This is a genomic window from Methylomonas albis (assembly GCF_014850955.1).
Classification (GTDB): domain Bacteria; phylum Pseudomonadota; class Gammaproteobacteria; order Methylococcales; family Methylomonadaceae; genus Methylomonas; species Methylomonas albis.
In genome coordinates this window covers 3972839-4030509 of the sequence record NZ_JACXSS010000001.1, presented here as the reverse complement: position 1 = coordinate 4030509, position 57671 = coordinate 3972839, and the positions used below count along the sequence as shown (strand labels likewise).

Genomic DNA, 57671 nt, shown 5'->3' with positions numbered 1-57671 from the left:
AGCGACTTAGCAGTCGGGGTATTGCAATATCCATCGATGATTTCGGTACCGGCTATTCTTCTTTGAGTTATCTGAAAAACCTACCGGTAGACAACTTAAAGATCGATAGATCGTTTATCATCGATATATGCGACGACGAGAACGACCAAAAAATTGTCAAGATGTTAATCAACATTGCCCATTCCATGAGCATGATGGTGATTGCCGAAGGCGTAGAGACCCAAAACCAATTTGATATTTTGGCTGAATACGGCTGCGACGAAATTCAAGGTTATTTGCTCAGCAAACCCATTCCTGCTGAAGAGATCGAAAAAATGTTTAGCAAAGCTGGTGTGAGAAGTAGCCCAACACGTCTAAAAGGGTAATTCGTAAGCGCTCTTTTAACCCCCACTATCCCTCTGTTGGCGCCAGGAGAAAATTGACCACCCGTCCCGATTGAAATTTGACTAGGGCTTGGAGCCGGTTTTTTGAGTGGCCGGCTGTGGATAAGTGTGTAGTGGTCTAATATAAATGGGCACCCGGATAGGGGGATAAACTATCAATCTACAAGGTGCTTGATGAAACAAGAAAGGCGAAGTTTTGATGCGGCGTTTAAGCTGCAAGTGGTGAAGATGGTCCAGCAGCAAGGACTGACGGTGGCTCAGGTTTGCCTGGAGCCCAAGTTAGGCGAGACGCCGGTACGTCAGGTGGCTGAAGCAGGTGGAGGCTAAACAAAACGGCCAGTCGGGCATTGGCAATGCCGTTAACTCCTGATCAACAGCGGATTCGGCTGCTGGAATTAGAAAATTGGTAATTGCGTGCGGATAACGAATTGCTAAAAAAGGCTTCGGCCTGTTATGCCCTGAGGGTATCTTTGCTCGGGAACTGCGATGAAACACCAAATGATTCAACAGTTAACGTCAGAGAAGGCCATGACGATACAACAGGGTTGCCAGTTGCTGGGCGTCAGCCGTTCGGGATGATATGCCCGACGACGAGTTCGTCAGCCTCAAACGCATTGCGGCACGCGGGTTCGACTGCGCAGTGTGTTCGAAGCGACTGGTCAATGCTATGGCCGCCGCCGTCTGCGCAAGGCATTGGCAGAACAAGGAATTGAGATAGGGCGTCATCGCGTGCGTAGCCTGATGAAGGAACTCCGGCGTAAGCCGACCTGGAAACCCAAGTTCGTGCACACCACCGACACCAACCAAAATTTGCCGGTGTACGAAAACGTGCTGGATCGCCAGTTTGAGCAGGTTGAGGCCAACCGAGCCTGGGTTTCGGACATCACCTACATTCGGACCCTGAGCGGTTGGCTGCTTGTGCCCTTGGGTATATCTGGCGGTGGTGCTGGACTTGTATTCGCGCAAAATCGTCGGTTGGGCCATGGCGCCCAACATACCGGCGGAGCTGGTCTGTTGACATTTCCTCATTCGATGGATTTTTACTATCGGCATTAAACCCGGCGCAGTACTGATGAGCGACGGCTATGAAGTGTATAACGCCATTGCGGCGGTGCGTGGTGCGACTCACTTCGGCTGCCGGGCGCATGCGCGCCGTTATTTTGTTGAAGCAGAAACGGCCATCCCCACAGCCGCGTGTGAGCCGGAATCACTGGCGACTCAGTTTATTGTGGTGATCGGCGAACCGTATGCCATTGAGGTCAAAGCGAAAGACCTCCGCGCGGAACAGCGTGGGCACCAGGAACAGAGTCGACCCGTTTTGGCGAACATTGAAGCCCAAGACCATTCCAGTCGGTTCTGGGCACATGCCTTATTGGATAATTCCAGTGTCTTGTATCGGTAGTGGCTTAAACAATAAAAGCAGGCAACCTCAAAGGCGTGACTGTTTTTAAATGCGCGGTGTGTTTGGTCACGCGGGTCGGTCTAGTCGGTGAGTTTGACACCAAGGACTCACATTCCACACATATGAAATTCCCCGTTGGTCCCCCATACGCGTATTCCTCAATCAATGCCGGATGAATGCAGTGTTTTGGTTCGATAATTGACGCTATCGATTTCGATTGTTTATTGATCATGGTTTTTCCTTGTTAAGCTTGAGACAAATAGCAAGATCCTATTGCGCGTAACTAGCTTATCCGAGCTTTCTTAAGTAAGCGCTCATTTAACTACGTCTGTCATCGATAACTGAAAGAGTCGAAGATGGTGTCCACCTTCGACTAAGTGGACACCTACATGCTAGAGACAAAGAGTGCGTTATCCAGGCGGTTAGTCATCGGTCACCGCTGTGATGGCCGATGCCGCTATGATCCGATCGCTAAACAAGAGCTGGTTCAGAGTTGCTTGCAGCCGGGTGTGTCGATTGCACGCAAAGCGCTGGAGCATGGCATCAATGCTAACCTACTACGAAAGTGGATCAATCACTATCAGGCCGCTGCGCGTGACACCCAAGCCGATGAGTTAGTGCCGCCACTACCGGCTTTTGTGCCGGTGCTGACACCGGTTATTAAGTCTCAGACGTGCGAAGCGATGCTGTCCATTACCCTAGTGAACGGTGTGCAGATGACGCTCCAGGCCATTGACCTGGCTGAGCTATCACCGCTATTAAACACCTTGGCCCACTTGCCATGTTCCGCTTCGACCCGGGGTTAAAGGTTTATCTGTACCGTGAGCCGGTGGACGGCCGTAAAGCAATCAATGGTCTGGCGCTGCTGGTCGAACAGGGACTCAGCCTCAACCCGTTTGAGTCGGCGGTGTTTGTGTTTAGCAATCGCCGCCGTGATCGGATCAAGTTACTGGCCTGGGATCGCAACGGCTTCTGGTTAATGATTAAACGCCTGGAGGCTGACCGGTTCCGTTGGCCGAAGCAGGAGGCGCTGATGGTGCTGAGCGTGGAACAACTCCATTGGCTATTAGAGGGCATTGATCTGGCCGCCATGCGCCCACATTCCGCCCGAAGCTACAGCCAAATTAGCTGAGGTTTCGTCGTCAAAAACCTTGTAAAATAGGCACTTATGACGACGACTATCACGCTGACATCTGACGAATATGCGGCCTTATTGGCCGAGCGGCAGTCGTGGTTAGCTGACCAGCAGTTGGTGCATATGCTCACCCAACAACTACGTGTAGTCACCGTCGAGCGTGATCTGCTCAAGCAGCGGGTCGATGCCTTTTTACGGCAGCTGTTTGCTGCCAAATCTGAAGCCCGAGCTAATCCTGCTCAGCGCGACTTGTTCATCAACGAAGCCGAAGCGTTGGCGCCCACCGGACAGCCGGTGGCTGAAGAAAGCATTCCCGATACTGAAGTCCAGATCGCCCCCCATAGCCGCAAGAAACGCGGTCGCAAGCCGCTGGATCCTTATCTGCCTCGCGAGATTGTCCGTCATGAATTGCCAGAGTCGGAACGGGTATGCGCGCATGATGGCAGCCCATTGGTGGAAATCGGTGCCGAAATCAGTGAACAGCTGGACATCATTCCACAACAAGTGCGGGTGATACAGCATCAACGCATCAAATATGCCTGCCCCTGCTGTGATGACAGTATCCGGGTCACCCCGGCACCAGTGCGGATTATTCCGAAAGGCTTGCTCACCGAGGCGGCACTGGCCTGGGTCATTACCGGTAAATATCAGGACGGCCTGCCGTTATACCGGCAAGCCGCGCTGTTGAGCCGTTTTGGCGGTGATTTATCCCGCAGTACGCTGGCTGCGAGTGTGGTGCGCGTAGGACATGCGTTGCAACCTTTGATTAATCTGTTGCGGGATCGACTACTGGAAGCGGATGTCATTCACGGTGATGAGACCGTGGTGCAAGTGCTCAAAGAACCGGGGCGCGCAGCACAGACCAAGAGCTATTTGTGGGTGCAGATGACCGATTCTGGGCCTCCGATCCGCTTGTTCAGCTATACCCCGGGGCGTGGTCGTAGCCAGGCGCAACCCTTATACGAAGGCATCAAACCCGGCAGCGTTCTGATGAGCGATGGTTATGAGGTCTATAACGGTTTGGCTGCCGGTCACGGCCTGATTCACTTAGGGTGTTGGGCGCATGCCCGACGCTATTTCGTCGAAGCCGAAGCCGCGCAGCCCAAACCAGCCCGAGTGTCTGAGCCACTAGCGACACGCTTTATCACCGCGATTGGCCAGTTGTACGCCATTGAATCACGGACCAAAGACGCCAGTCCCGAACAACGTCTGCAATTCAGGCAAACGCACAGTCGCGAGATCCTGGCCAATATCGAAACACTGCTGCTACAACACCTGCATGGCGTGATGCCTAACAGTTTACTGGGCAAAGCACTGCATTACCTGTCAGCCCAATGGCCAAAACTGATCCGTTTTGTCGAGAACGGCCGCTGGCCGATTGATAATAACGCCTGCGAAAATGCGATTCGCCCCTTTGTGATTGGCCGTCGCAACTGGTTGTTCAGCGACACGGTGGGTGGCGCACAAGCCAGCGCCAGTCTTTATTCGCTCATCGAAACCTGCAAAGCCAATAGCATTGAGCCTTATGGTTATTTGATTGCCGTGTTCCGGCAACTGCCTTTGGCAAAAACGGCAGAAGATTTTGAAGCCCTGTTACCTTGGCAACTCACACCCTCTGTCATACGTTAATAAACTCAGTCAAGGGTGGTGTTTAATAAGCGCTTACTTTCTTAAATATTTATTATGCGTATATTAAGATTTGATGATTGCCCGCCAACTGGTTTGGCTGGTCTCTATTTGTCATTTGTTCTCAGTATTTCCGAGAGCTGGCGCCCGCAGTGTGCGCAAACGTAGTTCCCGGTTGGCTCGCCGAGCCTAAATTCTTTTAGAAATGATTGGTGGCGGCAACGGCCGCACGCTCTATTTTTCCCTGTTGAGTCAAAGTTCTTCGTATACATATTAGCCTCTCTGTTTCTAACGCTCCAAGACCCGAATTTGACAGGGTTTATAGAAAATTTCTGTTAAATATCAGTCAGCTTCAGGTTTTTTATGTCGTCATTTTTCAATAGTGCCGGTTGCGCCGCACTTTGATGTAAGCCGCGAGTACTGATTTCGGAAACTGCGAGGTAACATGCAGCGCGGCCAGAGAGCTCGGAATAGTATTCGACCTAGAGCAGATTTAATCCAGAGCAAGAGAGTAGCCCATGTCATACATGTCAATTAATAGCGGCGGATCCCAAATTCATAGAGTTGCCGGAGCGAACACTCCGATAGTAAAAAAGGCCGAACCAAACAACCCCGCCCAGCAGTTCCAGAATACCCAGCAGATTGCTAAAGAAGCAGATCGAAATAACGAGGGTGGCAAAGGCAGATTTATTGACGTTCGAGCCTGATGGCCGGAACATCAGTCGTCACCATCTTGCTCTGGAATTGGATGGGCCACAGGCAACGGCCGCTGCTGGCTAGTGTTGACATACCATCAGACTGATCAAAAGTAGCCTGTTAAAAAATCTCAGGGTACATATATTCCTACCTCTGGCAGCAATCCCGGAAACGAGCCTTTACGGATGTTGAAGAACAGTAGCTCCGGTAGGCTGACGACAATGCCTTTCAGGCTTTTGTGTAGATTATCCCCGCTATCCCAAGGCCAGCTGAAGAGACCATAAAGCCCCTGGCCGCCAGCTACTGCGAGATTGAAGCCACCCAGCAATGGTCTGGGCCAGATCTGATCTTGAGTGAAGAATAAAAATGCTGCGTCTTCCCTATTTCGGTCGTAGATCGTCGAGCTGAGGACGTTGGATTCCTGCAAATCCACCTGCCATTGCGGCATCTGCCGGTAACGCAGTTGACGCCGTCTCTCTCTGTAGGGCTCGCGTTGGAAGCTGGCGCTTAGTCGATACGTATCAGCGATATGCGCGTAGGCGACAAACGGAATCATGTTCAAGCCCTGTTCATTCATGTAACCGCCCAGCAGCTGTTGTGATGCCTGCCTTGTACTTTCCTGGTTTGCCACTGCCATGCTGGCCACAGTCTGATTGACGACTCGGAAAATCTCAGTGACACAATTGCGGTTAAGCAGGTTGTAGCCATACAGGGACTGCAGTTGATTTTGGTATATTTCGATTTGCTCGGTTACAGTGTTTTGGAAATCTGCCAATTTCTTTGCTGGTATCGGCAAACCGATCAGTTCGGCCGCCGCCGGCCGCGACGGGGTAGTTGTCAATGGCAGCAATTTCAAAGGCTGCTGGTCCTCGCGCGGCTTATGCAATTGCATAAGCGCTGTCGCGCTCAGCTCAAGCTCCGAGTAAGCTAGTTCATCAAGTGCTGCGGGGCTATCGAGATGTCCCGACGCCGCCATAAACACCTGCTGACTGTACTGCAGCGCTGCCGGCACGTTGGCATCCTCGATAATGGTGGCTTGCGGATCGTCATTTTCCGAGCGACTGCGATTCAACACGATCAGATAACCCGAGGCGATGGAATAGTCCAACGCATGCAAGCGGGCCATGCCCACCAGTAGTGGATAACCCCAGTCGTTGCGTTGGCTGCGCATCAGGGAAATTAAATCAGCCAATAAGCGTTGTCTAAAATCTTGTAGCTTGGCAAGCTGCGCGGCGCTGAGTTTGAATGTGGCCTCCGGCAGAGCTAATAAACTCTCGGTGCGCGGCGACAAGCCTGTTTGTAGCACATCCATTGCCGCCATATTCAATAACTGATTGCGGTAACGCTCGGCAAATGCGCTGCTGGTAGCGGTAGAGCGCATATCTGTCAGCTCGCCACTTGCCGTCTTAAACGCTAATTCCGGTTTGAGGGATTGCAAGTTTTGCCACGTTTGCTGGCGCTTATCCACCAAGAAGTTTTGTCCGTATTCTTTGACGATTGCGTCGCGGAGTTGTTGTAGCGCTTGGCTAGAGGGCGCAATATTGGCACTAGCGACAGGTAGGGTTGCAGTCGGCCGATACTGCGTCAAAAAATAGCCCAGGCCTTTTACCGAGATATGCGGTGCCATACCAGGATTTTGCAAGTCTGACGCCAGAGCTTGATCGTCGTGCAGTGCTTGCAGCAGAGATAATTGCTGGTTTTGAATTAGCAGGCGGCGATTAAAGGCATCCCGTAGCACTTGGAAAAAATCCGCATTTACGTCGATGCGGTGGCCGTATATGCTGCGATTTTCCTGAAAGCCGTAGGCAAATTCAAAAGCCGCAGCATCGTTGCGGTATAGACGCAGCAGGCCGGGTTCGATGTGCTGAAAATGAAAGACCTGCTGGTCGAATTTAAGCGCGGCATGACCGCCGCTGGCGCTGCCTTCGTTGGCATCTATGTACAGGAATTCTAAGTGATGACCGAGGTCGGCTTCGGCAACGGTAATCCACAATAAAAGGCCCAGCGGCAGCGCCCACTTTGCGCTTTTCAAGCCAGCAATCGGCATAGCTAAGTGGGCGATTGGTGGACGAATTATTTTTTCAAACCTTCTTCGATGGCTTGCTTCTTCCAAGGCTCGTTATTGCTCAAACTTTCGGTAAATGCCGAAATTTGCGGCTTGCCGAGCCCGGCTTTAGCAAGTCCACGGCCTATGCCCACGTAAGTATCGCGGTCGCTTTCCCAATTGGTAATTTCGTGGCTTTCGGCCAGTTCGCTGATGCGCCCGCGAAAACTATCCAGCGAACCGCTGCTGGATACCACGAAGGTAGCGGTATAGTCGGCCACGTCGGTTTCGTATTTATCGTGCTTGTTACGCGACGAGTCGGAGCTGGAGGTAAATGGACTGGAGGCGCTTTTGAAGATTCCAGTGCTACTGTCGGACGAGCTTTCGGAACTGGTGGAAAACGAACAGCCGCTGATTAATGCTATTCCGAGAATAACAGTAGTTGCCAAAATAAAGGGTCTGTATGAGTTCATATGCTTGAGAGCCGGGCTTCAAAAAGGACTTAGTTTTACCGGTAATGTGCAAAGACGCAAGGTTTTGCGTCTTTGCACTGAGCTTCTGTATTGAGTGAAGTGAGCATGGCGCCCTAAAACTACCGTAAGTTCATCTGAACCGTCGCCTATCAAAAAGCAGATGGTAAGGCGATGCTCGAGTCAACGTTAGAACGCGACGTTAAATTTGATCGGGTAATCAACACATCACCGTCGGTTAAGCGCTCTCGTTTGCTTAGTTCGCATACAGCGTTTCTTTTTGTTTGCGATTGTTTAAATAGCGGTAAGCCAAGCGTATGCCCAGTAACAAACCCAGTAATACGAGGAAAATAACGGGCCTGGTTAGATCCTTCTTCACCAGCCACCAAAAATGGCCCACACCGGCAACGGCGCAAGGATAGATCAAGCGGTGCAATGCCCGCCAGCGTTTGCCGCCCAGGCGCCGGATCGCGGCGTCGCTGGAGCTGATGGCCAGTGGAATCAGCATGATGAACGCGCTAAAACCGATGCTGATATAAGGCCGCTTGACGATGTCCTTCCCCATTGCGTCCCAATCGAAAAACTGGTCCAAAACCAAATAGGTTGATAAGTGCAGTGTGGCATAAAAAAACGCAAACAAGCCCAGCATGCGCCGTAAACGTATCAACCATAGCCAGCCCGACATCCGCCGTAGCGGGGTGACTGCCAAGGTAATCAGCAAAAAGGTCAAAGCCCAGTATCCGGTGTTATGGGTGATTTTTTCAATGGGATTGGCGCCCAAATTGTCCCAATAAGCGGCTACGGCCAATTTGGTTAGCGGTAGCAAGGCCAGTAAAAACACGAGGGTTTTAACGCAGCTCAGGGCGCGGTTATCGAGATTTTTAATAGTCATGGCTTTAAAATACTGGTGTCAAACTCATAAAAGTTGTTGTAACGGCTATCATCCTTCAGTGGTGTTTGCTGTTCCCTCACGCTGCAAGCGGATTTTTTAGCGTCGAACAAGGATTGCGGCGTGATTTCCGAAGAGGGGGATGGCTAGTGGTTTGTAGGGCTTCATTTTGGCGATTCTCCACGGTGAAAGTTATTTGAATTCGTCGCGTGATTTGACCTATACAAGCGCGGCCAAGCCGACAGCGGTTGTTGCGATATCCTGCTGTTCGCGCGAAATAAGCGCTGTCGAGCCTGATGCTATTGCCGGCGTTTGGTAGCTATACGCATATTCAGCAACGCAGGGAGTAATTGCTGAAGCGAGAGCAATGTCGATATTTTCTTGATTCAACTCTGAAGCAAAAGCGTTGAACAAACTACTCATCTCCGCCTTGCAGACGGCGTACCTGACTTGCCCGGGCGGACTTGAAACATTTTGTAAAGAGGATACACAGAGGATGTTGGCGGCTGAACTTGGCGATTCAGGCCGGGAGCCTTGTCTGGAAAATTCTCGCATGGCCTGCCGAACGCACAGAAATTGCCCGCTCAGATTCTGAATAAGGATTCCCCGCCATTGCTCCGGATTGATATTCCCCGTCCAGCCATCAATGTCCAACTCGGTATTAGTGACCAATATATTCAGGCCACCCCAATAAGCGACAAGGACATCAAACATGCTTTTAACTTGATTTTCCTGGCTAACATCGGCTTGAAATATCATGGCGTGTCCTTGTTTGATGCGAATACGTTGCGCAACCTGGTTGGCTCCCGCGTTTTCATGTAGATAATTAATCATCACCTTGGCACCGGCCGCGGCGAACGCTTCCGCTACCGCGGCACCAATACCCGTATGGGCTTGAACGACTAATGCCGTTTGGCCTTGTAGTGGCGGCGCAGTATTTGACGCATTCATGTTTTCTCCTGATTTTTTGCCGTCGCTACGCTGTATTCGACCAGTGGAAAAAGGCATCGTTTTATCCCTGCATCGAGCGATAACTTGCCCGATCCCTGTAACCAACAGACGAGCAGCATGATGCCCCATTCTTTATGCTGCTCAATGCCGGCTGCTCCCAAATCGGGGTAGGACATTACCGCGACGAGATTGAACAGAAACAGCAGCGCAGCCGCACCCCGCCCAAACAGACCGCTTGCCAATAACAGCGGACCGGCCAGTTCAACCACCGTGCCCAACATGGCGGCAAATTCTGCCGGCAATAGCGGCACGGCGTATTCGTTTTCGAACAGGTACAAGGTGCTGTCCCAGCTTTGTAATTTGAGTAAACCCGACACCCAGAACGCATAGGCTACCCAGCAACGCAGGATTAAATTGCCCAAGGGCACGAGCTTATCCAATAGGCTTACGAATCTAAAAAACCGGCCGTTCGCTTGATAAAAGGGTGCTATCAGTTTGCATATGTTTTGTGTGTTCATATCAGTAACATCAAACCAGATAAAAATCGGTCAATAAGCCTTTGCGCAACCACTGTTGCAAAAGGAGCGGAATATTTATATCGGGGTGATCGCGCATCACGGTTTCGACCGCTTGATTGAGGGCCTGCCCGGATCCCAGTAGCGTTAAAAATTGATATTCGTCCGCTGCCAAATAATGGATTTCCACCTGCCATTGTGGTCGGTAAAGCAGTAAACGACAGCCACCTGCAACTAAATCGATGTATTCACGACCTTGATATTCAGGCTGGTTGCTTGCCCAGATCCGTTCTATCGGATAATCCGAAGCGATGACGCGTGCGCTGGGATGCAGCCTGAATGCCAATTGCGCGTATTGAGCCGGATCGATACGGGCAAGTGCGGACAGCGGCAAAGGCTGTGCATCGCCTGCGTGATAGGCTTCATGCCATAGCCATTCCAGCCTGGCGATATCGGCTAAATACGGTAAATCTTGCGCCGCCTCAAACCGGGCTATCAGTTCGGCGAAATGCCCGCCGTATGTCAGTAAGCTGGCCGCTTGCAACGGATAGCATTTGACATAGTCGGCCGCCAGCCGATTAAAAAACGCGTCGCCGACCAAGCAGTTCACCACCGGATAGGTGTCGCGCAATGCTTCGGTTAAACCCAGCCGGGTATTGTTCCGATAAATGCTTAAACGTTGCGCGGCACTCAAGCCATTAGCCATTATGTCCGGGGGCAATCGTTGGGTTTCTTGGCAAACGAAGCGGGAAAAATCCCGTTGCAGATCATGCAGCCTGTACATAAGCCTGCTCCAAATACCTATCGGCTGTGGCGGCTTCCGCCACTAACACTTGCCATGCGGGTAAATCGGCATCCCATTCGATCAAGGTCGGGCGGTTGCCCAAGTGTTGAATTGCAGTTTGGTACAGTTGCCAGACCGCGTCGCTGACCGGTGCGTTATGGGTATCGATCAGAATGCTCTGCTCGCCTACTGTTTTGACGGCATGCCCCGCCAGATGAATTTCGCCGACTTTGTCAGCGGCTATATCCGATAAATAATCCAGCGCATTCCAGCCGTGATTGACACAGGACACATAGACATTATTCACGTCCAGCAAAATGCCGCAGCCGGAACGTTGCGCGAGTTCATTGATAAATGAGCTTTCCGAATAACTGGAAAAGCCGTATTCGAGATAGCTGGACGGGTTTTCGATCAATAGCTGTCTGCCCAAGTAATCCTGTACCTGAGAGATGCGTGCGGTTAAATGAGTCAGCGTTTCATCGGTATAAGGCATCGGCAGCAGATCGTTCAGATACCTGCCGCCAAAGGAACTCCAGCTTAAATGCTCGGACACTAATCCCGGTTCGATGCGTTGAATTAGATTTTGCAATTGGCGTAAGTGTTGTCGGTCCAGCTCGTCGACGGAACCCAGGGACATGCCGACGCCATGCAGGCTGATTGGATAATCGGCCCTGATAGCTTCCAGGTCGCGTAACGGAATACCGCCCTGGCCGAAATAATTTTCGCTATGCACTTCCAACCATCCAGTCCGGACGGGGCTGAGTAAAGCATCCTGATGATGCGGCGAGCGGAGTCCGATTCCGGCACGGGCCGGAATCGTCGAGCTCACTGATGCATGTCTAGCTTGTTGCTGAGTGAGGGCCATGTCGTACTCTATCTGTTTGCGAATAGCGGTTTAACGAACGACCAGTCCGGTCACGCCCGCCGGTAAGGTATCCAGGCTTTCCAACTTTTTCAGGGCGCCAGTCTTGTTGATGCTATATACGCCGATGCTGTGGTCACCCCCGCTCAAGGTGTACAGAACCGAACCATCGGTGGCCATGGCCAAATCGGTCGGCCGAATTTCTTCGGCCGCTTTCGAATTCAGCAAGTCGAGGTGTCCGGTTCGATCGATAGCGAACGAGGAGATGGCACTGGCCGGGGTATCGGCGGTAAATGCGATGCGGCCGTTCGGTGTGGTTACCAGCCAGCAGGCTGCCGTTTGCCCGACCGCAATCGCGCCATCGATCAGATGAGCAGAACCGTCTTCCTCCAATTGGTAAGATGAAACCGTAGCGCCATTCACCGCGCCGCCTTGGGCCTCGGCCACAAAGAACTGGCCGTGCCGGCCGAAAGAGAAACCGAAAGGCGTGGTTCCCGAAGAATCGACAATATGGCGGCTGTGCGGCAAACCCTGTTCGGTCAAAGAAAAGCTGGTGATTTTATTGGTGGCTTTTTCGGTCACCACCAAGGCGTCCGCATCCCTATCAAAGCTGATTTGCGCCGGACCGGAACCTTGCGCGCTGAGTTTACGGTAGGATTTTGCCAGCGGTTTCAGTTTGCCGGTGGCCGGATTGAACTCGAAACCGAAAATCGAATCGTCGCCCGAGTTAACCACGTAAGCCCGGTTATGGCTGACGGTCACGCTAACCGGCGTCAAGCCCTGTTCAGCGGCGCGATCGACGAGTTTGAGCCCGTCCCGCTCAATTCGAAATACCGAAACATCGTTGCTGCCGGCATTGACCGCCAACAGAAAGCGTTTGTTCTCGCTCAGCGCCAGAGCACCTTGATTACCAAGGCCGCTGCCCGTTCCCACGCCGCCAGTGGCATAACTGCCGACGGCTTCCATATGACCGTCGTCAGCGCGCTGAAATGCCAGCACTTCATTCTGAACGGCAGCGTTGGACAGCGTGTACAGCGTTTCTTCGGATTCGTGGCGATAATCGGCAAAAGCCAGCGTAGGCAAGCATGAAGCCAGGCAAAGCGAAATTGCCGTACGTTTGAATGTGTTTTTCATAAGAAGCTACTAAAAGTGAGTTAAGGGAACGGGGGCCATGGTGTTATTTCATATCCGCGGGCGCTTCCAGGCTGCCGCCGACAATCCGTTCGCAACTACCGGCAGGCAAGGCGATAAACGCATCTTTTTGATTGTCGGCAGTGGAGTGCCCGGCACAGGCATTGGAGAGTGTTTTGCAGTCGTTCTTACCGGCTTTGGCGACGCCGTAACATTTCTCTACGTCTTTTTTGTCGGCGGCAAACGCTTCGGATTGCAAGCCCAAAGCACCCAAGGCAATCAGTGAAGCCATGGCGGTCGATACAACAGTGTTTACGTTTTTCATAGGTCTTTTCCAAAAAATTATGTGGTTTAGTTATGTCCACCAAGCTTGCAGCGGACACTTAACTAATGGCAATCGGCATGCCAACATTAAATAAAAATATATTTTTCTATTAAAACAATTGCTTATAGAAGGTATGGCGAATTTTAACCAAGGTCATACGTTTCTTGTGGCCACCAATAATTGCGGCTGCCGCGAATAGTTGTGGCTTGGTATTGTGGAATCCACTGGTTAGAATGGCCGGTAGCGTTAGCAACCGGATTACAAAACTCATGCAAACAGTCAATTCGTCGGAACTCGCCATACTGCGAGCATTGGTGGAAGGCACAGTACAAACCACCGGCGAGGACTTTTTACGGTCTCTGGTGCGGAATCTGTGTCTTGCCACCAACGTTGCGAACGGCTTCATTGCCGAATTCACCGTTGATAAAACCCGGATAAGGTCCCTGGCTTATTGGACGCAAGGCGAATTTATCGACAACCAAGAGTGGGAACTGGCGGGGACGCCCTGTGTGGACGTGTTGGCCGGCAAGCTGTGTCATTACCCGTCTGACCTTTCAAAGATATTTCCCAAGGAAGAAGGCGTAGAGAGTTATCTTGGCGTACCGCTACAAGATGCCGACGGTCATATCCTCGGACATTTGGCGATATACGATGAGCGGGCGATGCCCGAAGAACCGAGATTGCTCTATACGTTCAAGATTTTCGCGGCCAGGGCGGCGGCGGAGCTTAATCGGATTCGCATCGAAGAACTGCGAAAGCAAAGCGAACAGCGCTATAAGGACTTATTCGATGAAGCGCCGATTGCTTATGTGCACGAGGATACCGATACCCGTTTCCTGGCCGCTAACCAGGCCGCCATGCGCATCCTGGGCATCACCCCGGAACAGGTGCCGGGTCTGATTGGCAGCTCGTTCATACCCGATACTTTGCAAGCCCAACAGCGATTACAGCTAGCGCTCAAGTCCATCGAAGACGGTACGAATAGCGATGGCGTTGTCCTGGAATTGCGTCGCAAGGATAACGACCAGCCGATCTGGATACAGTGGTGGTCCAAACTCGACCCCAGCCGCCAGTACATGCGCACCATGTTTATCGACATTACCGAACGGGTGTTGATGGAACGGGAACAAGCCAGACTGCAAGCGCAAAACCTGTATTTACAGGAAGAAATTAAATCGACGCATAATTTTGACGACATCATAGGCCGCAGTCCGGCGCTGCAATCTTTGTTAAACCAAGTGCAACGGGTCGCGCAGACTGATGCGTCGGTATTGATCCAAGGCGAATCGGGGACCGGTAAGGAACTGATCGCCCGCGCTATTCACGCCGCCAGTCCCCGGAAAAACCGGCCGTTGATTAAAGTCAATTGCGCGGCGCTACCGGCCAGCCTGATCGAAAGCGAATTGTTCGGCCACGAAAAAGGCGCATTTACCGGCGCTATCAACAAACGTATTGGCCGCTTCGAATTGGCTGAAGGCGGCACGCTGTTCCTGGATGAAGTCGGCGAAATTCCGCTGGATGTGCAGGTCAAATTGTTACGGGTGATTCAAGAACGCGAATTCGAGCGGGTGGGCGGGCAAATACCCATCAAAATGGATGTGCGAGTGATTACCGCGACGAATCGGAACCTGCTGGCCGAAGTGGCGGAAAAGAATTTCCGCGAAGACCTGTTTTACCGTCTGAATGTGTTTCCGCTGACCACGCCGCCGCTACGGGAACGGCTGGAAGATATTCCGCTGCTGGTGAATTTTTTGATCGCTAAATTCGCGCTGAAAATCGGTAAAAAAATAACCGGCGTCAGCGCCAAATCGATGCAACGCTTGCAGAGCTATCGCTGGCCCGGCAATATCCGTGAGCTGGAAAATGTCATCGAACGCGCCGTGATACTCGCTGATGCGCCGATGTTGGAAGTCGAGCCGGAGCTATTGCCCGCAATTGCCGATAACGGTGTCAAACTCGCTCAAACCAGCGATACCAGTCTGGATACTGTCGCCAAAGAACATATCCTTAGCGTTCTAGAACAAACGCGCTGGGTCATAGAAGGCCCCAACGGTGCCGCACAACTGCTCAACCTTAAACCCAGTACCTTGCGCTATCGTATGCAGAAATTGGGCATCGATAAAACGAATCGGTAGAACTGGTTTTGTCTACACCGCCAAATTAGCGATGTTCAGTACAATTTAGCATTGGAATTGCCACTATTTACCGACACCCGCTGCCTGCAAATCAGCATGATAAGAAGACCTCACCAATGGCGCGCTGGCAACCTGTTGAAAACCCAGTTCGCGGGCGATTTCCGCATAGCGCCGGAATTGGTCGGGATGAACGTATTCCTGTACCGCCAAATGGTCCTTGCTGGGCTGTAAATATTGGCCCAAAGTCAGCATGCTGACGCCGTGGGCCAGCAAGTCCTTCATCACGTCTATCACTTCCGCTTCGGTCTCGCCTATACCCAGCATCAAGCCGGACTTGGTCGGCACATTCGGTAAGCGCTGGCCGTGTTGTTGCAGGAGTGTCAGCGAGACATGGTAATCGGCGCCGGGGCGGGCTTGCAGATACAGGCGCGGCACGGTTTCCAGATTGTGATTGAACACATCGCAGGGCTGTTGTTGCAGAATGTCCAGCGCAGTGTCCATCCGGCCACGAAAATCAGGTACTAATACCTCAATGGTGGTGCTGGGGGACTCGCTACGAACTGCCGTAATGCAAGCGGCAAAATGGCTGGCGCCGCCGTCGCGCAAATCATCGCGGTTTACAGAAGTGATCACCACGTATTTCAAAGCCATCGCGGCGATGGTCGCGGCCAGATTGGCCGGTTCTTCCGCGTCCAAAGCTTGCGGCTTGCCGTGGGCGACATCGCAGAACGGACAGCGGCGGGTGCACAAATCGCCCATGATCATAAAAGTGGCGGTGCCGTGGTTAAAGCATTCGCTCAAGTTGGGGCAGGCGGCTTCTTCGCAGACCGTGTGTAGGCGGTTTTCGCGCAGAGATTGTTTGATGCGGTTGACCTGGTCGCCAGTCGGCAGTTTGATTCTGATCCAATCCGGCTTGCGTAAGATTTGCTCGGGCTTTTCCACTTTTACCGGAATCCGCGACAGCTTGTCGGCATTACGTTGATGAGTTTCTGGCGTGGAGCGGGAAGGGGCGTTGAGTGTCATATTGCCACCGGGCACTTGGGTTGGTTTTTTAATCTCCGCAAGCCTGGCGTTTTTAGCGACGCTTGTCGAGTTTGCTTGTTTCAGATTTCTATTGCTTGCAGTAACTGATGCACAACCGGCACCGCTAGTTCCTGAGTACTTATCTTAACCCCCAAATCGGCCAATTGTGTTACTTGTAAACCGGCATAGCCGCAGGGATTGATGTCTGCAAACGGCGCTAAATCCATATCGTTATTGATGCTCAGGCCATGGTAACAGCATCCGTGCTTGATCCGCAGTCCCAGCGAGGCAATTTTTTGCTGATTGACATAGACGCCTGGTGCCTTGGGTTCTGCCTGGGCGGCGATGCCGTATTGCCGCAGGGTATTGATCACCGCGTTTTCCAGGATAGTCACCATTTGCCTGGGGCCTTTGTTTAGGCGGCGCAAATCAACCAGCAAGTAAACCACTAATTGGCCGGGGCCGTGATAGGTTACCTGACCGCCGCGGTCGCTTTCGACAATGTCGATACCGTTAGCTTTGAGTAGATGTTCGCGCTTGCCGTTTAAACCCAGGGTGTAAACTGGCGGATGCTCGACGATCCAGATTTCATCGGCGGTGTTGCCATTGCGTTCACCGGTGAAGTGCTGCATGGCCTGCCAAACGCCGAGATAGTCTTGTTGCCCGAGATTGCGCAGTGCGGTGGTCGCTTGGGATGGAATAAACTCAGCTAACGACACTGCGTTTTTACAAAGCCATCAGCACATCGGGGCAGGCGGTCAAGCCCATGTAGATCGCGTCCAACTGTTCGCGGCTATGGGCTTCGATCATCACGGTTACCGACAGGTAATTGCCGGCTTTGCTCGGTCGGGTGGTGACCGCGCCCTCCAGGATGTCCGGGACATGGCGGCGGACGATTTCCACGACGATAGCGTCGAAGTCGTCACGATGCTTGCCCATCGCCTTGATAGGGAACTGGCAGGGAAATTCCAGTAAGCTTTCAGTTTCGCTCATGACAGTGATTTTTTGTAAGCTTGTAGTAAGTCGTCCATCTGTTTCCAAATGGGGCCGGGTTTGCCGTTGCCAACTTGCTCGCCGTCCAGTTCGACTACCGGCACAATCTCGCGGGTGGAACTGGCGACCCAGATTTCGCTGGCGTTGTGCAGTGCTTCTAAGGCAATGACATCTTCCTGATACGGGATGTTGTGCGCCGCTGCCAGTTCCAGAATCACGTCGCGGGTAATGCCGGGCAGGATTTCATGGCTTTTCGGCGGCGTGATCAATTCACCGTCCAGCACCGCAAACAGATTACTGGCCGCGCCTTCGACGACGTAACCGTTGCGCACCAGTATCGCTTCCGCGCTACCTTGATCCAGCGCTTCCTGTCTGAGCAGAATATTGCCCAGCAAGGTAATGGCTTTGATGTTGCAGAGCTGCCAACGGGTGTCGTCCAGTGTAATCGCCTTGATGCCGTCGACCCGGCCGGCGAACGGCTTGATGTCCGCACACATCGCAAATATGGTCGGTACGACGTGCTCTGGAAAGCCGTGATCGCGTTTCGGCGCATAGCCGCGGGTGATTTGCAAGTAAATGCATTGATCCCGGTCATCCGCCAGCAGTGGCCGGAAAATCGCTTCCCAGTCCGCGACGCTATGCGGCAACGGCAAACGGATGCCGTTCAGGCTGTTGTTGAGCCGGGCAATATGATCTTCCAGTCTGAACAGCCGGCCGTTATAAGCCGGAATTACTTCATAAACACCGTCGCCGAACAAAAAGCCGCGATCCAGCACCGACACCTTCGCGTCGGCTAATGGCAGATAAACGCCGTTCAGATAGACTTGCTCGGTCATTCTTTTTCCAGTAAACCAATGGCTGCGTCGTACAGACGGCGGAAAATGCCGCCCTCGGCGACAGCATCCAAAGCCACCAGCGGTTTGCTGAGGATAGCTTCGCCCGCCAGTGAAATGTTCAGGTTGCCGACGGTATCGCCCTTGTTCAACGGCGCGAATACGCCCTTGTCGATCTGGGTTTCGGCTTTTAATTCGTTGAAGTGTTTGCGCGGGGCGGTGACATACAGATCTTCCGGCAAGCCAACCGCAACTTTGGAGGTCACGCCTTTTCTGACCCGTGCTTCGCCCAGCGGTTTATTGCCCTCGTACAGACGATGGGTTTCGAAGAAGCGGAAACCGTAATTCAGCAGCGATTGACTCTCGTTGGAACGCGCGCCGGCACTGGCTGTGCCCATCACTACCGAAATCAAACGCATGTCTTCGCGCTTGGCTGAAGCCACCATGCAATAGCCGGCATCGTCGGTAAAGCCGGTTTTCAAGCCGTCAACGGAAGGATCGCGCCACAGCAGCAGGTTGCGGTTTTGCTGGGTGATACCGTTATAGGTAAATTCCTTTTGCTTGTCCCAGCGATAATATTCCGGGAACTCTTTGATCACCGCGCGGGCTAAGGTCGCCAGGTCATGCGCCGAGCTGTAATGGTTGGGGCTGGGCAGGCCGGTGGCGTTTTCGAAGTTGCTGTTGGCCATGCCCAGACGGCTGGCTTGTTCGTTCATCATGGTGGCGAAGGTTTGTTCGCTACCTGCGACGTGTTCGGCCAAGGCTACGCTGGCATCGTTGCCGGATTGAATGATCATGCCTTGCAGCAAGTCTTCCACCACGACTTGTTTGTTCACTTCCACGAACATCTTCGAACCGCCGGTTTCCCAAGCGTTTTGGCTGATCGTGACCTTCTCATCCAGTGTCAAATGACCGGCTTTTAGCTCGCGGAACACCACGTAGGCGGTCATGATTTTGGTCAAACTGGCAGGGGATACGCGCTTGTCAGCGTCTTTTTCAGCTAATACCCGGCCACTGTCAAAATCCAATAAAAAATAACTGGAGGCTGCGACGCTAGGGGCGGCGGGAGTGAAAATCGGGCTGGCGGCTTGCAGCGAGAAGGCGGTTAACAATAACAGCAGCCCGCTAAACAGGCTGGTTGTTGTGCGGTAAGGTTGGCTCATGGTCGCAATTCAAAATAGTCATTCTGGAAAGGAACATTGTAACACCGAGAGCCGTTGCGTAGAAAAACCCGCGTATTGTGCTAAGGCGCTCAAGTCCAACCGGAGCGTTTGGCAAGTGTTTGGAATAGTTGGAAAGCCGGCTTAGGTGCCTGTATTACCGATTTTGAATTTGCAGGCGCAATCCTGCAAGGCCATGCAAGCGGTTTGCTCGACGGGCCTATCCAACAAAGTGGTAATCAGCGCGCGATCAAATTCGCACAGTTCCGGGTGCTGCTGCGCCAAATCGTGATAAACGCAGTTAACGGCTTTAATGGTCGGCTGCGCTTGTTCGGCATCCATTTCGGCGTGATAACCCAGCGATTGCATCAATTCCAGCAGCGCGCTTTGCTTTTGTGCCGGGTCCTTGCCGCTGAATTGCGGGGCCAGCGACTGCGCCAGATTGACGCCCATACGCCAGAGCATTTGCCTTAAAGCCGCTTCGCCCAGTTCAGTTTTCAGCTCGCCTAGCAACAAGTTGCAAAACCAGGGGTATTGCTTGGGCAGACGGTTGCGGCCTTGTTCGGTCAGTATGTAATTGCGCGAAGGCCGGCCGCCGGTGCTGTTCAGCGTGGCTTCCTGAACCAACTGATCTTTTTCCAGGCCGGTGAGATGTTGCTTGACGGCGTTTCTGGAAATCTCCAATTGCGCGGCCAGCTCGTCGATACTCATGCCGGCCGTGGTGGACAGCAGTAATTTTAAGATTTGCTCTTGGCGCGAGCCGGTAAGTTTGACCATATGTGTGTCGGGTGGTCGGAAATAAGTGATGCCGCATTCTACGCCGGATCAGCTATCACGCAAAGCGCTATAAGTCTATTTTTGACATATAAATAACTTTTATAATAAAAATATTGCAAAAGTAGTTTTTTTCGCTTACTCTGCGCTCGGCTTTAAACAGCCGCATTTTTTTAATTGGCAACGAAAGGCAGACCATCATGAGCGAAACCACCGCAACTCTTTACGAACAATTGGGCGGCGAAGCGGCCGTTAACGCGGCTGTCGATATTTTTTATCGCAAAGTCTTGAGCGATCACCGCATCAACCGCTTTTTCGATAACACCGATATGGACAAACAGGCCGCCAAACAAAAATCCTTTTTGACCATGGCCTTCGGCGGTCCGAATAACTATTCCGGCGCCGATATGCGCCAAGCCCATGCACATCTGGTTAAAAAACTGGGGTTGGACGACTCGCATTTTGACGCGGTGGTCGAAAATCTGGCGGCTACCTTACAAGAATTGAACGTGCCGCAAGAGTTGATCAATCAAGTCGCGGCTATTGCCGAAAGCACGCGTAACGACGTGTTGGACCGCTAGGTGCCGGAGTAGGGGATGAGCTTGCATAAACTTAGCGTGAATGACCGTGAAATTGTTTGCGAGTCTGGCGAAACCGTGCTGGACGCGTGTCTGCGCGAAAACATCGACATCCCCTATGGTTGTCGGCAGGGTGCCTGTCAAAGCTGCATGGTGCGCAGCTTGCAGGGCCCGCCGCCACTGGCGGCGCAAGACGGTTTAAAAGAGGTTTTGCGCCATCAACACCATTTCCTGGCCTGCCTGTGTTATCCGCAGCAGGATATGTCTATCAGCATTAGTCCGCCCGCCGATTTTTTTACTGAAGCGACGGTGATCGAAAAAAGTTTGTTGAATGCGGAAACGCTGCAACTGACCTTGCAGTGCCGGGAAACCATGGATTATTACGCCGGCCAGTTCGTAAACCTGAAACGCGCCGACGGTTTGACCCGTAGTTATTCGATTGCTAACAACCGTGTGCACGCCAATAAACTCAGCTTTCATATTCGCCGTTTGGCTGGTGGACGCTTCAGTGAATGGGCACACCGGGAACTTCAGGTCGGCGACAAGCTAGAGGTGTCCGACCCGCAAGGGCTGTGTTACTACCTGCCGACTACCCCGGAGAAAAATCTATTGCTGATTGGCACCGGCAGTGGTCTGGCGCCATTGGCGGGCATCGTCAGCGAGGCTTTGCACCACGGCCACAGCGGCGATATTCATCTATTCCATGGCAGCCGCGAGATGGATGGATTGTATTGGATCGAAGAAATGCAGGCGCTTGCCGGCCAGTACTCAAATTTTCATTACACACCGTGTATTTCACGTGGCGATGCACCTGAAGGTGTGGCCAAGGGTCGGGCCAATGATGTGGCGATGGCGAGTTTGCCCAGTCTGAAAGGTTGGCGGCTGTATTTATGCGGCCATCCAGATATGGTGCATCAAACCAAGCGCCAGGCTTTTTTGCATGGCGCGGCTTTGCAGGACATTCATGCCGACGCGTTTCATGTCGCGTCGGCAACCTTGGATTGATCGGGCAGCACATAAACCTTCTGCCGCTCCAGCGCCGCCAAGGCGCGGATCTGTTCCAGCACCTGTTGCAAAACCGCCGAATCGTTATCGCGCTGCGACACCATATAAGCCGGCAATTTGAATTGCGGGCTGTCGGCGACCGGAAACAGTTTGCCGGCTTGTAGTAGCGGTTCGGCCAGGCGTACCGGCAGGAAGCTGGAGCCGCGGCCTTGCGCCAGAATCAGTTGTACCGCCATCCAGCCGATATTGACCACCTGCGCCGGCCGTTCCAGGTTGGGGTAGCTATTACTGTGCTGAGCATAAAATCCGGGCGCCCAATCGACATATATGTAATCGTCGTTCGGCCAGGGCTGGCTGGGGTCGGCGGTCAGCAGCACCAGGGTTTCGTCGAACAAAGGTTCTATTTGCAGGCCGGGGCTGTGTTGGGGGGTGTACATCAAGCCGATGTCCAATGCGCCTGCCACCAAGCTGCGCATTAAGTCTTCCTCAAAACCTATGTCGCTGCGGATGGAAATATCGGGCATAACTAGCCTTATCTCGCTTATCCATTCCGGCAACAAGGTTTTGCACAAGGCAATCCGCGCGCCGATGCTGATGCTGCCGCGAAATCGGCTGGGCAAACCAATATCGTGCCGGGCTTGCTCCAGGGTTAATAGCAAGGATTTGGCGTGCGGTAAAAAACGCCTGCCGGGCAGGGTCAAGGTGGCGCCGGAACGATTGCGGACAAACAGCGTTACGCCCAAATAGGTCTCTAGACGCTGGATGCGGGTGCTAACCGTGGATTGCGTCACGTACAAACGGTTGGCGGCTTCCAGAAAACTGCCGTTAGCCGCAACGCTTAAAAAGGTTCTGATTTGGTCGATGTCCATGGTTTTAATATTGCATTTATCGATATTAAAGTCCAATAAATATCGCTTGTCTTATATCAATGCGGTTTTTATAGTGCCTAGCCTGTAATGTATCGATTCGATGGCATTGTTGGGTGCGGAGGAAAGCATGAAAACTTCAACACGTTGGTTTGCCCAGTTATTTGAAGATCACAAAAAAATTCTGCTTGGCTTGGTGTTGCCAATCTTGCTCGTTGGGTGCGCGGCGCCCAGCATCAGGCCGGCCGCGTCACAAGTCGAGCAATTGCACAGGATTTTGATTGTGCCGGTAGAAGCGCCGCCCTTGGAAGTGATACCGGATTTGATCGAACGACGCGACCCGGCTTACCGGCATGCTCAAAACATGGTCTTGGGTTTAGCTCTGCCGACCAAGCTGTATCAAACCGCAGGCGGTATTCTCGTTGCGGGTATGGTTTACGGTGATCAAACGCAGAATGCGGACGCAATCACCAAAGCCGCGCCAACGGCTGCAGGTGGCTCCGCGAAAACCGATTTGCTTTGGACGCCAGCCCTTGTCTCCGCCCAAAAGCTGCGCAATCTGCTGGCCGTGGAAAATCGGAAAAGTGAATTGAGCCGAGACTACTACCATTTGCCATGGGCGGAGGGTTCCGCCAGTTTACCGCGTTGGCACGAGGCGATTCAGGCTTGGTATGGACTGGATTGGACGCCGGTCAATTATGTTGAGAGAGGCGATTACGATGCCATTTTGGAAGTAGGGATAGGCGCTTATCGGATCTTCGAAGGGCAAACGTCTTTGCAGCTAATGGTCAAGCTGATCGATCCCGTCTCGCGCCGGGTTATCGCCCGCACCTTGGCGCAGAGCTTTAAGGTCGATGATGAAGCGTTTGCCTCTCTGGATGACGGTGGAGCAGCATTTAAAGAATTGATCGGCAATATGGCGGTGCCGCTGTTGCGGCAAACTTTGGACGATATAGGATTGCGTATGGCATCGCAAGCCGACGAGACTTAGTGCGCGGGCCAGCAAACGGATGAGTGTCGTCTATCACAAACGCCTGCGTGGCTGGCGTTTTAGCTTATTTAATCTGTGTCTGGGTTGCGGGCATGCGCTGGTTATCTTCAATGCTGGCGCTTATATTGCCATGCTGCCCAGAGTAGCCGGCGGCTTGGGCGTACCACCCAGTTTTGCGACCTGGACCCAGACAGATTATATGATAGCGCTGGCGCTGGCGTTTCCGGTGGGCGGCTGGTTGGCGCGACGTTTTGGCGAATACCGGCCCTTCGTCGCGGCTTTCCTGGTTTTTGGGATAGCTTCTTTCATCTGCGCGCATTGCACGTACTTTTACACCTATTTGGCGGGGCGCATCGTACTGGGTTTTGCCGGCGGTTTGACGCTGCCATTGGGCCAGGCTCTGTTGCTAAAAGAATATCCCGATAGACGTAAATCACTCGGCATCGGCGTTTGGAGCATATTCACGTTAACGCCTTTCACCTTCGGCCCACCCTTGGGCGGCTGGATAGCCGACAACTTGGGCTGGCGTTACTTGTTTTGGCTCAACATCCCGGCGGCATTGGCGATTGCCGGTATCGTCGGCGCACTGCTGTATCGGCGCGGTCACCAGAGACATTGGCAGCGCTTCGACAGCGTCGGATTTATGCTGTTGGTGATGGTGGTGTTTGGTTTGCAAACTTTGTTGAATCAGGGCAATGATTGGGATTGGAACCATTCGGCCTACATCAATGGCTTGATCGTATTTATAGGCGCCACGTTTATTTGCTGGATAGTCTGGGGCTTGAGTGTGCGTCGACCATTTCTGGATATTCGCCTGTTTACCCATCGCAATTTTGCATCCGGCGTATTCATTTTATTCACCGGTTTTCTGTGTTTTCAAGGCTTGTTGTCCTTGTTAATCGTACAGTTACAATTGGCGTTCGGCTATTCGTCTTGGGAAGCCGGTTTGGTATTTTTGCCGATGGCTATCTGCGCCAAACCGATGGCCAGCGTCTTTCACGAGATTGTCAAACGCTGCGATGCCCGGCTGTTGGCGAGTGCGAATTTGCTGGGATTTGCCGCCACCTATTTCTGGTTAAGTCGTTTCGACGACCCGGACTCGTTTGCACAATTGTTCTGGCCGAAATTGCTGGAGGGTGCCTGCCTGGGTAGCTTTTTTGTGCCGATGACAGCTTTGCTGCTACACGGCTTGCCGGCCGAGCGGCAATGGCGGGCGCTGGAATTGGCGAATCTGTTGCGGATAGCGGCCGGGGCAATCGGCATTGCCTTGCAAGGCATCGTGTTGTACCGGCGGGCGCCGCAGCATCTGACCCGCTTTGCCGAAAATCACGGCGCGTTTGAATTGGCCGATCATCCTACCTTGGCAACGCTAAATTCCCTGGGATTTGCCGAACCGGCGGCGTTAGCCAAATATGCCAAGCTGGCGGGACGCGATGCGGTGTTGCACGCTATGAACGATGCGTTCTGGATGGCTGGTTGCGCGTTTGTCGGCATGGCGGCCTTGGTCTGGTTTGCGCACCCGACTCGTACCCCGGTGAAAGTCAGTGTCGAGCAGGAATTGCGCCGGGAAACTCAGGAACTGCTGGCTGAGGAGGCCTGATGTCTGTAAGCCGACTGATTGCATTCGGGTTGATACTGGGTATTTCGGCAAACTGCGCCCGGTTCGGCGACGAAGAAAGTGCGCGCGCCAGTCTTTTACCCATGCCGGAAATGACCAACACCGTCGCCGCGGCGCGCGGCAGTTTCGCAAGCAGCGATGCCTGGTCGGCGCAGGATTGGTGGACCGGCTTTGCCAGCCCGGAATTGCAGCGCTTGATAAGCACGGCGCTGGCCGATAATCCGGATTTGAAGGCCACCGCCGCCCGGTTGCGGCAGTCGCAGGCGATGGTCGATGCGCAGGCCGCAGAGCTGTATCCGACCATAGACGCCAACGTCAGCTTCTCCGCGCAACGCTTCTCTGCGAATAGCGTGCAAGCCAAACTGGCCGGCGAAAACTTTCGGCAAATGCTGATTAATCCTTTGATCTTACGTTACCACCTGGACTTTTGGGGGCGCGATGAAGCGGCTTTGCAAGGTGCGGTCGGCCGCTCGCTGGCGGCCGCGGCTGAATTGGCCGATGCGCGGTTGTTATTGTCGTCTACCGTGGCTAGGGGGTATTTCGAATTGCTGGCGGCCGCCGTAAAGCAAGGCATCGCCGAGCAGATCGTCGCCGAGCGTCAGGCCTTGTTGAGATTCGAACAGACGCGTCTGGCGACCGGTTTAACGGCCGACGCACCCATATTGCAGGCTCGCATAGCCCTCGCCAACGCCGAGCAAGGTTTGGCTGCGGCGCGGGCCGACGTGGAGTTAAATAAAAATCTGTTGGCGGCGCTGGCCGGGAAGGGGCCTGATTGGGGAGCTGGCATCGTCATCGAACCCGATCAGCTTGAGCAAGCCTTAACCCTGCCGGTGGATTTGCCTCTGCATTTACTGGCGCATCGTCCCGATATTAGCGCGGCGCGACTACATGCCGAGGCAGCGGCCGAGGAAATCAAGGTGGCCGAGACCGCCTTTTATCCGGACGTCAATCTGGTGGCATTCACCGGTCTGCACAGCGTCAGCTTGAGCGATGTGTTGTTGCAAGGTTCCAGCCTGGCTTACGCGGTCGGGCCGTCCATCGAGTTTCCGATTTTCGAAGGCGGCCGGCTGCGCGCCAATCTGACGTATCAAGAATCCGCTTACGATGCGGCCGTCGAGCGCTATAACCGCAGCTTGGTGCATGCGGTGCAGGAAGTGGCCGATGCGCTGAGCCGCTGGCGCGAGCTGGATGAGCGCTTGGCGGCACAGCGGCAAAGCCTGGCTGATGCATTAGCCGCTGACAAGCTGGCCGACAGTTTGCGAAGTCATGGCTTGTCTGATCGCGCCGCGCCGAGTTTGGCTAAATTGGAGGTCTACCAGCAACAGTTTCGCTTGGCGGCTCTGGTGGGCGAGCGACACAAAGCCGAGATCAACATCATCAAAGCGCTGGGCGGCGGCTACAGCGAAACTAAACCCGCAACGCCATGACCGCAAACATGCCAAGAAAAATTCGTCCTCGGGAAATTCTGCGCCAACGCCGGCGCCGCTTGCAAGGTGTCACTTTGGCTTTACTGCTGGCCGGTTTGGCTTATCTGGCGTATTGGTGGTTAGAGCATCGCGATTGGGTTGCCACTGACGACGCCTTCGTGGCCGGACATTTAATTACACTGAAAACGCAGACTGACGGTACCGTGGTCCAAGTATTGGCGGAAAACACGCTGTGCGTGGAAAAAGGCCAGGTCTTGGTGCGGCTGGATGGCGTGCATGCCGGCATCGCCTTGCAGCAGACGCAAGCCGAATTGGCGGAAGCGGTGCGGAATATCGTCAGTTTGCAGGCCAAAGCCGAGACGCTGAAGCAGCGGGCCTTGGTGAAACAAGCTTTACTGGCACAGGTCAATCACGACTTGGCGCGCTTTAACGCAGCGGCTAAGGATGGGGCGGTTTCCGATCAACAGCTACAAAATGCCCAAGATAAAAGCCACGAACTGGAGGCGGCGATTAAAGAAATTCGCGCCGAACAAAGCGGCGTCGAGGCGCAATTGCTGGATTCGGGTATCGATAATCATCCTGTCGTGGAAAAAGCCAAGAGCCGCTTGCGCCAGGCGTTTCTGGATTTTCATCGCCGGAATCTGGTCGCGCCGGTGTCCGGTTGCGTGGCTAAGCGCAAGGTGCAAGTTGGCGATATGCTGAAAGCCAGCGCACCGCTGCTGGCCATCGTGCCGCTGGACGATCTATGGATAGAAGCCAATTTTCTGGAAAGCCAGATCGCCGGGGTCAGCCCGGGGCAGGCGGCGGAAGTGCGCGTCGCGGCGTATGGTGACGACCGGGTTTATCACGGCCGGGTGCAAGGCATCAATCCAGGTACCGGCAGTATCTTTGCAGTGTTGCCGACCGATAATGCCACCGGCAATTTCATTCATATCGCCGAGCGTTTGCAGGTGCGGGTCGCGCTGGATGCCGCAGAGCTTAAGGCAAATCCTTTACAGCCCGGCCTGTCCACCTTAACCCGAATCAACATAGCGAATACGGCACGTGAGGTGTCGGCATCCGCAGTGGCACTGAGTGGTGAGGCTTATCGTACCGACGTTTACGACCGGGAATTGGAGGGTGTTGAACAGTTGATCCAGCGGATCATGGGAGCCAATCGGCCGCACTAAATAGGTCGTTTCTGGTCGGCGTTCCGTGAATTCCCACAAAATTGCTGCAATAAAGCGCCGCTCCGTGTATCTTTGCTTTCCGGTAAACATGACCGAAACCAATAGACTAAACCGATGATCGCGGCAAGGCGCGCGTCGATGCTATCAATTTAAATTACGGATTAACCATGTGTTTTAGTGCCAATATGTCGTTGGGATTGGGCGTCGCGGGCCTGGTCGCATCGAGTGTGACTTTTCTGGATAAAGACGAGACTTTCTGGGTCAGGCTGGCTCGTGCCTATGCCATCTTCCATTTTTCCTTGATGGAGTTTATTCAGTATTTCGGCTATCCGGTGGCGGACCAGTGCGGTTACGGCACCAACCTATTCTTGAGCGAGCTGTCTACGTATCATATTAGCTTGCAGGCCTTTGCGATCATGCCGGCTTTGGCGACTTATTCCACCGATCCGCAAGCCCTGAAAAAAGCGTTTATGATCGGCACCACTTTGAGTAGCTTATTTATAATCTGTTCGTTTTTGCCCATGGAATGGCAGTTATTCGGTGTTCAGCCTAATTTCATCGGCAATATGATGTCTTGCCTGTACATGGGCATTTATCACATTGGCTATGCCATCTCCAGTGCCTTTGGCTTGTTCGTTACCCATGGTTCCTTGTTTGCCTTGGCTTGGAGTGGTTTTATCTGGAAGAACAATTGGCGGATTGCTTCTTACCATTTTGTGATGGCTATGATGACCTTGTTTATGCCGCAATGGCTGTTCGGAGTCAGTACCGGGGAAGCGGCGGCGATGTATTGTTTTTACTCGATTCCCATCACGGCCAGCTTCATGCCGCAATTTAAAAAGTTTTTCTCCGCCCAGTCCGGCGATTGGTCGGACGGTGTGCCTGCCAGACAGCAGTCTTGATTGGCGCGGTAGAGGCGCAAGTGCTTGCGTCTCTACTATGTCCAAGCCGCATAAATCCTGATAAAACGCCGTGTCGGCGACGGTCGCACCGCGTTGACTTACCCGCGCCGAGGCAAAATCCTGCGCTCGTTTTAGGGCCAACGCCAGCGGCCAGTTCTCGGCAATCCCCAGCAACAAAATCGCAGCAAACGCGTCGCCGGTACCGACCGTATCAACCACGGCCACATCGCCTGCCGGCGTTACCTTGGTCAACTCTTGCTCGGCCGTTAAAGCCAACGCGCCTTCGCTGCCGCAAGTCACTACCAGTCCGCTGAGTTGACAGCGATGCTGCAATACCCCCACCTTCTGTTCCAGGCTCTGTTGGCCGGGCAGCAACAGCGGCAATTCCTTGTTATTCAATTTCAGCCAATCGGCTTCAGCCATCCATTGTTCGATTTCGGACCTTAAGCAATCCTGGGGCGAATGGCAAATTGCCGGGGGACTATGGTAACGGTCAGAGCTATTTTTAGGAGAGGCTTTTAAGGCAATACGCGAAGGGCAATCGACCCCAAGTTGCCTCTCAGTCCTGGTCGGTTACGGTCTGCTCCTAAACCTGAAAGCGACATAAATTAACAAGGGAACGCCCTTGGTTATGGGAGTTATGGGCGTCAAGTCGCATGAATTTAGCCAATATTCTTCCATTTCGTGTGATCCCTTACCCTGCGCCATGTAATCACGCACAAACCGCAGCAACTTGCCGTCTCAATTATGTACGGAATACCGTAAGTAATACGAAATATCATGGTAATTACGCCTATTGAAAACTGGCTGATCCAGTTTTATCGCCATGACGACAGAATATAACCCGCATAAATCAGCAATATAAAGTTATCGCCAGGCAATAACTCCAGGTTGGCATAAAACCTGACTGTGTTTAAGAGACAGACTCAGGCACTAGCCACAGATATTGAGAGTTTGTTTAACACTCGTAGTAATAGCAAAAGACTACGTAGCGATGCAAAAAAACCTTTTCTATACCGTTTCATTTAATTTAACTGGAGATATTCCGATGAAAAAGCTGATAAGTATCGTGTTCTTATTCACCATGCTGGGCCAGGCGCGCGCCGCGCCTTTTGCCTATATTCCTAACGCAGCTCACAATAACGTTTCGGTCATCGATATCGCCGATAATCGAGTCGTTTCCACCTTAGCGGTGGGTCGAGCCCCAACGGCCGTAGCAGTGAGCCCGGACGGTAGCAAAGTGTATGTCGCGAATTTTTCTAGCAATAGCATGTCGGTGATTGATGCCAATACCCGTAGCGTGACCGAGGTGCAAAATATTGATGATTTAGTTAATACTTTGGCGGTCAGCCCCGATGGAACTCGCATTTATGTAACCGGAGAACTTGGGCATATATTTCAAGTCGACGCCGCCTCCCTAGCTGTAACCCGTATCACCCAAGTTCTCCCGGGTATGAATACACCAAAAGGAATGGCTGTCAGTCCGGATGGCGGCACACTGTATTTGTCAGATCAAAGAGCGAATGCTGTCGCATTTATCAACACCGCCAGCCACGTGGTCACTCGCGTGCCGGTAGGTAGAATCCCAGCGGGCTTAGCCATCAATCAAGACGGCACCCGAGTCTACGTGGCGAACTTTGATAGCGACACGATCTCGATCATTGATACGACCACTCAATCCGTCATTACTAATGTGTCGGTGGGGCGTAATCCTACCGGCATAGCCGTTAGCCCGGACGGTACCCAAGTCTATGTGACGAATCAATTTAGCGACACTGTGTCGGTGATTGATACCAATAACAACTACTTCGTTACCGACGTAACAGTGGGCAACCGTCCTTTTGGTGTGGCCCTGACCCCGGACGGCAGTCGCGTGTACGTAGCGAATAGTGGCAGCAATACCGTCTCGGTCATCGACCCGACCCAGCCAGCCGTGACCGAAAATATAGCCGTTGGCCAAAGCCCTATAGCGTTTGGTAAATTCATCGTTCCACGCGCCGATCTCAGCGGCAGTTTGCTGGGTTTTCGGACTACGGATAAGCTGCTTTGCCAAAACTTGACGACGCGCCAAAACGTTAATCTTAACAATCCAGGCAAACGCTGGGATTGCCAAAAAGCCGGCTTAGTCGTGCATGTTGGCGACCAAGTATCCGTCACCCTAAAAGGTACTTCACGGTAGCCGCGAATCAAGGAGAACGCTCATGAAAATCTTACACTTATGCTATCTGGCCATCAGCTTTTGGGTGTTGCCGGTTCAAGCCGCCTTCCTAAATGGCGGTTTCGAAACAGGTAACTTTAAAATTTGGAGCAGCCTCGGTGACGCCAGTGTGACCGATACCGGTTTCGGAATTGGACCGGTAACGGGCACTTTTCAGGCCTTGCTGACCAACGCGGCAACGGCTACCGATGGTTATAACTACTCGGGTATCGACGCCGTGGCCGTCGATCAGTTGGAAGCATTTCTACATCTACCAACCGCTTCCCTGGGCGCGTTTGAAGGCACGGGTATCGGTCAGAGCTTTACCGCCAATGCCGGGGATATCTTGTCTTTTAGCTGGGATTTTTTGACGGATCAGGCGAACCAAGTTGAATTTAATGATTTTGCCTTCGCTGTGCTGGATGGCAACTTGATTTCACTTACCAATACCGCTTCATTGCTAAAAACCTCAAATTCGCCGTTTCTGCTGGAGACCGGCTATGCAGGCTTTAGCCAGATTCTGTCGGCCGGTAACCACAGCTTGAGCTTTGCGATTGTGGACGTGGGGGATGGCTTGGCGACATCGGGCCTACTCATCGATAACGTGAGTTTGTCCGCAACACCCACAACCGTTCCCGAACCCAGCGACATTAGTTTGTGGGCTGTAGGATTTCTAGCCTTGGTTAGTATCAGCAGGCTACAAAAGTCGTATTAAACTGTTTAATTGCAGTTCGGGGCCGCTGCCCAAGCGCTTTGTAGGGAGATTTGCCCCGGCAGCTGGAGAATAAAACAGAAACGGTCAAAGATTAGGTGACTGACTCGGTATAATGGGACTGATCGATACCAAACCTCTGCAAGGCCGATAGTCGAACATAATTTCGGAGCAAGTAGCCTTGATGGAATCGAGGATTCGAAGGGTGACTACCCTCATTTCTGCTGACGCTGCATCGAGGCTACGGAGACTATCGCCACGCTTCAATAAATCCTTGATAAAACGCCAAGTCGGCGACGGTAGCGCCCCTCCGACCCACCAATGCCGACGCAAAATCCTGTGCTCGTTTTAGCGTTAGAGCCATCGGCCAGTTCTCGGTAATCCCCAATAACAAAACCGCTGCAAACGCGTCACCGGCACCAACGGTATCGACTACTTCGATGTTGCCGTCGGGGGTAATGCTGGATAATTCTCCCGACGAGTCTAGCGCCATCGCGCCTTGTCTGCCGAGAGTAAGCACTACGCCGCTCAATTGATAAGTCTGCTTTAGTATGTGCATCTTGTCGCTTATGCTCTGCTTGCCGGGCAGCAGTAACTGCAATTCTTCGTCGTTCAGTTTCAACCAATCTGCGCCGGCTACCCATTCCAGCAGTTGATCCGCTTGCCACCAGGGTGCGCGAAGATTCACATCCAGAAACACCGGGCCGCTCCAGCTCTGTTGCAAATTGAGCAAGGTTTGCCTGGACACGTTGTTGCGTAATGCCAGACTGCCATGGTAGAGCAATCCATGCCGGGGTAGGTGTTGCAGCGCCTCTGAATTGATATAGTCATAAGCTTGCTGGTCGAGAATACTGTAGCTGGGCTGTCCATCTGTTATGCTGATCGCCACGCTGCCAGTCGGGTGAGTAGCGTCGATTTGCATGGCGGATCGCGTCATACCCGCGTTTTGCATGGCCGCGAGGATTGTACGGCCGGCTTCATCTTCTCCCACACGACTGATAAACAGGGTTTGCCGACCTAAGGCGTGCAGATGCCAGGCGACATTAAATGGTGCGCCGCCGAGTATCCGATTGCCGTCCGGAAAATTGTCGAATAGCACTTCGCCGAATATCGTGAAAAAAGCAGTATGCATCAGTCTGGCCTCGCCGCGATTGCTGATTTAGGCCGGTAACAATAAGCAAAGTGCGCGGAAATGGCAATCGGCTTTCAGCGACTTTGTTCGTTTTCAGGGCGCTTGCAAGTGGCTGTTGCACTTATCTGGTGCGTAATATGATTTAAGTGACTAGGCAGCGATTTAACTTTTTGATAAATAGGCATTAATAAGATTGGCATGTGGATTGCTGAAGGATGGTCATGAACATAAATACTTTTTTCGATGAAATGCGTACCTCAACCGGCAGCGTCCGGCGCCTGTATCAACCGTTCTCAGAGTGGCTGAGCGGTACCGATCACGCCCAGTTGATGCAAAAGTCCCGCGAAGCGGAAATGTTGTTCAGGCGGGTGGGAATTACTTTCAATGTCTACGGCGACGAGGCCGGCGCCGAGCGGCTGATTCCGTTTGATGTGGTGCCGCGGATTCTGGCTGCCACGGAATGGCGGGTATTGTCGGCTGGCGTGATTCAGCGGGTCACGGCACTGAATGCGTTTTTGAACGATCTGTATCACGATCAGGAAATCATCAAAGCCGGTATCGTTCCCGCCAGCATTCTGGAAAACGAAATGTATCGGCCGGAAATGCAGGGCGTGGACGTGCCGGGCGGTATTTATGCGCATATCGCCGGCGTCGATATTGTCCGCACCGCCGAGAACGAGTTTTATGTGTTGGAAGACAATCTGCGTACGCCGTCCGGGGTTTCCTACATGTTGGAAGACCGCAAGATGATGATGCGCCTGTTTCCAGAGTTGTTCCGTCGCTACGCGGTGGCGCCGGTCGAGCATTATCCGCAGGTATTGCTCAACAATTTGCGGGCCGTGGCGCAGCCGGGTGTTTACGATCCGACCGTAGTGTTGTTGACGCCCGGTGCCTATAACAGCGCGTATTTCGAGCACGCGTTTCTGGCGCAACAAATGGGTATAGAACTGGTGGAAGGTCAGGATTTGTTTTGCAAGGACAACGCAGTGTTCATGCGCACCACCGAAGGGCCGAAGCGGATTGACGTGATTTATCGGCGCATTGATGATGATTTTCTCGATCCGCTGGCGTTTCGCGAAGATTCGATGCTCGGTGTGCCGGGCTTGGTCTCGGTGTATCGCAATGGCGGCGTCACGCTGGCTAACGCGATCGGCACGGGGGTAGCCGACGACAAAGCCACCTATACCTATGTACCCGAGATGGTGCGTTTTTATCTGGGTGAGGAGCCTATTCTGTCGAATGTGCCCACGTATAAGCTGGAAAATCCTGACGATTTGAAATATGTGTTAGAGCATCTGGAGGAACTGGTGGTCAAGGAAGTACAGGGTTCCGGCGGTTATGGCATGTTGGTGGGTCCAACCTCATCCAAACAGCAGATCGAGGATTTTCGGGCACGGATTTTGGCCGAGCCCGACAATTACATCGCTCAGCCTACATTGGCATTGTCGACTTGTCCGACTTTGGTTGAACAAGGGGTGGCACCGCGTCATGTCGATTTGCGACCATTTGTGTTGTCGGGCAAAACCACGACGCTGGTGCCGGGCGGCTTATGCCGAGTGGCGATGCGCGAAGGTTCGCTGGTGGTCAATTCCTCGCAGGGCGGCGGCACTAAGGACACTTGGGTATTGAATGGAGACGCACCATGCTGAGCCGTACCGCCGATCATCTCTACTGGATGGCGCGTTATATAGAGCGCGCCGAGAACATGGCGCGGGTGCTGGACGTCACCTATCGGATGTCGCTGGTCGCCAATAGTGCCTACGACGAAACGGCGCGCTGGAAACCGCCGGTGCAGATCGCCGACGATATCGAGGCTTTCGAGAAAAATTACTCCGGCTATACCGCGGTGAATGTGATTCGCTTTATGGCTTTGGACGAGCGTAATCCGTCCAGCATTGTTAGCGCATTAGGTGCTGCCCGTGAGAATGCCCGGGCAGTGCGGGTGGCGATGTCTTCGGAAATGTGGGAGACCGTTAATGCCTTGTGGTTGGAACTTAGGCAGCGAATTCGGCAGGGTTTGCACGAAGCCGATATTTGCGAGTTTTGCGACTGGGTAAAATCGCGTTCGCATTTGTTTCGCGGTGTGACCTTCGGCACCATGTTGCGTGACGATAGTTACAAGTTTGTGCGTTTGGGGAGTTTTGTCGAGCGGGCCGACAATACAGCCCGATTATTAGACGCCAAGTATCAATTACTGTTGCCGGTGGTGGAAGCGCAGGAAGGTCAGGTCGACTATTACGAATGGAGTTCCTTGCTGCGTTCGGTGTCGGCTTTTGAGGCTTATCAAAAAGTATTTCGGGATACTATCGAGCCCTGGAAAGTCGCGGAATTACTGGTGCTGCGCGACGACATGCCGCGTTCCTTACACGCCTGTTACGATGAGCTGGCACCGATTGTGGAACAGCTGTGTCGGCAGCGAGGTACGGAGTGTCTGCGCTTGGCCGGTGAAAATCATGCTCGATTACATTACGGGCGGATGGCGGATATTTTTAGCGTCGGTTTGCATGAGTTTTTACAAGATTTTATTCTGCGAAACAACGCGCTAAGCGCCGAGATTCAGCGGACTTTTCTAAATGGGCCTGAGCAAGCGCTTGCTTGAACCATGTTGAAAAAATGTGATTTGCCGACGGTTCAACGGGCTTTTTGGCGCTTCAGCCTAACGGATAAATAGAGTTAAAGGTAAACGGATGATAAATTCACTGATTCACCCCAAACAGGGCGACAAGGCCAATTCGCCCTGGTTTGACGAGTTTCTGGTCAAATTGCTGGAAAACCGGGACCGTACTGGCCTGACCGAAATGATCCGCGAAATCGACGCGTTGATGCTAACGGTTGAACCGGGCTGTTCTGCAGCCTATGTCAGCGAATTGGCCTTGATGACGCCTTATCACTACCTGGTGACGCTGGAATCGGAAAGCCATTGGACGCATGTGCTGCGGATTGATATGGACTCGCCCGACATATTAGTGCGGGAGGTGCGCGCACCTGGTCGAGCCGACATTTTTCGTAGCTTGAACGAGGTGTATCCAATTGGTGCCCACAAGCCTAATTCCCGCTATATGGGCGAGATTTTTCGGGTAAGTAATCTGCATGAGGTGGTCGAGCAACAAAAAGCCCGCGAGATACGCTTCTTCAATCAGGATCAAATCCGTAAGCTGGAATTGCCCGGCAATATGGCCATCGTCAAACCGTCGCCATACACCCATAACATCGTTGCTTACTGGGAACGGCCGCCGGAAGACATAAGAGTATATGCCTTGGGAAATAGCGTGATTCTCGACGATGTGAATCGCGGTTACTGTGCGGCCAAGGCGATTCAGGAAGAGTTGGGGCTGGACAAATTGATTCGGCCCATCGATCATTTAGCCACCCGTGTGTATAGTCAGAACCGGGAAGTGGCAATTTTGGAATATCTGACCCTGTCCAGCTATTACTATTGGGGATCATACGATATCGCCAGTCAGAACTCGTCCACCAACGTTACTAAAAGCATTCATTACCCCGAGGAGCGGATCAGTCCGGCCAAAGTGTTCACCGCTGCCAATCATCCATATTTTGTCAATCATCTGGTGGGTTTGCCGTCACCGACTGAAAGTTTCGTGCGTAACTATGGGCCACGCTTGCACCATCTGGCTTTGGAAGTAGCGGATGGCGAGGTTAACGGCTTAGCCAATATCGATTATGTAGTGCAGGCTATCAGGGCCAGGGGCAAGGACTTTCTGTTGGATGTGATCGGATCGCGGGAGGAAGGCTTGAAACAGATTTTTTCCAGCGCCTCCGAGCATTCGTCGTTGATCGTCGAATATGTACAGCGTTTTGGGGATTTCGATGGCTTTTTTACCAAGCAAAATGTTGCGGAATTGACGCATGCGGCCGGTGTGGAAGAAAACCTAAGGCTACTGCAGGCTGAAAGCGAAGCAGCTAATCCGGTGTCAGCATGAGTATCAGAGTCGCGATTAATCACAAAACCAGTTACCACTACGACCATCCGGTCCAACTGGGCCCGCACGTATTGCGATTGCGGCCGGCTTCGCACTCACGAACTGCAGTTAGCGCGTATTCGCTGACCATCAAGCCAGACAAGCATTTCATCAATTGGCAGCAAGATCCGTTCGGCAATTATCTGGCGCGTTTGGTGTTCCCGGAAAAAACCACCGAATTCTCCATAGAAGTGGATCTGATCGCCGATATGACTGTGATCAATCCCTTCGATTTTTTTCTAGAAGAGTACGCCGAGCATTATCCGTTTTCCTATCCTGAGCAATTAGCCAAGGAACTGGCGCCGTACCGAGAACTTCACGAGCAGGGGCCGTTGCTGCAAGCTTTTCTGGCAGGGCTGAATCGAGACAAGCAGGGTATCGTTGATTTTCTGGTTGGCATCAATCAAGCCGTGAATCAGGCGGTTAATTATGCGATCCGAATGGAGCCGGGCGTACAAAGCTGTGAGGAAACTCTGGAGAAAAAACTGGGTTCCTGCCGGGATTCCGGCTGGTTGCTGGTGCAGGTCTTGCGACACATGGGTTTGGCCGCGCGCTTTGTATCGGGATATTTGGTGCAGCTGGTAGCGGATGTGAAATCGCTGGATGGCCCATCCGGTACCGATCACGATTTTACAGATTTACATGCCTGGGCTGAGGTGTACATTCCGGGTGCGGGTTGGGTTGGCCTTGACCCGACGTCCGGCTTGTTCGCCGGAGAAGGGCATATTCCGTTGGCCTGCACCGCCGACTATGTCAGCGCGGCGCCGGTCAGCGGCGGGTTTATCGGCAAGGCCGAGACTACTTTCGGTTTTTCCAATCGCGTTAGCCGAATACATGAGGATCCGCGGGTTACCAAACCATACACTGACAGGCAATGGACAGACATCGAACGCCTGGGTGAAAAGGTCGATGCCGAGCTGAAAGCTGGCGACGTACGTCTAACCATGGGCGGCGAGCCGACTTTCGTATCCATCGATAACATGGATGCGCCGGAATGGAACACGGATGCCGACGGCGAGGAAAAACGCAAGTTGGCCGGAAAACTGGTCAGACGTTTGCGTGACAGCTTTGCGCCGGGCGGTTTGTTGTATTTCGGTCAGGGCAAATGGTATCCGGGCGAGCCGTTGCCGCGCTGGCAGTTGGCGTGTTTTTGGCGCAAGGACGGCAAACCGATTTGGAAGAATCCGGCCTTATTGGCGGATGAGACCCGCGATTATGGGTTCGACATCAAGCAGGCGGAAGCTTTTATCCGCGATTTGGTCAAACGACTGGGCGTGGCCGGCGAGTTCATTCTGCCGGGGTTCGAAGACCCTATTTACTATTTATTACAGGAGGGTTTGGTTCCGAAAAACCTCGATCCTTTGCAAGTCAATTTAAAGGACGACTTGGAGCGCCAGCGCTTGGCGAAATTGCTCAGCGCGGATCTCGGTGCGCCGGTTGGTTATGTATTGCCACTACACTGGAGTTATCAGGCCGGCGCTTGGAACACTAGTGCTTGGGAGTTTCGGCGTGGCGAGATGTTCTTGGTGCCTGGCGATTCCGCGATGGGTTTACGTTTACCTTTGAATAGCTTGCCTTGGGTGCCTGTCGAAGATCAAGATCACGCCCACGAACGCAGCCTTTATGAAGTGGTAGAACCACTGGGCGATATCGATTCGGAAGTTAGTCGTCGTTACAGCCAAATGGCAAAGCAGGACTCGCATCCCACCGAAATGGACGCAGCCGACGATGAAACGCCGCACGATCCAGAGTGGGTGCCGCATACGGCGTTGTCGGTACAGACCCGCGAAGGCCGTTTATATGTATTCGTGCCGCCCACTACCGAATTGGAACACTATCTGGATATCATTGCTTCTGTGGAAGCCACGGCGGGGGCTCTGAAAATGCCGGTCGTGATAGAGGGGTATCAGCCGCCGCACGATTTGCGTCTGACCCGGTTGCCAGTTACACCCGATCCAGGTGTTATAGAGGTGAATATTCATCCGGCCGCCAGTTGGAAAGAGCTGGTGCATAACACCACCACTTTGTACGAGCTCGCCCGACTAACTCGGCTCGGCACCGAAAAGTTCATGCTGGATGGCCGTCATACTGGTACGGGTGGTGGCAATCACGTCACTTTGGGTGGCATTACCCCAGCCGATAGTCCCATTTTACGGCGCCCGGATTTGTTGCGTAGTTTGGTCACCTATTGGCAGCATCACCCAGCCTTGTCCTATTTGTTCTCCGGATTGTTTCTCGGTCCAACCAGCCAGGCGCCGCGAGTTGATGAAGCTCGCAATGACAGTCTTTACGAACTGGAAATTGCCTTTCAACAAATGCCGGACGGCGAAGTAGCCGCGCCCTGGTTGGTCGATAGATTATTCCGCAATTTGTTGGTGGATATGACCGGCAACACCCATCGCAGCGAGTTTTGTATAGACAAACTATATGCGCCTGGTACTGATGCCGGACGACTCGGGTTGCTGGAACTGCGCGCTTTCGAAATGCCGCCGCATGCACGTATGAGTCTGATGCAAATGCTGCTGTTAAGAACGCTGGTGGCGTGGTTTTGGCGCGAGCCTTACAAGAAGCCTTTGGTGCGCTGGGGCACGCAATTGCACGACCGGTTTATGCTGCCGCATTTCATTACCAGCGATATTCAGGACGTGGCACGGGATTTACAAGCGGCCGGCTACGAATTCAAGACAGAATGGTTCGCGCCGTTTTTGGAGTTTCGCTTTCCCAGGATAGGCAGCTTGCGGGTTGATGATTTACAACTGGATCTGTATCAGGCGATCGAGCCTTGGCACGTGTTAGGCGAAGAAATCACCAGTAGCGGCACTGCCCGCTATGTGGATTCCTCGGTGGAGCGCTTGCAAGTTACGCTCAGCGGTGCAATGGGCGAACGCTATGCTTTGACCTGTAATGGCCGCAGGGTTCAGCTACACGCGACCGGCAAGCAGGGAGAACTGGTGGCCGGTATTCGCTACCGGGCCTGGAATCCACCGTCGGCGTTGCATCCTACTATAGGCGTGCAGGCGCCACTGGTATTTGATTTGGTCGATACCTGGAATGGCCGGTCTATTGGTGGTTGTACGTACCATGTTTCCCATCCTGGTGGCCGTAATTACGACACGCTGCCGGTTAATGCTTACGAAGCCGAAGGGCGACGGGTTAGTCGTTTTTGGCAGCACGGCCATACTCCGACCGAGACGGTGTTGGAATTGCCTGAAGAGGAATTAAATAAAGACTATCCGTTTACGCTGGATTTACGCTGGAATGCTGGGTAGATGGTGCTCGGTAACTAAAAGCGATCATCGGCAAGTGTCTGTTTTTTTTCAGTTTAACTTGAAAATAGCTCGATTTGTTATACCCTGTTTGTCAAGGGGCGAGAGAAAGTAACTATCGTTACTTGAACTTGTTAGGGATGTTTTTTATAAGGTATGGTGTCTCTTGAATCGACAGAAGCAGTCTTTCGACAATTGTTTTGAAGTTTTTTTAGCGGATACGCCGGAAAGTAAAAAAATTCATTACCTACTCAGATACCGAGTTTATTGCGATGAAATGGGCTTTGAGGACAAGGGGCAGTTCCCGGACCAACAGGAAATAGATGAGTGGGATAGCGGTGCCGTCCATTTCATAGTTAGGCACCGATACACTGGGCATTGGCTGGGCGGATTGAGGATAGTCTGGCCCAAAGAGCAAGTTTTTCCTTTTCAGGAAAGAAGTGCTACTCATAAGCGCATATCGATCGTCAGATATAAAAATGCCGTCGAAATTTCCAGGCTATGCATGCTTAAGGAAGCAAAGCGCTTTGCTTCTAGAGACTCCGCTGTAGACGTGGCGGACGAAAGTCGCAAAATTAGTTATTTGCGAGATTCTGGCAATAAGAATAGAAATATTATGTGGGGGCTCTATCGGGCAGCGGCGAGTTATTCGGCTCAGCAGGGCATCAAGCACTGGTATATGTTGTCTAGTCCAGCATTGGCTTATTTCTTTAACAAGCAAGGTTTTGATATACAGCAAATAGGCGAGGCTAATAATCGCCAAAGCTTGCGCCTACCGTATTGTTTGAATGTAAAACAGGTGTTAGAAAACCCTTTATGGCTTGAAGATTACAGAAACGATTTCCGGTTATATTCGGATATTGGCAATGAGTCTTCGGCTAGTATGGCTGGGCGGCGTCAGGTCAAGCAAATCGGCGTTATTTCATTTGTTTCGAGAATGTAATTTACCAAGTTTGAATGGAGTTAATTTTTTGCCGACAACTTATGATGTTTTCTTGAGTGGGCTTTCCACGTCAATCCGAATGCTCATCAGCGTGATTGCGGATCATGGTTTGCAATCCGTACTTTTCAAATAAGCCGTACAAAGTAGGGCGGGTGACTCCCAATAATTTGGCTGCTTCGGACACATTGTTGTCTGCGTAGGTTAGTGCTCGTTTGATGGCTATGGTTTCCGCCGCTTCTCGCACTGATTTCAGATTAAGCGGCATAGACTTGTCGTTATCACTGCTAATCTCTAGTTCTTCGGCTGTAACAAAATTGCTGTCGGATAAAATTACGGCGCGTTTAATTTTGTTCTCCATCTCGCGAATATTGCCTGGCCAGGCGTAGGCCTCAAGCGCGCGGGCCGCGTCGTGGGAAAAGTGTTTTTCCTTGGTATTGTTCTCGCGGCAATAGCGCTGTAACAGTACATTGGCTATCGTGATAATATCCCCTTCGCGCTCGCGTAGGGGAGGGATATCAACGACGATTTCGCTGAGTCGGTAATATAAGTCGCCCCGGAAATTGCCTTGCGCAATGAGATCAGATAGCTGACGATGTGTTGCGCATATGATACGTACATCTACAGGAATTTCTTTCCTGCCGCCCAGTCGCTCTATAACGCGCTCCTGAATGAATCGAAGTAATTTGGCTTGCAAGGCAAAGGGTAGGTCACCAATTTCGTCTAAAAAGAATGTGCCGCCTTGCGCATATTCGATTTTGCCTTTAGTTTGTGCCACGGCACCGGTGAATGCGCCTTTTTCATAGCCGAATAATTCGCTTTCTAACAATGTTTCCGGAATGGCGGCGCAGTTAACCGCAACAAAAGGCTGTGAGGCTCGCGCGCTTAAGCGATGTAAGGCTTTTGCCATTAGCTCCTTACCGGTTCCGCTGTCGCCGATTAGCAATACGGTTGCTTGAGTTGGCGCAATTTTTTCGATCATTCGCATGACAGTCTGCATTTGTGGGCTGGTGGCGATCACGCCCGTCAACGGCTTTTGCTGTTGCAATACTTGATAGTCGCGCTCCAATGCGTCTAGCTGAAACGCTCTCTCGATGATTAAGCTTAGGACGTCAGGATCGACAGGCTTTTGATAAAAGTCATAAGCACCCAATGCTACTGCATGAATAGCATTTGCGCGGTCATCATTGCCGGTCACCACGATAACTTTAGTGGCTGGCGCTAGCGCCAGGATTTCTTTGAGAGTGGCTAGACCTTCGCTGGCGTTGCTTGGGTCGGGTGGTAAGCCTAGATCTAAGGTAACGACGCTTGGCATGTAGCGTCTGAGTGCCGCTATTGCTTCATCTCTATTACCTGCTATTACTACTTCGTATTGTTCAAAGCTCCACTTCAGCTGTTTTTGTAAACCTGGGTCGTCTTCGATAATTAACAGTACTTTAGAGTTGATCATTATTTCCTTGTTTTGCGGAAATTCGCTGTGCTAATGGTATCTGAATGGTGAAAGCAGTGCCCTGCCCAGGATGGCTATCAACCTGGATATTTCCAGACTGCTTTAAGATGTAATCACGCGCCTCATAGGCACCGATACCCATTCCGGCATTGCCTTTTGTCGTATCAAACGGTTTGAATAGGCGTTCCGCAATGAATTGTTGGTCCATGCCTATGCCGTTGTCAATGATCTTGATGACAGCATAGTCTTGGTTTTTTGTTAATTCAAGCTTAACCCAGCCCTCGCTGGTTGCAACGGCGTCTTGCGCGTTTTGAACCAAATTGGTCAAGATATTGGTCAGTTTGATTTTGTCGGCTGTCACGAAGCAATCGCTAAGTGTTGTGCTCATCTGCAACGGCGGAGTACCGAGATGTTGTTGTGCGATATTTTTAACTAATTCCACCAGATTGATGAACGTGTTAGCGTTCGTATTGTTGGTTTCGCCTTGTTTCAACTGTTCGACGATGTGATGCATTTTTTTTACCACATTATTTAGGGTGTCGATTGTGTCGTCGAAGAAGTCCGGGTTATGTTTGTGTTTTTCAGCATTTCTGACAATCAGGGAGATTTGGGCCACCAGGTTTTTCAAGTCATGTACCAAATATGCCGACAAACGATGATAGGTTTCAAACTGACGATTGTTGGCAAGTTCTTCGCTAGTCCGGTTTAGAGCGAGCGCGTTGGCAAGTTGCATACCAACTGTTTTTAAAAGATCATGGTCTTCCCAGTCAAGCTTGCGTGGCGCGCGAGCTTGAGTTAACACCACAAAAGCTTCAAGTTTGTTCAGGTGAAACAGAGGTACAATAAGCCACACTTGGCTATCTTCGTAACACCAGGGGGAAAGATCTATATCATCATACACTTCGGGAGCATGAGCGAGTTCGAAAAAATCGATTACCCATTGCTTGTTCGCAAGGTATTGAGGCAGATCACCGATGTTGTGAAGGTATTCAATTTCTTGCGGAGTGAGTTTAAGGTTTTGCTCCGCGGCTAAAAAAAAATGACCTTGTTCGTTTTTTAACCATAAGCCACCTCCCGCGCTTTCAACTAAGTCTGTCAAGGTGGTTATGATGAATACTTTTAGCTCTTCAAGGGACTCGAGTTTTGCGAGTGATTTGCTGATTTTGAGCCACTCTTCACGATAATCGTAGCTGTATTGGAAAAAATGTTTACTAAAATAGACTTTAGAGATTGCTCTGATTTTGCCGGATGTGAAAGGGATAACGAGCAGGAGAATGGCGAGAAAAATAAATAGTGTTTGTGCTACTTCGCCCCAGTCCGTATTTGCGCGTTTGATATAAAACCCAGCGAATGACATAAGGATTAAATAGATGCCGCAACCGAACAGGATCGTTGTGTAAAAAATAGTTTTGCGGGGTGTTGTCAGCTCCGCACTATGACTGTTAAGCTTTAGTCGACTTAATGTGACCGCTAAAAATGGTGTCATTAAAGCGTTGATTACGCCTCGCGACTGCCAGAGTGCAAAATCCAGGCTGCTGAATAATAGTGACTTGCTGTAAACCAGCAAGTCCACAGTAAATAGCGAACCTAGGCTTATACACAGAAATTTGAGGTTCCACCTTTGTTTTAGGGGGGTGCTGCGGTAAAGCTGTTCAACTAGAATAAGGCCAAATACAGCAAATACGACGTGGGATGCGAAACGAGGATCAACATTCAGAGACTTCCGAATGAGGGTTAGGTAACTAGGAAATAGTTCGATGACAAAAACCAGGAGCAAAAATAGCGAGGCGACTACGCTGGTATTTGACCTGAAGAGTTGCTTGTAACCGTTATATCTCTGCTTGGATAACAGTATTCCAAGCTGAAAAAACCAAGCTGCGTTACGGAGGGTTTCGTACGGTAAGGTATCGGCGAAGAAGAAAGGGCTGTTTTTTGTGGCGGTGATTACGCTTGAGGACCATATTAACGAGCATAAAACTGCTACTATAAAAGGAAGGTGCCAGTTTTTCCTGAAACACGCATATAAAAGCAAAAGAAGATAAGCAATTGTCGCGCTCAAGTAACTGTAATAAATGTAGCTTTGCATTTAGTGTCGATGTTTAAGTGTTTTGAAGATAGCTGTGTATTTATTATACGACCTTAGGTGTGGCAAGCTGGATCATTACTTTGTAAACTTGGGCGGACATGAAAGAATTATTTAGTGACGTACTAGCTAATGCGCAATTCTCCGAAGGTTCTGGCTGGAAACGGTATCGCCAAAATGCGGGGAAGACTATTATTCAAAAAGGCGAGCAAGGGAATACTTTATTTCTTTTAGAAGAAGGTGTTGTTAGGGTCTTGGGCGGCGCAGAGCTGGATGGAAATCGGCGGATCAGTCCCGGTTTGTGCGATTTGGAGGCAGGAGCAGTGTTTGGCGATGTATGTTTGTACGAATTTAGAGAAAGAACTGCTTCGGTTGTTTCATTAACGGATGTGTGCCTGCTTGAAGTTCGTAGCGATATGCTAAGTATTTATTTGGACGATCATCCAGTTCAAGGGTATTTATTCTTGAAGGCGCTTTTTCAGGCAATGTCCAATCGATTGGGGTTAGCAAATGATCGAATAGAGCATCTGTTGGCCTGGGGAATTAAAGCGCATGACATCGATAAATATTTGTAGTTGGATGACGCTCGTCGAAATGAGAGGAAATGATGGATGCAGCACCTAAGTCATCTTTGGCGGAAAGCTTTAGTCGTTACTTTAATGTGGGTCTAGCCGAAAGCGACGCGCAGAAGGAATATGTTTTTCAAATAAGGTACCGAGTTTATTGCGAAGAGTTTAAGTATGAGTCTGTTGATCGTTTTGCTAATCGCCTTGAAGTAGATGATTATGACCAATATTCCCGGCATTGTTTGATTACTCATCTGCAAACGGGAATGCCAGCGGGCTGTGTGCGATTGGTGCCTGCTATCGGAGACAGAGAAGTTGACCCATTACCGTTAGAGAGGTATTGCGGTGTTAGCCTAGATAACAAATTTATCGACAACCTAAAGCTACAAAGAAATACAGTATGTGAAATATCTAGGCTAGCTGTTGACGGTGCATTTCGCCGGCGCACAGGTGAGGCTTTGACTCGTTTCGGCGAAATTAACGGTTTACAGTTTTCGCCGCAAGAACAGAGAACCTTTTCGTCCATAGCGGTTGCTTGTTTTTTTGCGGCGACCGTTTTAACCGAAGCAGATGGGCGGACGAATGTGTTTGCAATGATGGAGCCGTTTCTTCCGAGGTTAATGCATAGGTCGGGAATCGACTTTCAGCGTGTTGGTAAGGATATTGACTATCATGGAATACGTGCCCCATATTTTATTACTACCCAGGCGGTTTTAGAGAATCTGCATCCAGATTTGCAAGAGTTGTATTCGTGGATAAAAGAAAATATTGTTAACTGATATGATAGGGTTTAATGGATTTTATTGTATTCGGCGGTAAATAGGTAGTTAGTAGGCTATTGAAAAATATATTTTTTTCTTCACTTTGGGTCAAAAAACATAATTCAAGACAAGCCTGAAAACCTAAGTTGTTAAAAGTTAATTGCGAAAATGAAGGTCGCAATGGTAAATATCTTTTTCTTTTGGGGTCCAACGACGTTTGTTTCAACAACTTGGTAGATCAAAATTTGGAGTACTGGTAAGTGTTAGTAGAAAGAATGAAAGCTAATAAAATTAGTTCTGTAGTTATTGCGTGTTCATTGTTGTTACAAACAGTTGCGTGTTCGTCTCCTGAAGAGGCGGCTCAGAACCATTTACAGAAAGGTAAGGAGCTTTTTGAAAATGGCGAGTTCGATAAGGCCTTGCTTGAGTTAAAGACATCCAGCCAAACCAGTGATAAGTTTGGTGAAGCTTATTATTACATGGCACTTTTGGATGAGAAAAATAATAACTTCAAATCGATGCGACAAAACTTGATTAGAGCCTTAGAACTGGAGCCTGGACTGGTTTCAGCTAAGTTAAAGTTAGGTAAGATCGATATTCTTTTTGGGGATTTGGAGAAAGCTCTAGAGCAAGCTGAGTCAGTGTTGGCAAGTGAGTCAAGCAACGTTGATGCGGAATTGATAAAGGCATCCGTGTACATTAAGCAAGCGAAAAAAGATCAAGCGGCAGAAATTGTTAAGAAGGTTTTAAAATATAGTCCAGATAATGTCGACGCTTTGTCAATCCAGGCGGCTTTATTATTTGAAAAAAATGAAGTAGACCAAGCCTTGGGCTTGGTTAATAAAGCATTGGAAAAAGATCCTAAAAATATCCCTATCCGCTTATTTAAAGTTAAAATTGATGCCGGGCTCAATAATATCGATAGTGTAATAAAAGGTTATCAAGAGCTTATTCAGTTGTACCCAGATGCTAGTAATTTTAAATTGAGTTTGGCTTCCATTTATTCAATGACCGATAAACTTAGTGATGCAGAGGTATTGCTGCGGGAAATGGTGGAAAAGTCAAAAGATAAAGTTGAGCCTAAAATTGTTTTACTTGAGTTTTTAAATGCTAGGGCGAAAGATCGAGTTGTTTCAGAATACGAGTCTATGCTTAGTGCCAATCAGCAACAAGCTAAATTATTATTGGAATTGTCGAAATGGATGGTCGTTTCGGGATATGCTGAGGTTGCTAAGAAGGGGTTACAACAGGCCGTTGATTTGGAAAGGAATAGCGAAACAGGGTTAGCATCTCAGGTCATTTTGGCGGAAATTGCATTGACAAATAAGCAATATGATGTGGTAGAGAGTTCCTTGAAGGATATTCTGGGTGCTAATTCAGAGTTTATGCAAGCAAACTTGCTCAAATGTCGTTTGCTGTTGGCGCAAAATAAAACAGATGAAGCCATAGAGTTTCTTAACAAGCTTATATGGAATAAAAGCAATGCTGATGATGTTTATTCCTTGTTGGGTCAAGCCTATCTATTAAAGCAGGATCGTAAACAGGCTGAGAAGAATTTTAAGCAGGCATTAGAGGCTAACCCAGCCAATTTAGTAGCTTTTTCTCAGATTTATGGTACTTATTTGCAATCGGGTCAAAAGGACGTCGCTAGGCAATATCTGGAAAAGGCTTTGGCTAAAAATCAAAATGATGTTTCATTGCTTGCTAGCAAGGCGGAATTGGATATTTTGGAAAAAAAATGGGATGGTGCCCAAGATGCTATTCAACGCCTCGCGTTATTTTCTAAAGAAAAATCGATGCCTATATACCTCCAAGCCAATATTTTACAGGGTAAAGGTAAGTACGTCGAAGCAATTGGCGTATATGAAAAGTTGATACAGCAGTTTCCTAATCATCTCAATTCACTGATTAATCTAGTCAGGTCGTATGAGGCACTCAAGCAAAGAGATAAAGCTACTGCTTATTTAGAAAAGCACAATGCTAATCATCCAGATGAATTAAACTCCGTCGGAGTATTGAGTGATCTGTACATGGCAAATAATGATTTTGTCAAAACTAAAAAACTATTAATGGATCAGATTAAGCGCACCCCTAAGGTAGGATCACTTTATCTTGCATTAGCAAAGGTTGAGGCAATGACGAGTAAAAATATTGCATCGGCTAAAAATGTGTATCTGCAAGGGTTAGAAGTTAACCAAGCTGATCCGCAGCTGTCTATGGCTTTAGCTGGTTTGTACGAGCAATTGAACGAAAAGCAAAATGCAATAAAAGTATATAAAGATTTGCTCAATAAAAATCCAGGTGTTAGTTTGGCCACTAATAATTTGGCGTCATTATTGATAGAATCGAGCGATTTGGATGAGGTCAAAGAAGGTATGGAGTTGGCAGAGGTATTTAAAGATTCTGAGAATCCGTATTTTCAAGATACATATGCTTGGGCATTGATCAAAACTGGAAATAATCCCGAGGGGCTTATATTATTGCAGGCGCTTATTTTAAAAGAACCTAAATTGCCGGAATTTAGATACCATTTGGGTGTTGCACATATTAACGCAGGCAATAGAGCTACTGGAATAAGCGAGCTTAAACAGTCTGTGAGCCTGTCGGAAAATCAAAAGCGCAATTTTTCCGGTAAAGAAGAAGTAAAAAAGATGCTTAAAGAGATAGAGACTTCTGCAGGTAATTGAGTAACTATGAAGATTATGAATATGCCGATATTTAACAGAAAATTATTGTGTTATGCGATAGCTGTTTTCCTTGTTTCGAACATTATGGGTTGTTCGCAACCGCTACTCGAGGATGTGCAGCAGGCGGCTGATTATACTTATCAGATCGGGCCTGGAGATAGTATCAATATATTTGTTTGGGGTAACCCGGAGTTATCCACTTCAGCGCCAGTGCGGCCCGATGGAAAGATAACCGTGCCTTTGGTAGAAGAATTATTGGCTAGCGGTAGAACGCCATTTGAGTTGGCCCGGGATATTGAAAAGGTGCTGTCAACCTACATTAAAAGCCCTCAGGTAGTTGTGATGGTAAGTGGCTTCAAAGGGATTAGTACCCAGCAAATTCGGGTTATTGGCAGAATTGGCGGAGGTAGCGGAGGTAGCGGAGGTAGCGGAGGTAGCGGAGGTGGCGGAGGTGTGGGACGGTACCAAGGAAAATCTATACCATATGAAAGAGGTATGACTCTATTAGATGTTATTATTCAGATTGGTCTGAATCAGTATGCCGATGGCAACAGAGCTAGCGTAATCAGAGATGTGAATGGAGAGTTGAAGCCGTTCGGTGTTCGGATTGACGACCTGATTGACGATACTGATTTGTCAGCTAACGTGTTGATGATGCCAGGCGATATACTGATTATTCCGGATGCGTATTTCTAGGTTTTGGTAAAAAACCAGGCTTCTTCTGTGGATAGTATATTCATTAATGTTAGATTAGAAACAACGGCTTGTTAATATGCAGCAAGATCTTTCCGAAGTTTATTTTTATTTAAAAGGGACTTTAAAGTACAAGCGCCTAGCGATTGTTTTTGCTCTGGTTGTGTGCTTGGGGGCGTGGTCTTATATTTTTGTAATGCCTGATAAATTTGAGTCAAAAGCTAAAGTTCACATAGACTCAGCTACAGTTATAAGACCACTTATGAGGGGAATGGTGATAGAGCCTGATATATCAGCGCTGATAAGAATAATTCAGCAGCTTATGTTTACTAGGCCTAATCTGGAAAAGATCATTTCGTTATCGCAGCTAAGTAGATCACAAGACAACTCTGGATCAACAACTGATTTGATCGAAAAGCTGAAGAAAGACATAACAATAGCTGGTGGCAAGGGAGATATATTTGATATTGCTTATACTTCTCAGGACCCTGACGTTGCCAAGAGTGTGGTTCAAGCCGTTTTAACTGTGTTTTCAGAGCAGACTGAGGGAAAAGCATTGGCTGATGCGAGTGATGCGCAACGCTTCATTGAGCAGCAAATACGAGAGTATGAGATCAGATTGCAAGACGCCGAAAAAGCAAAAGAAGAGTTCAAACGGGCAAATATAGATTTGCTCAATGGCTCCGATCAATTTCAGAGTTTGCAGAAAATGAAGGAACAGTATCTCGATGCTAACACTGCTCTCGATCAAGCGGTTTCTAGGAGAAACGTGCTGGCGGAACAGGTTGCTGAGATCCAAGAATCAGATGAAGATTGGGGACTCCCTACGTCTACTCAGGAGCCATCTGCTGATAATGCAAGGATAGAATCGCTAAAAGATAAACGGACTGAGTTGTTGCTGAAATATACCGAACGTCATCCCGAAATTATTGAAATCGACAAATTAATTGATACACTAAAAACGCAAGAGAGCGAACCTAAGATTAGCCAAGCAGAATTAAATGGGGTTTCTGAAGCCGGAAAATCGGAGAGTATTGGGGCTGAGAAAATGGGAAACCCTTATGTTCAAGCGTTAAAAATGGGGTTTGATAATGCCCAGGCCGAAGTCGCTTCTAGTCAGACTTTAGTTGAGTCTATTCGAAACAGGGTAGCAAAGCTTGAAGAGGGCTTGAATGAAAGATTGACCATTGAAACAGAAATGAAAAATCTGAACCGCGACTATGAAACGATAAGTGGGAAGTATTCGGAGTTATTAGATCGGCGAGAACAGGCTCATATTACGGAGCGTGTAGATGACCAGACTTCTCGCCTAAAATTCAAAATTGCAGATCCTCCTAGCAAGCCGAATAAACCCAGTTCTCCAAACAGAAAGTTATTTTACTCGTTTGCTCTTTTGTTTGGCGTATTTTTGGGATTTGGCGTGGCGTTTTTAGTGTATTTTATTCGACCAGTATATATGTCAACAAGGCAAGTAAGAATTGTAACTGGACTTCCATCTTTAGGTAGTGTGTCTCTTACTTCTCAAGGTATAAGTCAGACTAATAGTATCGACTGGCTGCTTATATCGACTTTTGTAGTCCTGATAAGTGGCTACATTGGTGTCATGATATTTGAGATACTCAAATAAAAGCGCATTAAACAGGTAAGCATATGAGCATTATAGAAAATGCGCTAAAAAAGGCAGGAAGCCAAGGGTTAGTTGTGGAAAATGGCAATCAAGAGTCGGTAATCATCAATAAGCCAAACAGAGCGGCTAGCGAGAGCAATTTAGAATCAGCTGGGTTAAAAGAGTCTGCTAATGTATTTTCATCCGAGCAGCAGGTTATTGTTGACTGGGTGGGGTTGGCTGGAAATGGCTTTATAGATAATAATAATGCAAAATCTCAGTTGGCTGAAGAGTTTAGGGTCATTAAAAGACCTTTGGTAAATAATATACAGGGTGCGGAAAATAACGGTATTAATCGCTCTAATTTGATTCTTATTTGTAGCAGTTTGCCCGGAGAAGGAAAGACATTTGTTTCAATTAATTTGGCTTTGAGTATTGCAAACGAAAGAGATAAAAGCGTTTTACTGATAGATGCTGATGTGGAAAAACCAAGCATATCAAAACAATTAGGAATTAAAAGTTCTCGTGGCTTAATTGAATACTTAGAAGACGATAAGGTTACTTTTTCTGATATTTTGTTAAAAACAGATCTTCCCAATTTTAGTCTAATTACAGCTGGTAAAAGGCATAAATATTCCACGGAGTTGTTGTCAAGCCAAAGGATGTATCTATTTGCTGAAGAAGTGAGTCGACGATATAAGGATCGCATAGTAATTTTTGATTCGCCTCCATTGCTTGTCGCCACCCAGGCTCAAATAATAGCAGAACTAGTAGGGCAAGTGGTATTAGTGATCGCGGCTGAGGTTACTCCTCAAAGCGTAGTTAATGAATCAGTTGCGAAGCTTAGTAACTGTGATGTTGTTATGACTCTTTTAAATAAAACAAGAAAAGAGATAGATATATACGGTCATAACTATAGTTATGGGAAATATGGACATTTGTGATTGTATAGCACTGCGTAATTGGTGTTTGGGCGCGCTATTTACTATTGGAAGTGTCGGTGCGTGTATGTATTCGGGTTCTAGTTTGGCATTGGATTGGCGCCTCACTCCTAGCTTATCTGCTAAGGAAGTGTTTTCAGACAATCTTACGCTTTCCCAGGACAATAAAAAAAGCGGTTTTGTTAGTGAGATTGATCCAGGTCTATCCCTATACGGATCGTCACCTTGGAGTACGTTTAACCTAAATTATCGTTTGCAAGGTCTATACAATGCAGGCGGCAGGGACGCCGTTGATATAAATCACCAGCTTAATATGAACTCTCTATATCAGGCTATTAGGAATAAGCTATTTATAGAAACCAGTAGCTCGATAAGTCAACAGAACGTTAGCAATGCATTTGTTTCGACCGATAATATTTCCGGAAATGGTAGTCGGGTTGAGAGTAAGACATTTAGTATTTCCCCTTACTGGACTCCAAGTTTTGGACGGTATGCGAATGGTTTTTTTAAGGTTGGCTATAATAAATCTTCTTTTGATAACTCTAATGGTTCGACAGTTTCTCCGTTATTAAGCTCGAACTTAAATTTAATTTCTGATTCCGAATCCTATACAAGGCAGGCTAGGTTGTCTAGTGGTAGTGCTTTTAATAGGGTTAGTTGGGGCTTAAATTATTCTTCCCAGCAACAAAATAGGGTTTCTGGGCAAGATGTGCGCTTTGAACAATATCAGGGCGATGCCCGTTATTATATTAATCGTAAATTTAACGTGTTTGGGCAGGCAGGTTATTCGAATAACGATTTTCAAACGTTGTCCAATAGTATTAATAATGGATTTTTCTATACGTTCGGAGGGCAGTGGAGTCCTAGTCGTTGGTATTCATTAGAAGCAGGTTATGGTAATAACAAACATGTAACGATGCAGTTTAACCCCTCAGCTAATTTAAATTCCACTATTACATATCGCGATAAGTCTGTAGGTCTTAATACTGGTGGTTCTTGGGATGCCAGTTTTAATTATCTTTTCAAACAGGCAGCTATTGGGTTTAATTATTCTCAGGAAACGACAACTCTGCAACAATTGTTGACACAGCAGGGTTTTTTTCTAAAAGATTCGTCAGGCAATCTTAGTCAGGTCGCAAACACTCAAGACTTGTTTACACAGGGCTTCCTGTCGCTTGATTCTTCGGGGAATTTGATTAAAGGGCCTAATTATAATAATTCGCAGCTTGTTTTTAATCCATTTGATTTAGTAGATGACGTTATTATAAGAAAGCGAGGTAATCTAACTTTTAGTTTTCAAACTGGCAAAAGTGCTTATAACGCCTCAATGTTTAATGAGCGTCGCACCTATGGCAAACGCACAGGTGAAGATCTGTCCTATGGAATATCGGGTGGTTGGCAGTGGCAGTATGAGCCTAGGCTGAACTTTTATTTGCAGCCTTCTTGGATGCACACCGAAGGCAGTCTCTCTAGTAATACTAGATATGATGTTGCGTTGGGTGTCAGCCGGTCTGTCCCCATTAATCTCGGACGACCTTTATTAATGAATACCGGGCTTGAATTGCGCCATATTAATCAAACGTCTGATTCCTCTCAATTTGGCGGCTATGTGGAAAACAGAGCGACGGCCAACTTCAATGTACGATTCTAAAAAACAAACACATGTACGACGGATTTTATAATCTTACCCAAAAGCCTTTTCAACTAAGTGCGGATCCCGATTTTTTTTTCCAAAGCTCGGTACATAAACGTGCTCTCGCTTATATGCACTATGGTCTGACACAAGGTGAAGGCTTTGTGCTGGTTATCGGCTCGCCTGGCACGGGCAAAACTATGCTAGTAAAGAGTTTGATAAAAAATTTAAATAAAGAGAAGTTGTTAATCGGAGTCATGATGACGTCTCAGGTTGGTCCGGAAGATACCTTGCGGATGGCGGCATCGACATTTGGTTTTGCATTTTCACTGACGGATAAGGCCAGTTTATTATCAGGCTTCGAAAAGTTTATTATTGAAAAGGCCAGAGAAGGTAGACGCTTATTATTAATCGTTGATGAAGCGCAGAACCTGCCAAAACAATCATTGGAAGAGTTACGGATGCTTACCAATCTTGACGTTAATGGCAACCCTGTTTTTCAGGTGTTTTTGGTTGGGCAAACTGAATTGAAACGTACCATTTATTCAGCGGATATGGAGCAGCTTAAGCAACGGATTGTGTCCACATTTCAGCTTGATCCGCTGGATTTGGAAGAAACCAAAGAATACATAATGTTTAGGCTGCAAACTGCGGGTTGGTCAGGAACTCCGGAGTTTACACCTAGGGTGTTTGAGGCTATTCACGAGTTTAGTGGTGGTATTCCCAGGCGCATTAATTCCTTGTGTGATCGTTTGCTATTGTTTGGCTATTTGGAAGAGTTGACGTTACTGGATGAGCAGGCCGTGACGAAAGTTATCGTTGAGGTAAAGGAAGAAATGTTGCTGGAAGTGGCTGATGAGGAGTCTGAAAATTCGATGCCGCCCTTACATCGTCATAGTGGTAGTGATGGAGAATCTCTCGAGCACCGTATTGCTAGACTCGAAGATGTTGTTACCAATCTTCGGAGCAGTTTGAATAAAGAAAAAGCGCTGCTTAGAAAAGCTATTTTGTTGCAATTAGATATGGATGCTGTGTACAGCGAAACAACCACCCTGGATTAACAAAAATGTCCCCTAAAGTATTGGTTTGCGTGGTTGGCGCTCGGCCTAATTTTATGAAAATGGCGCCGATTATCAGGCAATTGCAAGCGGTTAAGCATTTGATCACGCCTTATCTAGTGCATACCGGCCAGCATTATGATCAAGCCATGAAAGATACTTTTTTTCAGCAGTTGGGTATTCCGGAGCCGGATAAGGATTTGGGTGTTGGCTCCGGTAGTCATGCTGTGCAGACTGCAAATGTCATGTTACGTTTTGAGCCGGTTTTGGACGAAGCGAAGCCTTTTGCGGTGTTGGTCGTGGGTGACGTTAACTCAACAATCGCCTGCGGTTTGGTTGCCGTTAAGAAAAATATTCCATTGATTCATGTTGAAGCCGGTTTGAGGAGTTATGACCGGCTAATGCCGGAAGAGATTAACCGGATTTTGACCGATCAGCTATCTGATCTGTTATTTACCACGGAACGTGCCGCAGCCGACAATTTGATTAAAGAAGGTATTTCCGAGCAACGTATATGTTTTACCGGTAATGTGATGATCGATACCTTGCTTGCTAATTGTCGACAAGCCTCTCCGTTTTTGGAAACATTGCAACGATACGGTTCAAAACAGGTTGTCGTGGAAAAATCTTATGCATTGTTAACATTACACAGACCCTCCAACGTCGACGATCCCGAAACATTAACGCGTTTGGTTCGGGTTTTGGGGGACATCAGTGAAAAACTACCGGTGATATTTCCTGTTCACCCTCGCACACAACAGAAAATTGCGGAAGCAGGTTTGCTGAGTGTACTGCCAGAACAGAGGGTCATCATGTTGCCTCCCGTGGCATATTTGGAAATGCTTGGCTTGATGCAATCCGCGCGAGTGGTGTTGACTGACTCCGGTGGCTTACAAGAAGAGACCACTGCATTGGGCGTGCCTTGCGTCACGTTACGGGAAAATACCGAAAGACCCATTACGATTGCGGAGGGCACCAATACTATTGTCGGAACCGATCCTACTAAAATTTTGCAATGCGTCGATGATATTTTGCACACGGGCGGTAAAAGCGGCCGAGTTCCAGAGTATTGGGATGGTAACGCCGCTGGTCGTATCGTCGATGAAATTGTACGTCGTTATCAGTTGGCAGGTTAAGGCTGTATGACTTTGCCAGTGCGTGTCAATGCAATGACGGTCGATGTCGAGGATTATTTTCAGGTCTCGGCGTTTGAGGCGAATATTCAGCGTTGTCAGTGGGACGGCTTGCCGCATCGGGTGGAGCAGAATACCCAACGAATTCTGGATTTGTTTGCTCAAACTCAGGTAAATGCGACATTTTTTACCTTGGGCTGGGTGGCTGAGCGTTATCCACAGCTGGTTCGGCGGATTGTCGATGAGGGGCATGAGCTAGCTTCCCACGGTTACCAACACACTCGAGTAACCGAACAAACTCCGGAACAGTTCCGGCAAGACCTTAGGCTTAGCCGGCAGATTCTCGAAGATATTGGCGGCCAGCCAATCGTGGGTTATCGGGCGGCTAGCTATTCGATCGGCGCTAATAACCTTTGGGCGCTGGAGGTCTTGGAGGATGAAGGCTTTCAGTACAGTTCCAGTATTTATCCTGTGAAGCACGATTTATACGGTATGCCGGGCGCTCCTCGCTTTGCCTACCGGCCGGATAACGCGCCTAAGCTACTGGAAATACCCATTACGACATTGAAAATTTTGGATCGTAATATTCCTTGTGGCGGAGGCGGGTTTTTTAGATTGTATCCGTATCAGTTTTCTAAATGGGCTTACCGCCATATCAATAAGAACGAAAACCAGTCTGGAATTTTTTATTTTCACCCTTGGGAAATAGATCCCGAACAGCCTCGGCAGCATAATCTGTCGTTTAAAACCCGCTTCAGGCATTATCTGAATCTGGGTCGAATGCAAAATCGCCTTAACAGCTTACTGACCGATTTTGCTTGGGATACCATGCAGAGCGTGTTTCTAACCCAGCAAACAGACAAATCATCAAAATAAGTCATGATCAAATTATTTGAGCCTGCCCAAAGCGAGCGTTGGGACCACTATGTCATGGCGGCGGCGGATGGCAGCTTTTTTCATTTAGCAGCCTGGCAGCAGGTGATCAAGCAGGCTTTCGGACATAACACTTATTATTATTACACCGAGCAAGATGGCGAAATTACCGGTATTTTGCCCTTGACCCACGTCAATAGCTTATTGTTTGGCAATTCTCTGGTTTCAAATGCGTTTTGTGTCTATGGGGGAATTGTTGCCAGTAACGATGAGGCTTTTAGCGCGTTACAAACCCAAGCGCAACAACTAGCTAGAGAGTTGGGCGTAGATAGCTTGGAGATGCGAAACAGACAGCAATGTCATTCGGACTGGCCGCACAAAGAACTCTATGTCACGTTCAGAAAAGAACTCGATCCGGATGTCGAAAAGAATCTGAATGCCATTCCGCGCAAGCAGCGCGCGATGGTTCGGGCAGGTATCAAAGCGGGCTTGGTTAGCGTAATAGACGACAACGTCGAGCGACTGCATCGCGCATATTCCGAAAGCGTCAGAAACCTGGGAACACCGGTATTTCCGAAAAAATATTTTCAAATTTTGCAGGATGTATTCGGCGAAAATTGCGAAGTGCTGACAATAGAGCACGAGGGCGAGCTAGTGGCCAGCGTAATGAGTTTTTATTTCAAGGATGAGGTTTTGCCTTATTACGGCGGCGGCACCGATGCAGCCCGTGATTTGAAAGGTAACGATTTCATGTATTGGGAGGTCATGCGGCGCGGGGTGGAAAAGGGTTGCCGGGTTTTCGATTACGGTCGCAGTAAAATCGGTACTGGCTCGTATCGCTTTAAAAAACACTGGGGTTTCGAACCTGAGCCGCTGTTTTACGAAGTCGATCTGGTCAAGGCCAAACAAATACCAGAAATCAATCCGCTGAATCCCAAATACCGCTTGTTCATTGCGGCTTGGAAGCGATTGCCTTTACCGATTAGCCAGTTGGTCGGTCCTTGGCTTGCCAAGGACTTAGGCTAATGAGCAAGCCTAAATTACTGTATTTAGTTCATCGTATTCCCTATCCGCCGAACAAGGGCGACAAGATTCGTTCATTTCACTTTTTGCAGGCCTTGTCGGCGGAATATCAGATATTTCTCGGTACTTTTGTTGATGATCCGGATGACCGGGAATTTGTCGATGCCTTAAAAACATTCTGCCAGGATGCTTGTTGTATCGATTTAAATCCCCGGCTTGGCAAAATTATGAGTCTGCTAGGTTTGCTCAG

General features: G+C 49.9%; 53 protein-coding genes and 2 pseudogenes (2 of these 55 running past the window's edge). 35 read left to right on the top strand and 20 right to left on the bottom strand.

Features of this window, described 5'->3' with window-relative positions; genetic code table 11:
* The 8 genes and pseudogenes from EBA_RS18530 to EBA_RS18495 all read left to right on the top strand — a co-directional run.
* Positions 1-365: the 3' end of an EAL domain-containing protein gene (locus EBA_RS18530; RefSeq protein WP_192376077.1), read on the top strand. The gene continues 2647 nt to the left of window position 1, outside the view; the window shows 365 of its 3012 coding nt (coding positions 2648-3012); its start codon lies off the left edge, out of view; the stop codon is at positions 363-365.
* Positions 366-557: 192 nt separating this feature from the next.
* Positions 558-710 carry a transposase gene (locus EBA_RS18525; protein WP_192376076.1) on the top strand — a complete coding sequence of 51 codons (153 nt, stop codon included), beginning with the start codon at positions 558-560 and terminating at the stop codon, positions 708-710.
* Between the two features lie 315 nt (positions 711-1025).
* Positions 1026-1439, top strand: coding sequence for an IS3 family transposase (locus EBA_RS18520; protein ID WP_192376075.1), 414 nt, complete (start codon positions 1026-1028; stop codon positions 1437-1439).
* A pseudogene (locus EBA_RS18515) lies at positions 1432-1719 on the top strand (IS66 family transposase); the annotation flags it as partial. The gene EBA_RS18520 and the pseudogene EBA_RS18515, both read left to right, overlap by 8 nt.
* A 455-nt stretch (positions 1720-2174) precedes the next feature.
* Positions 2175-2591 carry a transposase gene (locus EBA_RS18510; RefSeq protein WP_192373081.1) on the top strand — a complete coding sequence of 139 codons (417 nt, stop codon included), beginning with the start codon at positions 2175-2177 and terminating at the stop codon, positions 2589-2591.
* The gene (gene tnpB / locus EBA_RS18505) at positions 2567-2917 is read left to right on the top strand and encodes an IS66 family insertion sequence element accessory protein TnpB (protein WP_192373083.1); all 351 of its coding nucleotides are present in this window, start codon (positions 2567-2569) and stop codon (positions 2915-2917) included. The genes EBA_RS18510 and tnpB overlap by 25 nt, the downstream gene beginning before the upstream one ends.
* 36 nt (positions 2918-2953) lie before the next feature.
* Positions 2954-4549, top strand: a complete 1596-nt coding sequence (gene tnpC / locus EBA_RS18500) for an IS66 family transposase (RefSeq protein WP_192373085.1) — start codon at positions 2954-2956, stop codon at positions 4547-4549.
* A 515-nt stretch (positions 4550-5064) separates the two neighbouring features.
* Positions 5065-5253 carry a hypothetical protein gene (locus EBA_RS18495; RefSeq protein WP_192376074.1) on the top strand — a complete coding sequence of 63 codons (189 nt, stop codon included), beginning with the start codon at positions 5065-5067 and terminating at the stop codon, positions 5251-5253.
* A 119-nt stretch (positions 5254-5372) separates the two neighbouring features.
* On the opposite strand, the gene EBA_RS18490 is transcribed toward EBA_RS18495, so the two are convergent.
* The 9 genes from EBA_RS18490 to EBA_RS18450 form a co-directional block, all read right to left on the bottom strand.
* Entirely contained in the window at positions 5373-7289 is a 1917-nt protein-coding gene (locus EBA_RS18490) for a hypothetical protein (RefSeq protein ID WP_192376073.1), read from the bottom strand.
* 26 nt (positions 7290-7315) lie between these two features.
* The gene (locus EBA_RS18485) at positions 7316-7759 is read right to left on the bottom strand and encodes a putative lipoprotein (RefSeq protein ID WP_192376072.1); all 444 of its coding nucleotides are present in this window, start codon (positions 7757-7759) and stop codon (positions 7316-7318) included.
* 253 nt (positions 7760-8012) lie between these two features.
* Positions 8013-8648 (bottom strand): protein-methionine-sulfoxide reductase heme-binding subunit MsrQ, encoded by a 636-nt coding sequence (locus EBA_RS18480; protein ID WP_192376071.1) that lies wholly within the window; start codon positions 8646-8648, stop codon positions 8013-8015.
* Between the two features lie 216 nt (positions 8649-8864).
* The gene (locus EBA_RS18475) at positions 8865-9596 is read right to left on the bottom strand and encodes an SDR family NAD(P)-dependent oxidoreductase (RefSeq protein WP_192376070.1); all 732 of its coding nucleotides are present in this window, start codon (positions 9594-9596) and stop codon (positions 8865-8867) included.
* Positions 9593-10036, bottom strand: a complete 444-nt coding sequence (locus EBA_RS18470; RefSeq protein ID WP_225616368.1) for a DoxX family protein — start codon at positions 10034-10036, stop codon at positions 9593-9595. The genes EBA_RS18475 and EBA_RS18470 overlap by 4 nt, the downstream gene beginning before the upstream one ends.
* 88 nt (positions 10037-10124) lie before the next feature.
* Positions 10125-10895: an HvfC/BufC N-terminal domain-containing protein gene (locus EBA_RS18465; protein WP_192376068.1), complete on the bottom strand. Its 771-nt coding sequence runs from the start codon at positions 10893-10895 to the stop codon at positions 10125-10127.
* On the bottom strand, positions 10879-11760 hold the full coding sequence (bufB, locus tag EBA_RS18460; RefSeq protein WP_192376067.1) for an MNIO family bufferin maturase: 882 nt from the start codon (positions 11758-11760) through the stop codon (positions 10879-10881). Before bufB ends, EBA_RS18465 begins: the two co-directional genes overlap by 17 nt.
* 30 nt (positions 11761-11790) lie before the next feature.
* Positions 11791-12891: a lactonase family protein gene (locus EBA_RS18455; protein WP_192376066.1), complete on the bottom strand. Its 1101-nt coding sequence runs from the start codon at positions 12889-12891 to the stop codon at positions 11791-11793.
* Between the two features lie 43 nt (positions 12892-12934).
* Entirely contained in the window at positions 12935-13213 is a 279-nt protein-coding gene (locus tag EBA_RS18450; RefSeq protein WP_192376065.1) for a BufA1 family periplasmic bufferin-type metallophore, read from the bottom strand.
* Positions 13214-13482: 269 nt separating this feature from the next.
* On the opposite strand from EBA_RS18450, the gene EBA_RS24765 reads away from it, so the two are divergent.
* Positions 13483-15348, top strand: a complete 1866-nt coding sequence (locus EBA_RS24765; RefSeq protein WP_192376064.1) for a sigma-54-dependent Fis family transcriptional regulator — start codon at positions 13483-13485, stop codon at positions 15346-15348.
* A gap of 63 nt (positions 15349-15411) precedes the next feature.
* On the opposite strand, the gene lipA is transcribed toward EBA_RS24765, so the two are convergent.
* The 6 genes from lipA to EBA_RS18415 form a co-directional block, all read right to left on the bottom strand.
* On the bottom strand, positions 15412-16371 hold the full coding sequence (lipA, locus tag EBA_RS18440; RefSeq protein WP_192376063.1) for a lipoyl synthase: 960 nt from the start codon (positions 16369-16371) through the stop codon (positions 15412-15414).
* 80 nt (positions 16372-16451) lie between these two features.
* Positions 16452-17090, bottom strand: a complete 639-nt coding sequence (lipB, locus tag EBA_RS18435; protein WP_267874699.1) for a lipoyl(octanoyl) transferase LipB — start codon at positions 17088-17090, stop codon at positions 16452-16454.
* Positions 17091-17097: 7 nt separating this feature from the next.
* Positions 17098-17364: a YbeD family protein gene (locus EBA_RS18430; protein ID WP_192376062.1), complete on the bottom strand. Its 267-nt coding sequence runs from the start codon at positions 17362-17364 to the stop codon at positions 17098-17100.
* Positions 17361-18200, bottom strand: a complete 840-nt coding sequence (locus tag EBA_RS18425; protein WP_192376061.1) for a D-amino acid aminotransferase — start codon at positions 18198-18200, stop codon at positions 17361-17363. The genes EBA_RS18430 and EBA_RS18425 overlap by 4 nt, the downstream gene beginning before the upstream one ends.
* Entirely contained in the window at positions 18197-19360 is a 1164-nt protein-coding gene (locus EBA_RS18420; RefSeq protein WP_192376060.1) for a D-alanyl-D-alanine carboxypeptidase family protein, read from the bottom strand. Before EBA_RS18420 ends, EBA_RS18425 begins: the two co-directional genes overlap by 4 nt.
* 141 nt (positions 19361-19501) lie before the next feature.
* Entirely contained in the window at positions 19502-20134 is a 633-nt protein-coding gene (locus EBA_RS18415; protein WP_192376059.1) for a helix-turn-helix transcriptional regulator, read from the bottom strand.
* 197 nt (positions 20135-20331) lie between these two features.
* Here EBA_RS18415 and EBA_RS18410 point away from each other — a divergent pair, with 197 nt between their 5' ends.
* Both EBA_RS18410 and EBA_RS18405 read left to right on the top strand, forming a co-directional pair.
* A complete protein-coding gene (locus tag EBA_RS18410) occupies positions 20332-20712 on the top strand; it encodes a group I truncated hemoglobin (protein ID WP_192376058.1) in 381 nt (126 codons plus the stop codon).
* Between the two features lie 15 nt (positions 20713-20727).
* Positions 20728-21714, top strand: coding sequence for a 2Fe-2S iron-sulfur cluster-binding protein (locus tag EBA_RS18405; protein ID WP_192376057.1), 987 nt, complete (start codon positions 20728-20730; stop codon positions 21712-21714).
* On the opposite strand, the gene EBA_RS18400 is transcribed toward EBA_RS18405, so the two are convergent.
* On the bottom strand, positions 21687-22583 hold the full coding sequence (locus tag EBA_RS18400; RefSeq protein WP_192376056.1) for a LysR family transcriptional regulator: 897 nt from the start codon (positions 22581-22583) through the stop codon (positions 21687-21689). The genes EBA_RS18405 and EBA_RS18400 overlap by 28 nt on opposite strands.
* A gap of 127 nt (positions 22584-22710) precedes the next feature.
* Between EBA_RS18400 and EBA_RS18395 the strand changes: the two genes are divergently transcribed.
* The 5 genes from EBA_RS18395 (at position 22711) to EBA_RS18375 (ending at position 28687) form a co-directional block, all read left to right on the top strand.
* Positions 22711-23571, top strand: coding sequence for a hypothetical protein (locus EBA_RS18395; RefSeq protein WP_192376055.1), 861 nt, complete (start codon positions 22711-22713; stop codon positions 23569-23571).
* A 19-nt stretch (positions 23572-23590) separates the two neighbouring features.
* A complete protein-coding gene (locus tag EBA_RS18390) occupies positions 23591-25171 on the top strand; it encodes a DHA2 family efflux MFS transporter permease subunit (RefSeq protein ID WP_192376054.1) in 1581 nt (526 codons plus the stop codon).
* Positions 25171-26616, top strand: coding sequence for an efflux transporter outer membrane subunit (locus tag EBA_RS18385; protein WP_192376053.1), 1446 nt, complete (start codon positions 25171-25173; stop codon positions 26614-26616). Before EBA_RS18390 ends, EBA_RS18385 begins: the two co-directional genes overlap by 1 nt.
* Positions 26613-27785 carry an efflux RND transporter periplasmic adaptor subunit gene (locus EBA_RS18380; RefSeq protein WP_192376052.1) on the top strand — a complete coding sequence of 391 codons (1173 nt, stop codon included), beginning with the start codon at positions 26613-26615 and terminating at the stop codon, positions 27783-27785. The genes EBA_RS18385 and EBA_RS18380 overlap by 4 nt, the downstream gene beginning before the upstream one ends.
* A 167-nt stretch (positions 27786-27952) precedes the next feature.
* Positions 27953-28687: a DUF5765 domain-containing protein gene (locus tag EBA_RS18375; RefSeq protein ID WP_192376051.1), complete on the top strand. Its 735-nt coding sequence runs from the start codon at positions 27953-27955 to the stop codon at positions 28685-28687.
* A gap of 90 nt (positions 28688-28777) precedes the next feature.
* Here EBA_RS18375 and EBA_RS18370 read toward each other — a convergent pair.
* Positions 28778-29158: pseudogene (locus EBA_RS18370) on the bottom strand (carbohydrate kinase family protein); the annotation flags it as partial.
* A gap of 577 nt (positions 29159-29735) precedes the next feature.
* On the opposite strand from EBA_RS18370, the gene EBA_RS18365 reads away from it, so the two are divergent.
* The gene (locus EBA_RS18365; protein WP_192376050.1) at positions 29736-30866 is read left to right on the top strand and encodes a beta-propeller fold lactonase family protein; all 1131 of its coding nucleotides are present in this window, start codon (positions 29736-29738) and stop codon (positions 30864-30866) included.
* Positions 30867-30888: 22 nt separating this feature from the next.
* Complete coding sequence (locus EBA_RS18360; protein ID WP_192376049.1) at positions 30889-31599, top strand: PEP-CTERM sorting domain-containing protein; 711 nt, start codon at positions 30889-30891, stop codon at positions 31597-31599.
* Between the two features lie 247 nt (positions 31600-31846).
* Here EBA_RS18360 and EBA_RS18355 read toward each other — a convergent pair whose 3' ends face one another.
* Positions 31847-32728, bottom strand: coding sequence for a carbohydrate kinase family protein (locus EBA_RS18355; RefSeq protein WP_192376048.1), 882 nt, complete (start codon positions 32726-32728; stop codon positions 31847-31849).
* A 215-nt stretch (positions 32729-32943) separates the two neighbouring features.
* Here EBA_RS18355 and EBA_RS18350 point away from each other — a divergent pair, with 215 nt between their 5' ends.
* From EBA_RS18350 to EBA_RS18330, 5 genes are all read left to right on the top strand, one after another.
* A complete protein-coding gene (locus EBA_RS18350; protein ID WP_192376047.1) occupies positions 32944-34377 on the top strand; it encodes a circularly permuted type 2 ATP-grasp protein in 1434 nt (477 codons plus the stop codon).
* The gene (locus EBA_RS18345) at positions 34371-35327 is read left to right on the top strand and encodes an alpha-E domain-containing protein (protein ID WP_192376046.1); all 957 of its coding nucleotides are present in this window, start codon (positions 34371-34373) and stop codon (positions 35325-35327) included. The genes EBA_RS18350 and EBA_RS18345 overlap by 7 nt, the downstream gene beginning before the upstream one ends.
* 88 nt (positions 35328-35415) lie before the next feature.
* Positions 35416-36669, top strand: coding sequence for a hypothetical protein (locus EBA_RS18340; RefSeq protein ID WP_192376045.1), 1254 nt, complete (start codon positions 35416-35418; stop codon positions 36667-36669).
* Positions 36666-39977, top strand: a complete 3312-nt coding sequence (locus EBA_RS18335; RefSeq protein ID WP_192376044.1) for a transglutaminase family protein — start codon at positions 36666-36668, stop codon at positions 39975-39977. The genes EBA_RS18340 and EBA_RS18335 overlap by 4 nt, the downstream gene beginning before the upstream one ends.
* A gap of 163 nt (positions 39978-40140) precedes the next feature.
* Positions 40141-40917, top strand: coding sequence for a PEP-CTERM/exosortase system-associated acyltransferase (locus EBA_RS18330; RefSeq protein ID WP_192376043.1), 777 nt, complete (start codon positions 40141-40143; stop codon positions 40915-40917).
* A 70-nt stretch (positions 40918-40987) separates the two neighbouring features.
* Here the strand turns inward: EBA_RS18330 and prsR are convergent, their stop codons facing one another.
* Both prsR and prsK read right to left on the bottom strand, forming a co-directional pair.
* A complete protein-coding gene (prsR, locus tag EBA_RS18325) occupies positions 40988-42364 on the bottom strand; it encodes a PEP-CTERM-box response regulator transcription factor (protein WP_192376042.1) in 1377 nt (458 codons plus the stop codon).
* The gene (gene prsK / locus EBA_RS18320) at positions 42351-44450 is read right to left on the bottom strand and encodes an XrtA/PEP-CTERM system histidine kinase PrsK (RefSeq protein ID WP_192376041.1); all 2100 of its coding nucleotides are present in this window, start codon (positions 44448-44450) and stop codon (positions 42351-42353) included. The genes prsR and prsK overlap by 14 nt, the downstream gene beginning before the upstream one ends.
* Before the next feature lie 98 nt (positions 44451-44548).
* Between prsK and EBA_RS18315 the strand changes: the two genes are divergently transcribed.
* The 12 genes from EBA_RS18315 to EBA_RS18260 all read left to right on the top strand — a co-directional run.
* On the top strand, positions 44549-45022 hold the full coding sequence (locus tag EBA_RS18315; protein ID WP_192376040.1) for a Crp/Fnr family transcriptional regulator: 474 nt from the start codon (positions 44549-44551) through the stop codon (positions 45020-45022).
* A gap of 32 nt (positions 45023-45054) precedes the next feature.
* Complete coding sequence (locus EBA_RS18310; RefSeq protein WP_192376039.1) at positions 45055-45792, top strand: PEP-CTERM/exosortase system-associated acyltransferase; 738 nt, start codon at positions 45055-45057, stop codon at positions 45790-45792.
* Positions 45793-46049: 257 nt separating this feature from the next.
* Entirely contained in the window at positions 46050-48461 is a 2412-nt protein-coding gene (locus tag EBA_RS18305; protein ID WP_192376038.1) for a tetratricopeptide repeat protein, read from the top strand.
* A 6-nt stretch (positions 48462-48467) separates the two neighbouring features.
* Positions 48468-49157, top strand: a complete 690-nt coding sequence (locus tag EBA_RS18300; RefSeq protein ID WP_225616366.1) for a polysaccharide biosynthesis/export family protein — start codon at positions 48468-48470, stop codon at positions 49155-49157.
* Positions 49158-49233: 76 nt separating this feature from the next.
* Entirely contained in the window at positions 49234-50781 is a 1548-nt protein-coding gene (locus tag EBA_RS18295; RefSeq protein ID WP_192376037.1) for an XrtA system polysaccharide chain length determinant, read from the top strand.
* A gap of 23 nt (positions 50782-50804) precedes the next feature.
* Positions 50805-51704 carry an XrtA-associated tyrosine autokinase gene (locus tag EBA_RS18290; RefSeq protein ID WP_192376036.1) on the top strand — a complete coding sequence of 300 codons (900 nt, stop codon included), beginning with the start codon at positions 50805-50807 and terminating at the stop codon, positions 51702-51704.
* Positions 51682-53352 (top strand): TIGR03016 family PEP-CTERM system-associated outer membrane protein, encoded by a 1671-nt coding sequence (locus tag EBA_RS18285; protein WP_225616365.1) that lies wholly within the window; start codon positions 51682-51684, stop codon positions 53350-53352. The genes EBA_RS18290 and EBA_RS18285 overlap by 23 nt, the downstream gene beginning before the upstream one ends.
* A gap of 11 nt (positions 53353-53363) precedes the next feature.
* The gene (locus EBA_RS18280) at positions 53364-54395 is read left to right on the top strand and encodes an XrtA/PEP-CTERM system-associated ATPase (RefSeq protein ID WP_192376035.1); all 1032 of its coding nucleotides are present in this window, start codon (positions 53364-53366) and stop codon (positions 54393-54395) included.
* 5 nt (positions 54396-54400) lie between these two features.
* A complete protein-coding gene (gene wecB, locus EBA_RS18275) occupies positions 54401-55528 on the top strand; it encodes a non-hydrolyzing UDP-N-acetylglucosamine 2-epimerase (RefSeq protein WP_192376034.1) in 1128 nt (375 codons plus the stop codon).
* A 6-nt stretch (positions 55529-55534) separates the two neighbouring features.
* Positions 55535-56401, top strand: coding sequence for an XrtA system polysaccharide deacetylase (locus EBA_RS18270; RefSeq protein ID WP_192376033.1), 867 nt, complete (start codon positions 55535-55537; stop codon positions 56399-56401).
* 3 nt (positions 56402-56404) lie between these two features.
* Positions 56405-57424, top strand: a complete 1020-nt coding sequence (locus EBA_RS18265) for a FemAB family XrtA/PEP-CTERM system-associated protein (protein ID WP_192376032.1) — start codon at positions 56405-56407, stop codon at positions 57422-57424.
* Positions 57424-57671, top strand: the start of a protein-coding gene (locus EBA_RS18260; protein WP_192376031.1) for a TIGR03087 family PEP-CTERM/XrtA system glycosyltransferase. Its footprint extends 958 nt past the window's final position; 248 of the gene's 1206 nt are visible here — the first part of the coding sequence; its start codon is at positions 57424-57426; the stop codon falls past the right edge of the window. The genes EBA_RS18265 and EBA_RS18260 overlap by 1 nt, the downstream gene beginning before the upstream one ends.

Bases quoted from the DNA above. Each gene is read 5' to 3' on its own strand.
- EBA_RS18390 (WP_192376054.1), top strand. From the start codon at position 23,591: ATGAGTGTCGTCTATCACAAACGCCTGCGTGGCTGGCGTTTTAGCTTA.
- EBA_RS18490 (WP_192376073.1), bottom strand. From the start codon at position 7,289: ATGCCGATTGCTGGCTTGAAAAGCGCAAAGTGGGCGCTGCCGCTGGGC.
- EBA_RS18485 (WP_192376072.1), bottom strand. From the start codon at position 7,759: ATGAACTCATACAGACCCTTTATTTTGGCAACTACTGTTATTCTCGGA.
- EBA_RS18410 (WP_192376058.1), top strand. From the start codon at position 20,332: ATGAGCGAAACCACCGCAACTCTTTACGAACAATTGGGCGGCGAAGCG.
- EBA_RS18425 (WP_192376061.1), bottom strand. From the start codon at position 18,200: ATGACCGAGCAAGTCTATCTGAACGGCGTTTATCTGCCATTAGCCGAC.
- wecB (WP_192376034.1), top strand. From the start codon at position 54,401: ATGTCCCCTAAAGTATTGGTTTGCGTGGTTGGCGCTCGGCCTAATTTT.
- EBA_RS18430 (WP_192376062.1), bottom strand. From the start codon at position 17,364: ATGAGCGAAACTGAAAGCTTACTGGAATTTCCCTGCCAGTTCCCTATC.
- tnpC (WP_192373085.1), top strand. From the start codon at position 2,954: ATGACGACGACTATCACGCTGACATCTGACGAATATGCGGCCTTATTG.
- EBA_RS18380 (WP_192376052.1), top strand. From the start codon at position 26,613: ATGACCGCAAACATGCCAAGAAAAATTCGTCCTCGGGAAATTCTGCGC.
- EBA_RS18315 (WP_192376040.1), top strand. From the start codon at position 44,549: ATGAAAGAATTATTTAGTGACGTACTAGCTAATGCGCAATTCTCCGAA.
- EBA_RS18400 (WP_192376056.1), bottom strand. From the start codon at position 22,583: ATGGACATCGACCAAATCAGAACCTTTTTAAGCGTTGCGGCTAACGGC.
- EBA_RS18385 (WP_192376053.1), top strand. From the start codon at position 25,171: ATGTCTGTAAGCCGACTGATTGCATTCGGGTTGATACTGGGTATTTCG.
- EBA_RS18285 (WP_225616365.1), top strand. From the start codon at position 51,682: ATGGGAAATATGGACATTTGTGATTGTATAGCACTGCGTAATTGGTGT.
- EBA_RS18355 (WP_192376048.1), bottom strand. From the start codon at position 32,728: ATGCATACTGCTTTTTTCACGATATTCGGCGAAGTGCTATTCGACAAT.
- EBA_RS18415 (WP_192376059.1), bottom strand. From the start codon at position 20,134: ATGGTCAAACTTACCGGCTCGCGCCAAGAGCAAATCTTAAAATTACTG.
- EBA_RS18300 (WP_225616366.1), top strand. From the start codon at position 48,468: ATGAAGATTATGAATATGCCGATATTTAACAGAAAATTATTGTGTTAT.
- EBA_RS18295 (WP_192376037.1), top strand. From the start codon at position 49,234: ATGCAGCAAGATCTTTCCGAAGTTTATTTTTATTTAAAAGGGACTTTA.
- EBA_RS18480 (WP_192376071.1), bottom strand. From the start codon at position 8,648: ATGACTATTAAAAATCTCGATAACCGCGCCCTGAGCTGCGTTAAAACC.
- EBA_RS18340 (WP_192376045.1), top strand. From the start codon at position 35,416: ATGATAAATTCACTGATTCACCCCAAACAGGGCGACAAGGCCAATTCG.
- lipA (WP_192376063.1), bottom strand. From the start codon at position 16,371: ATGACACTCAACGCCCCTTCCCGCTCCACGCCAGAAACTCATCAACGT.
- EBA_RS18270 (WP_192376033.1), top strand. From the start codon at position 55,535: ATGACTTTGCCAGTGCGTGTCAATGCAATGACGGTCGATGTCGAGGAT.
- bufB (WP_192376067.1), bottom strand. From the start codon at position 11,760: ATGGCCCTCACTCAGCAACAAGCTAGACATGCATCAGTGAGCTCGACG.
- EBA_RS18345 (WP_192376046.1), top strand. From the start codon at position 34,371: ATGCTGAGCCGTACCGCCGATCATCTCTACTGGATGGCGCGTTATATA.
- EBA_RS18510 (WP_192373081.1), top strand. From the start codon at position 2,175: ATGCTAGAGACAAAGAGTGCGTTATCCAGGCGGTTAGTCATCGGTCAC.
- EBA_RS18265 (WP_192376032.1), top strand. From the start codon at position 56,405: ATGATCAAATTATTTGAGCCTGCCCAAAGCGAGCGTTGGGACCACTAT.
- prsR (WP_192376042.1), bottom strand. From the start codon at position 42,364: ATGATCAACTCTAAAGTACTGTTAATTATCGAAGACGACCCAGGTTTA.
- EBA_RS18335 (WP_192376044.1), top strand. From the start codon at position 36,666: ATGAGTATCAGAGTCGCGATTAATCACAAAACCAGTTACCACTACGAC.
- EBA_RS24765 (WP_192376064.1), top strand. From the start codon at position 13,483: ATGCAAACAGTCAATTCGTCGGAACTCGCCATACTGCGAGCATTGGTG.
- EBA_RS18375 (WP_192376051.1), top strand. From the start codon at position 27,953: ATGTGTTTTAGTGCCAATATGTCGTTGGGATTGGGCGTCGCGGGCCTG.
- EBA_RS18395 (WP_192376055.1), top strand. From the start codon at position 22,711: ATGAAAACTTCAACACGTTGGTTTGCCCAGTTATTTGAAGATCACAAA.
- tnpB (WP_192373083.1), top strand. From the start codon at position 2,567: ATGTTCCGCTTCGACCCGGGGTTAAAGGTTTATCTGTACCGTGAGCCG.
- EBA_RS18420 (WP_192376060.1), bottom strand. From the start codon at position 19,360: ATGAGCCAACCTTACCGCACAACAACCAGCCTGTTTAGCGGGCTGCTG.
- prsK (WP_192376041.1), bottom strand. From the start codon at position 44,450: ATGCAAAGCTACATTTATTACAGTTACTTGAGCGCGACAATTGCTTAT.
- EBA_RS18290 (WP_192376036.1), top strand. From the start codon at position 50,805: ATGAGCATTATAGAAAATGCGCTAAAAAAGGCAGGAAGCCAAGGGTTA.
- EBA_RS18525 (WP_192376076.1), top strand. From the start codon at position 558: ATGAAACAAGAAAGGCGAAGTTTTGATGCGGCGTTTAAGCTGCAAGTG.
- EBA_RS18310 (WP_192376039.1), top strand. From the start codon at position 45,055: ATGGATGCAGCACCTAAGTCATCTTTGGCGGAAAGCTTTAGTCGTTAC.
- EBA_RS18455 (WP_192376066.1), bottom strand. From the start codon at position 12,891: ATGAAAAACACATTCAAACGTACGGCAATTTCGCTTTGCCTGGCTTCA.
- EBA_RS18405 (WP_192376057.1), top strand. From the start codon at position 20,728: ATGAGCTTGCATAAACTTAGCGTGAATGACCGTGAAATTGTTTGCGAG.
- EBA_RS18365 (WP_192376050.1), top strand. From the start codon at position 29,736: ATGAAAAAGCTGATAAGTATCGTGTTCTTATTCACCATGCTGGGCCAG.
- EBA_RS18280 (WP_192376035.1), top strand. From the start codon at position 53,364: ATGTACGACGGATTTTATAATCTTACCCAAAAGCCTTTTCAACTAAGT.
- EBA_RS18450 (WP_192376065.1), bottom strand. From the start codon at position 13,213: ATGAAAAACGTAAACACTGTTGTATCGACCGCCATGGCTTCACTGATT.
- EBA_RS18495 (WP_192376074.1), top strand. From the start codon at position 5,065: ATGTCATACATGTCAATTAATAGCGGCGGATCCCAAATTCATAGAGTT.
- EBA_RS18305 (WP_192376038.1), top strand. From the start codon at position 46,050: ATGAAAGCTAATAAAATTAGTTCTGTAGTTATTGCGTGTTCATTGTTG.
- EBA_RS18475 (WP_192376070.1), bottom strand. From the start codon at position 9,596: ATGAATGCGTCAAATACTGCGCCGCCACTACAAGGCCAAACGGCATTA.
- EBA_RS18350 (WP_192376047.1), top strand. From the start codon at position 32,944: ATGGTCATGAACATAAATACTTTTTTCGATGAAATGCGTACCTCAACC.
- EBA_RS18360 (WP_192376049.1), top strand. From the start codon at position 30,889: ATGAAAATCTTACACTTATGCTATCTGGCCATCAGCTTTTGGGTGTTG.
- EBA_RS18465 (WP_192376068.1), bottom strand. From the start codon at position 10,895: ATGTACAGGCTGCATGATCTGCAACGGGATTTTTCCCGCTTCGTTTGC.